Below are 55639 nucleotides of genomic sequence, written 5' to 3'. Positions count from 1 at the left end.
ATCTCGAAGAGCACCCGACCCGGCTTGACGTTGGCGACCCACCACTCCGGCGAACCCTTGCCGGAACCCATCCGGGTCTCGGCCGGCTTCTTGGTCAGCGGGCGGTCCGGGAAGATGTTGATCCAGACCTTGCCACCACGGCGGATGTGCCGGGTGATGGCGATACGAGCCGACTCGATCTGCCGGTTGGTCACGTAAGCGGGCTCCAGGGCCTGGATCCCGAACTCACCGAAGGTGACCCTCGTGCCGCCCTTCGCAGCACCGGACCGACCGGGGTGGTGCTGCTTGCGGTGCTTAACCCTGCGCGGGATGAGCACGACTCAGCCCTCCGTCTTCTCTTCGGTCGCGGCCGGCTTGTCACTGGCCTGGGCGTCGGCCGCCGCGCGGCCCGCCTCGGTGCTCGTCGCCGTGGTGCCGCTGGCGCCCGAACGGCGCGCCCGGTTCGGGCGGTCGCCGCGGTCACGCCGCGGGGCACGCTCGGCCGAGGACGGCGCGGCGTCGCGCTCACGCTTGGCGCTGATGCCACCGACCACGTCGCCCTTGTAGATCCACACCTTCACGCCGATCCGGCCGAACGTGGTGCGGGCCTCGAAGAAGCCGTAGTCGATGTCCGCGCGCAGCGTGTGCAGCGGCACCCGGCCGTCGCGGTAGTGCTCGGAGCGGGACATCTCGGCGCCGCCCAGGCGGCCGCCGCACTGCACGCGGATGCCCTTGACCTGCGGCGAGCGCATGGCCGACTGGATGGCCTTGCGCATCGCCCGGCGGAACGCCACGCGGTTGGACAGCTGCTCGGCCACGCCCTGCGCGACCAGCTGCGCGTCCGACTCGGGGCTCTTCACCTCGAGGATGTTCAGCTGCACCTGCTTCTTGGTGAGCTTCTCCAGCTCACCGCGGATGCGGTCGGCCTCCGCGCCACGCCGGCCGATGACGATGCCCGGCCGGGCGGTGTGGATGTCGACGCGGACCCGGTCGCGGGTGCGCTCGATCTCGACCTTGGAGATGCCGGCCCGCTCCATGCCGCGCGAGAGCAGCTTGCGGATCTTGACGTCCTCGGCCACGTACTCGGCGTACTGCTTGTCGGCGTACCAGCGGGACTTCCAGTCGGTGGTGATACCGAGTCGGAAGCCGTGTGGGTTGATCTTCTGGCCCACTACCGAGCCCCCTTCCTCGAGTCAGCGCCGGCCTTCGCGCTGGTCTTCTTCGGACGCGACTCCACCTCGACGGTGATGTGGCTGGTCCGCTTGCGGATCCGGTACGCACGGCCCTGGGCCCGGGGGCGGAACCGCTTGAGGGTCGGACCCTCGTCCACGTAGACCTTCGACACCCACAGGGTGTCGGGGTCCAGGGACAGGTTGTTCTCGGCGTTGGCCACGGCGCTCGCGAGCACCTTGCGGACCGGCTCACTTGCCGCCTGAGGCGCGAACTGGAGCACGGCCAAGGCTTCGCTGGCGCTACGGCCCCTGATGAGCTCGACGACGCGGCGCACCTTCATCGGCGTGTCGCGGACGTAGCGAGCCCGAGCCACGGCGCGCGGGAACTCCGGCGCTTCGGCTTCGTTACGGGCGTTCATCGCTGCTTCCCCTTGCTCTTCCTCTAGTTCGTCGCCTAGCGGCGGCGCGACTTCCGGTCGTCCTTGATGTGGCCCTTGAACGTGCGGGTCGGCGCGAACTCGCCGAGCTTGTGCCCGACCATCGCCTCCGTCACGAACACCGGCACGTGCTTGCGGCCGTCGTGCACCGCGATCGTGTGGCCCAGCATGTCGGGGATGATCGTCGACCGGCGGGACCAGGTCTTGATCACGGTCTTCTTGCCCGACTCGTTGAGGACGTCCACCTTCTTGAGCAGGTGGTCGTCGACGAAGGGGCCCTTCTTAAGGCTGCGTGGCATCCTTCACTCCCTCCCTGCTCAGCGCTTCTTACCGGTGCGACGACGCCGGACGATGAGCTTGTCGCTTGGCTTCTTGCGGCGGCGGGTGCGGCCTTCGGGCTTGCCGGCCGGGTTCACCGGGTGGCGACCACCGGAGGTCTTGCCCTCACCACCACCGTGCGGGTGGTCGACCGGGTTCATGGCGACACCGCGGACCGTGGGCTTGCGCCCCTTCCACCGCATCCGGCCCGCCTTGCCCCAGTTGATGTTCTGGTGCTCGGCGTTGCCGACCTCGCCGACCGTGGCGCGGCAGCGCACGTCCACGTTGCGGATCTCGCCCGAGGGCATCCGCAGCTGGGCGTACGGGCCGTCCTTGGCCACGAGCTGCACGCTGGCGCCCGCCGAGCGGGCGATCTTCGCGCCACCGCCGGGGCGGAGCTCGATCGCGTGCACCACGGTGCCGACCGGGATGTTGCGCAGCGGCAGGTTGTTGCCCGGCTTGATGTCGGCCTTGGGGCCGTTCTCGATCCGGTCGCCCTGCTGCAGCTTGGCCGGGGCGATGATGTAGCGCTTCTCGCCGTCGACGTAGTGCAGCAGCGCGATGCGCGCGGTGCGGTTGGGGTCGTACTCGATGTGAGCGACCTTGGCCGGGATGCCGTCCTTGTCGGTGCGGCGGAAGTCGATCAGGCGGTAGGCCCGCTTGTGACCGCCGCCCTTGTGCCGCGTCGTGATCTTGCCCGACGCGTTGCGGCCACCGCGGCCGTGCAGCGGGCGGATCAGCGACTTCTCCGGCGTCGACCGAGTGATCTCGGCGAAGTCGGAGACGCTCGCACCGCGACGACCGGGGGTCGTCGGCTTGTACTTGCGAATGCCCATCTCTACGCAGTCCTCGTCGTCATCAGGCGGCCGGGCCGCCGAAGATCTCGATCGGCTTGCTCTCGGCGGACAGCGTCACGATGGCGCGCTTGGTGTCCTTGCGCTTGCCGAAGCCCGTCCGGGTGCGCTTGCGCTTGCCCTGGCGGTTGATCGTGTTGACGCTGACGACCTTGACGCCGAAGACCTTCTCCACGGCAATCTTGATCTGGGTCTTGTTCGAGCCGGGAGCCACCACGAAGGTGTACTTGTTCTCCTCCAGGAGCCCGTAGGACTTCTCGGAGATGACCGGCGCGAGCAGGATGTCCCTGTGGTCGGGGATCACTTCTCGTCCTCCACTTCGGACGAACCGGCGATCGCCTCGGCCGAGCCGGCACCCTGCTGGGCCTTGCTCGCCAGGAACACGTCCAGAGCGTCCTTGGTGAACACCACGTCGTCGTTGACCAGCACGTCGTAGGTGTTCAGCTGGTCCGGGGCGATGATGTGCACGTGCGGCAGGTTGCGCAGGCTGACCCACGAAACCTCCTCGGTGCGCAGCAGCACGACCAGGATCCGACGCGCCTCGCTGACCGACTCCAGCACCTTGCGGGCGGTCTTGGTCGACGGGGCGTCGCCCGACACGAAGCCGCTCACCACGTGCACCTGGCCGGCGCGCGCCCGGTCGGAGAGGGCACCGCGCAGGGCGGCCGCCTTCATCTTCTTGGGGGTGCGCTGGCTGTAGTCGCGCGGCTGGGGGCCGTGCACGATGCCACCACCGGCGAACTGCGGCGCGCGGGTCGAGCCCTGGCGGGCGCGGCCGGTGCCCTTCTGCCGGTACGGCTTCTTGCCACCGCCGGAGACCTCGCCGCGGGTCTTCGTCGAGTGCGTGCCCTGGCGGGCCGCGGCCAGCTGGGCCACGACGACCTGGTGCAGCAGCGCGACGTTCGCCTGCGCGTCGAAGATCGCGGCGGGCAGCTCGACGTTGCCGTCGGTCTTGCCCTCCGGGGTGCGGATCTCAACGGAAGTCACGATCAGGCACCACCCTTCGCAGCGGTCTTGACGAACACGGTGCCGCCCTTGGGACCGGGCACCGCGCCCTTGATGAGCAGCAGGCCGGACTCGACGTCGACCTTGTGCACCTTCAGGTTCTGGGTGGTCACGCGCACGTGGCCCATCCGACCCGCCATGCGCAGGCCCTTGAACACGCGACCCGGCGTGGCGCAACCGCCGATCGAGCCGGGCGAGCGGTGCTTGCGCTGCGTGCCGTGGCTCGCACCGAGGCCGTGGAAGCCGTGGCGCTTCATGACACCCGCGGTGCCCTTGCCCTTGCTGGTGCCGACCACGTCGACCACAGCGCCGGCCTCGAACACCTCAGCGGTGACCTCCTGGCCGACCTGGTACTCGGAGGCGTCGGTGGTGCGCAGTTCCGCGAGGTGGCGACGGGGGGTGACCCCGGCCTTGGCGTAGTGGCCCGCAACGGGCTTCTTCACCTTGCGCGGATCGATCGCACCGAACGCGAGCTGCACGGCCGAGTAGCCGTCGTTCTCCTGGGTCCGGACCTGGGTGACCACGTTCGGCTCTGCCTTGACGACGGTGACCGGGACGATCCGGTTGTTCTCGTCGAAGACCTGAGTCATGCCGAGCTTGGTGCCCAGGAGGCCCTTAACCTGCCTGTCAGACATTGGTCTCGTTACTCTCCGCGTCCAACGCTTACTGGATGTTGACGTCGACGCTCGCCGGCAGGTCGATGCGCATGAGCGCGTCCACCGTCTTCGGCGTCGGGTCGAGGATGTCGATCAGACGCTTGTGCGTGCGCATCTCGAAGTGCTCGCGCGAGTCCTTGTACTTGTGCGGCGAGCGGATGACGCAGTACACGTTCTTCTCAGTGGGCAGCGGCACAGGCCCGACGACCCGAGCGCCGGTGCGCGTCACGGTCTCGACGATCTTGCGCGCAGACGCGTCGATCGCCTCGTGGTCGTAGGCCTTGAGCCGGATGCGGATCTTCTGTCCCGCCATGATGGCTTGCCGTTCCTCTGCTTCTCGATACCGCTGCGGTGCGGGCAACCGAATGAGGTCAGCAGACCTCCGGCGCGTACCGCCCCCTATTCAGGACTGACACCTCAGCGGTGTCACGGTGCCCGGTCCACGCGGTCGGGCGTGTCGCGCCCTTGGCCACAGACCGGTCCCACTGATGAAACCTGTGGGATTGCCTTGCTGATGAATCCCCTCGTGACGGGGCGGCCGGATCCCAACGGGATCGGCCGCCCCGACGAGCAACCCGTCAATGGTCGCACACGCGGGTGCGCAGACCAAATCGGGGGGTGCGGTTCTAGAGCGAGGTCACTTGAGGATCTTGGTGACCGAGCCCGCGCCGACCGTCCGGCCACCCTCGCGGATGGCGAACCGCAGGCCCTCGTCCATGGCGATCGGCTGGATCAGCTTCACGGCCATCGACGTGGTGTCGCCCGGCATGACCATCTCGGTGCCCTCGGGGAGGGTCACCACACCGGTCACGTCGGTGGTGCGGAAGTAGAACTGCGGGCGGTAGTTGTTGAAGAACGGCGTGTGGCGGCCACCCTCGTCCTTCGACAGGATGTAGACCTGCGCCTCGAACTCGGTGTGCGGGGTCGTGGTGCCCGGCTTCACGATCACCATGCCGCGCTCCACCTCCTCGCGCTTGATGCCGCGCAGCAGCAGGGCGGCGTTGTCGCCCGCGCGACCCTCGTCGAGGAACTTCTTGAACATCTCGATCGAGGTGACCGTGGTCTTCTTCGAGGTCTCCTTGATGCCGACGATCTCGACCTCTTCGTTGACCTTGATGATGCCGCGCTCGATGCGACCGGTCACCACGGTGCCGCGGCCGGTGATGGTGAACACGTCCTCGACCGGCATCAGGAACGGCCGGTCGACCTCGCGCTCGGGCTCCGGGATGCTCTCGTCCACGGCGTCCATCAGGCCGATGAGCTTCTCGCCCCACTCGGCGTCGCCCTCCAGCGCCTTCAGCGCGGAGACGCGCACGACCGGCAGGTCGTCGCCCGGGAACTCGTACTCGGAGAGCAGCTCGCGGACCTCGAGCTCGACGAGCTCCAAGATCTCCTCGTCGTCCACCATGTCGGCCTTGTTCAGGGCCACCACGATGTACGGCACGCCGACCTGGCGGGCGAGCAGCACGTGCTCCTTGGTCTGCGGCATCGGGCCGTCGGTCGCCGCGACCACCAGGATGGCGCCGTCCATCTGCGCCGCACCGGTGATCATGTTCTTGATGTAGTCGGCGTGACCCGGGCAGTCGACGTGCGCGTAGTGGCGCTTGTCGGTCTGGTACTCGATGTGCGCGATCGAGATGGTGATGCCGCGCTGCTTCTCCTCCGGCGCCTTGTCGATCTGGTCGAACGGCGTGAAGGGGTTGAGGTCCGGGTACTTGTCGTGCAGGACCTTGGAGATCGCCGCGGTCAGCGTGGTCTTGCCATGGTCGATGTGACCGATGGTGCCGATGTTGACGTGCGGCTTCGTCCGCTCGAACTTCGCCTTCGCCACTGGATTGTCCTCCTGGACTTCTATTGCTTGCCCGACGGGCGGGTCTACCGCCCGCCGGGCCTCACGTCAGGGTCGGGTTTGCGGACCCCAGGGACTTCACCCCGGAGAGCCCGCGTGGTGCTGCGGTGCTCCGGTTGGGGTTACTCGCCCGTCGCCTTCGCGATGATCTCCTTCGCGACGTTCGCGGGAACCTCGGCGTAGGAGTCAAAGGTCATCGAGTAGTTCGCGCGACCCTGGGTCTTGGACCGCAGGTCGCCGACATACCCGAACATCTCCGACAGCGGGACCAGTGCCTTGACGACACGGGTGCCGCTGCGCTCCTCCATGGCCTGGATCTGGCCACGGCGGGAGTTCAGGTCGCCGATCACGTCGCCCATGTAGTCCTCGGGCGTGGTGACCTCGACGGCCATCAGCGGTTCGAGGATCGCCGGGCTCGCCTGCCGGGCGGCTTCCTTGAGCGCCATGGAACCGGCGATCTTGAAGGCCATTTCCGACGAGTCGACCTCGTGGTAGGCGCCGTCGACCAGCGTCACCTTCACGCCGACCAGCGGGTAGCCCGCCAGCACGCCGTACTGCATGGCGTCCTGGGCGCCGGCGTCGACCGACGGGATGTACTCCCGCGGGATGCGACCACCGGTGACCCCGTTGACGAACTCGTAGAGAGCGCCGTCGTCCTTCTTCTCCAGCGGCTCCAGGTCGATGAGGACCTTGGCGAACTGGCCGGAACCACCGGTCTGCTTCTTGTGCGTGTAGGAGTACTTCTCCACCTTGCGGCGGATCGTCTCCCGGTACGCCACCTGCGGCTTGCCGATGTTCGCCTCGACCTTGAACTCGCGGCGCATGCGGTCCACCAGGATGTCCAGGTGGAGCTCGCCCATGCCGGCGATGATCGTCTGGCCGGTCTCCTGGTCCAGGTTGACCCGGAACGTCGGGTCCTCCTCGGCCAGCTTCTGGATCGCGGTGCCCAGCTTCTCCTGGTCCGCCTTGGTCTTCGGCTCGATCGCCACCTGGATGACCGGCTCCGGGAACGTCATCGACTCCAGCACGATGGGGTGCTGAGGGTCGCAGAGCGTCTCACCGGTGGTCGTGTCCTTCAGACCGATCACGGCGTAGATGTGGCCCGCGATGGCCTCGTCGACCGGGTTCTCCTTGTTGGCGTGCATCTGGAAGATCTTCCCGATGCGCTCCTTGCGGTCCTTGGTCGAGTTGATGACCTGGGTACCGGCGGCGACCCTGCCCGAGTAGACCCGGATGTAGGTCAGCTTGCCGAAGAACGGGTGCGCCGCGATCTTGAACGCCAGCGCGGAGAACGGTTCGTCGGTGGACGGCTTGCGGAAGGCCGGCGTCTCGCCGTCCTGGAGCGTGCCCTCGACCGGGGGGAGGTCCAGCGGAGCCGGCAGGTAGTCGATCACCGCGTCGAGCATGGGCTGGACGCCCTTGTTCTTGAACGCCGAGCCGCACAGCACCGGGTAGGCGCTGCGGTTCTTGACGATCGCGCGGATGCCCGTCTTGATCTGCTCGGTGGTCAGCTCCTCGCCGCCCAGGTAGAGCTCCATCAGGGCGTCGTCGGTCTCCGCGACGGCCTCGACCAGCGCCTCGCGGTACTCCTGCGCCTTGTCGGCGAGGTCGGCCGGGATCTCCTCGACCGTGTAGTCCTCACCCTTCTGGACCTCGCCGCGCCAGGTCAGCGCCCGCATCTCGACCAGGTCGACGACGCCGATGAACTCGCTCTCCGACCCGATCGGGATCTGGATCGGCAGCGGCTTGGCGCCCAGGCGCTCCTGGATGGTGCGCACGGTGAAGTAGAAGTCGGCGCCCAGCTTGTCCATCTTGTTGACGAAGCAGATGCGCGGGACGTCGTACTTGGTGGCCTGCCGCCAGACCTGCTCGGACTGCGGCTCGACGCCTTCCTTGCCGTCGAACACCGCGACCGCGCCGTCGAGCACGCGGAGGTTGCGCTCCACCTCGACGGTGAAGTCGACGTGGCCCGGCGTGTCGATGATGTTGATCTGGTGGTTCTTCCAGAAGCAGGTCGTCGCGGCCGACGTGATCGTGATGCCGCGCTCCTGCTCCTGCTCCATCCAGTCCATCACGGCCGCGCCGTCGTGGACCTCGCCGATCTTGTAGCTGATCCCGGTGTAGAACAGGATCCGCTCGGTCGTCGTGGTCTTGCCCGCGTCGATGTGGGCCATGATCCCGATGTTGCGGACCTTGTCCAGGTCGGTGAGCACATCCTGTGCCACGGGTGTTTCCCCTGTCTTGAGCTCGCAGGCTCACTAGGGCCGGGAGAGCCCGGCCGGTCCCCGGGGAACCGGCCGGGCGTCACATCACCAGCGGTAGTGGGCGAAGGCCTTGTTCGACTCGGCCATCTTGTGGGTGTCCTCGCGGCGCTTGACGCTCGCGCCCAGGCCGTTGCTCGCGTCGAGCAGCTCGTTCATCAGGCGCTCGATCATGGTCTTCTCGCGGCGCTGCCGGGAGAAGGTGATCAGCCAGCGCAGCGCCAGCGTGGTCGCGCGGCCGGGCTTGACCTCGATCGGCACCTGGTAGGTGGCACCACCGACGCGACGGCTCTTGACCTCCAGGGCGGGCTTGACGTTGTCCAGCGCGCGCTTGAGCGTGACGACCGGGTCGGTGCCGGTCTTGTCGCGGGCACCCTCCAGGGCGCCGTACACGATCCGCTCGGCCACGGAGCGCTTGCCGTCGACCAGCACCTTGTTGATGAGCTGGGTCACCAGCGGAGAGCTGTAGACCGGGTCGGAGATCAGCGGCCGCTTCGGGGCCGGTCCCTTGCGGGGCATCAGCTCTTCTCCTTCTTCGCGCCGTAGCGGCTGCGAGCCTGCTTGCGGTTCTTCACGCCCTGCGTGTCGAGGGAACCGCGGATGATCTTGTAGCGGACACCGGGGAGGTCCTTCACACGACCGCCGCGCACGAGCACCATCGAGTGCTCCTGGAGGTTGTGACCCTCGCCGGGGATGTAGGCCGTGACCTCGATGCCGCTCGTCAGCTTCACGCGGGCGACCTTGCGCAGAGCCGAGTTCGGCTTCTTGGGCGTGGTCGTGTAGACGCGGGTGCACACACCGCGCCGCTGCGGGCTGCCCTTGAGCGCCGCGGTCTTCTGCTTCGCGACCTTGTCCTGCCGGCCCTTCCGGACCAGCTGCTGGATCGTTGGCATTAGCCGGTTGCTTCTTCCGTTCGAGTGCCCGCCGCCCGAGGACGTCGTCCACTGTTTACCTGGTCCCTCTCTGCACCCGAGGTCGGGCGTGTCGCACCCCTTCGACGTGACGGCGACGAGGTCTGACACGGTTACCCCAGGTCCGCAGGCGACATCCCAGGATGCCCCTACGTGTGGAGGTCACCGCGGCCGGCTTTCCAGCACCACTGGCGCGTAGGCACGCGGAGCGGCCCGACATGGGTCGGGCACGAGTACCAAAGATACCCCGCCTGCTTCCCGCCGGTCAAAACGGGTCCGTCACAGCTTACGACCAGGTAGACGAGGCCGCACCCGCCTTTCCGCCCCACCCCTCCGCTTTCCACGCCTGGCCGTGCGACCGGCGGACGTGATAGCGGGTCGTGCACGTGGACGGTCCGAACCGGCGGTTCAATCGGTGAACCACACTGTGGGGGTGGATTTCGATCTCGTCGCGGGCATGGCCGCGTTGGTGGCCGCCGACGCGAAGCCCGAGGTGCTGGCAGTGCGCGGTGACGTCCTGGTCGTGCGGGTGGCGGACGTGGTGCTCAAGGCGCACGAGCGCGGCACGGACCTGGCAGTCCTGACGGCGCGGCTGCGATTGGCCGGCGACCCACGATTGAGTGAACTTCTGCTGCCGCCCCGCTCCGCGCCCGCCGTCGTCCGCGGTCGGGTGGTCACCGCGTGGCCGGTCGGGACGCCGGTGGAGCAGGGCGAGCCGGAGACGTTGCCGATGGAGCAGGCCGGGCGGATGCTCGCCGCGCTGCACGAGTTCCGGCGGGCGGACTTCGCACCGCCGGTGCCGATCGCCGGGGCGCAGGCCCGGATGGAACGGGCGGTCCGGGAGCTGCCCGACGGGCCGGGGTCGGGGGTGGTGCGGCGGGCGTTCGACACCCTGGAGCCGCTGCCCGGGGGCGACACCCTGATCCACGGGGACTGGCACCTCGGCCAGTTGGTCCGGCGGGACGGGTACCGGCTGATCGACGTGGACGACCTCGGCGTCGGCGACCCGGCGTGGGACCTGGCGCGGCCGGCGGCGCTGTTCGCGGCGGGTGTGCTCGACCCGCGTTCGTGGAGCCGGTTGCTGGACTCGTACCTGGACGCGGGTGGTACGGCCGTGCGGCGGGAAGATCCGTGGGAACGGCTGGAGGCTCCGGCGCGCGCACTGGTCGTGCAGATGGCGGCGCGTGCTCTCACCGCTGCGCAGCGCGACGGAAAGCCGTTGACCGAAGCCCAGGAAGCGCTGATGGACGCGTGCGGGCGGATCACGTCCGAGCACGAACCCATTCCGCGCGGCTAATATCGCGCTCATCGCACCGAGAGCAGGAGGCTCACACGATGCAGTGTCCCAAGTGTCATGCGAACATGCGCACCTTCGACCGCATGGGCGTACACATCGAGCAGTGCGACGGCTGCCGCGGGGTCTTCCTCGACTACGGCGAGCTTGAGGCCATCACCCGCCTGGAGACCCAGATGGCCCCTCCTCCGCCCCCGCCGCCGGTCGCGCCGGCGCCCGCCCAGGTCCACTACGTGCAGCCGGTCCAGCAGCCCGGTTGGGGCGCGCAGCCGCAGTACGGCCACCACGGCTACGGCCACCGCAAGCGCCACGGTCTTTCGGGCCTGTTCTTCTCGTCCTGACCCGGTCCCGGCCGGTCCCGGCGCGATCCGGGCCCGGTTCCGCCGCCTCCGTTGCGACTCCCGAAAATCTGGGCGATACTCGGTAGTGACTCAGGGAGGTCGCCATGTCCGTCGCAACGGAGGCCGCGCAGATCCGGGATCTCTTCGACCAGATCGAGGAGATCGAGGAGGTCGCCTCCAGCCTGTCCGAGGACGACGAGCGGCGGCACAAGCTCGACGGCGTGGTGGCCCGCGCGCTGCGCACGGCCCCGCCGGTGCGGCCGGTGGTGGCCGGCGAGCTGCTCGACCTGACCGAGAAGACGGTCAAGGCCTGGGCCCGCGAGGGTGTGCTGTCGATCCACAGCCAGGAGCCCCGGATGCTGCTGGACGCGGTGCGGTTGCACGAGGTGCTGCACGTGGTGTCCGAACTGCGCCGGGCCGGGCGCACCAGGGGCCTGTTGGACGAGGTGCACCGCAGGCTGAGCGACCAGGCGCTGCTCGACCGCGACGACCTGGCCACCAGCTTGGCGCAGATGCACCGCGGTGAAGGACGGGTAGTCCGCTCAGCTTGATCAACGTCGTGGAGACGCCCGTGGCGGGCGCGCAGGCCGCGCGGCTGCGAGGCCCTGCCCGTCAGGCGTACGAACGCTTCCTGGACGACCTGTCGCACGGCGGCTGCGCGTCCCTCGGCTACCGGGTCACCGGCCCGGAACCGCTCCCCCGCCTGTGCGTGAAGCACCTGCGCGGCACCGACCGCGTCATCGTGGCGTTCCCGAGCCCGGACACCGCCTTCGTGCTTCTGGTCGGCACCCACGAAGACGACCCCGGCCGCAACCTGTACGACGCCCTCTACGAACTGGCCGGCGTCCGACCGCGCCTCAACGAGCGCCGCACCAAGCCTCCGTGCTGTAGCGACGGCACTCCCCCCACCGCCGACGAGGACCTCGTCGACGATTTGGTGGCGCGCGCACGAGCCTTGGCGAAATCCCGTCGCCGCCCTTGAGTGGTCTATCGGGAAGCTATCCGTGAACAGCACTGCTTTGAGCCGCGCGCAGCGCGTACTCCTGCCGTGCTGTGTGTCATCCCCGTATGGCCTGCGCGCAGCGAACCACGCTTGTCTTGGGAGTGCAAGCACGCTTTTCGCTTGCACTCCCAAGACAAGCGTGGTTGTCTTCTGACCAGGGCATACGGGGATGACACACAGCCTTCAAGCTTTTGGCTTTGGCTTTTATGGGATCCTTGGCGGTCTGCCCGTCCGGCGAGGACTCTTTTCATACTTGGTGCCGCACGGATCCTGGTAATAAAAGCGACGCTCGCCGCTGGGCAGACCTCCGGGGAGGAAAAACGAAGGGCGTCGTGTTCTCCCCGCATGGCCTGTCAAAGACCACCACCCTTGTCCTGGGAGGTCAAGCGGAAAGCGTGCTTGACCTCCCAGGACAAGCGCGGTAGCCCTCCGGGCAGGCCATACGGGGAGAACACGAAGACACAGGTGTGCGCGGCGCACGGCTCCTGGGGCGGACAGCTCTCGGGGCGGACGGCTCTGAGGGGCGTGCGGCGAGTGCGGGCGGGTGAGGTGGCGTGCGGGGTGAGGGCGACGCCGTGGCGGGGTGCGGGCGGCGTGGGTGTGAGCGGGTGAAGGAACGGCCCCCGGAGCGGGAGGCTTCGGGGGCCGTTCGGTCTTGCGGGGACTACGGGGTCGGTCAGCGGTAGTCGCGGCCGAAGTCGTAGTCGTCCAGGGGCACTGCGGCGCCGGTACCGGTCCCGAACACGTCGGGGGTGTAGTAGCCGTCGTCGTAGGACGGGATGGCGTAGGCCGCGGCCCGTGCTTCCTCCGTCGGCTGGACCTGGATGTTCCGGTACCGGTTGATGCCGGTGCCGGCCGGGATCAGCTTGCCGATGATCACGTTTTCCTTGAGGCCGATGAGCTTGTCCGAACGGCCGTTGATGGCCGCGTCGGTCAGCACCCTCGTGGTCTCCTGGAACGACGCCGCGGACAGCCACGAGTCGGTGGCGAGCGACGCCTTCGTGATGCCCATCAGGACCGGACGACCGGCAGCGGGCTCGCCGCCCTCGGCGACCACGGCGCGGTTGCCGGACTCGAACTCCGCGCGCTCGACCAGCGAGCCCGGCAGGAACTCGGTGGCGCCCGAGTCGATGATCGTCACCCGGCGCAGCATCTGCCGGACGATGACCTCGATGTGCTTGTCGTGGATCGCCACGCCCTGGGCCCGGTAGACCTTCTGGACTTCCTGGACCAGGTGCAGCTGGGCCTCGCGCGGACCCATGACGCGCAGCACCTCGTGCGGGTCGGGCGTGCCCTCCAGCAGCTGCTGGCCGACGTGCACGTGGTCGCCGTCCTGGAGCGGGCCGGTGGCCGTGTTCGCGAGCCGCTGCCGCTTCGACAGCTTCTCGAAGATGATCTCCTCGGACCCGTCGTCCGGGATGAGGGTGATCTTCCAGAACCGGTCGCCGTCCTCGATGCGCACCCGGCCGTCGACGTCCGCGATGGGCGCCTTGCCCTTCGGCACCCGGGCCTCGAACAGCTCCTGCACCCGGGGCAGACCCGTGGTGATGTCGTCACCGGCGACACCACCCTGGTGGAACGTGCGCATGGTCAGCTGCGTGCCGGGCTCACCGATGGACTGCGCGGCCACGATGCCGACGGCCTCGCCGACGTCGACCAGCTTGCCGGTCGCCATCGAACGGCCGTAGCAGGACGCGCACACCCCGACCGCCGACTCGCAGGTCAGCACGGAGCGGACCTTGACCCTGGTGACGCCCGCCTCGACGAGGGTCGCCAGCGCCGGGTCGCCCAGGTCGTCACCGCGGTTGAGCACCACGTTGCCGTTGGCGTCGGTGATGTCCTCGGCGATGGTCCGCGCGTACACGGAGGTCTGCGCGAACTCCGCGAGACCGACCTTGTCGCCCATCTTCTCGCCGACCGTCATGTTCACGCCGCGCGTGGTACCGCAGTCCACCTCGCGGATGATGACGTCCTGCGAGACGTCCACCAGACGACGGGTCAGGTAACCCGAGTCGGCGGTGCGCAGCGCGGTGTCGGCCAGGCCCTTGCGGGCACCGTGCGTGGCGATGAAGTACTCCAGCACCGACAAGCCCTCGCGGAACGAGTTCTTGATCGGGCGTGGGATGTACTCGCCCTTCGGGTTGGTCACCAGACCGCGCATACCGGCCAGCGAGCGGACCTGGGTCATGTTGCCCGCCGCCCCGGACTTCACGATCATCCGGATCGAGTTGTCCTCGGGGAAGTTGGCCTCCATCACCTCGGCGACCTCCTCGGTCGCCTTGGTCCACACCTTGACCAGCTCGTTGTTGCGCTCGATGTAGGAGAGCTGACCGCGCTGGTAGCGCTTCTCCACCGCGTCGGCGAGCTTCTCGTACTCGTCCAGGATGCCCTGCTTGGCCTCCGGCACGAGCACGTCGGAGATCGCGACCGTGACACCGGACCGGGTGGCCCAGTAGAAACCGGCGTCCTTCAGCTTGTCCAGCGTCCGGGCGACGGTGACCATCGGGTACCGCTCGGCCAGGTCGTTGATGATCGTGGCCTGCCGCTTCTTGGGCATGACCTCGTTGATGAACGCGTAGTCCTGCGGCAGGACCTCGTTGAACAGCACGCGGCCGAGGGTGGTCGTGGCCAGCCACGGCTGACCGGGCTCCCAGCCCTCCGGCACCTCGTCCTTCGGCGGGTTCTTGTCCGTGATCCGGATCTTCACCATCGCCTGGAGACCAAGCACCTTGCGGTCGAACGCCATCAGCGCCTCGGCCGGCGAGGAGTACGCCAGGCCTTCGCCGAGGTCGCCCTCCTTGTGCCGGGTCAGGTGGTACAGGCCGGTCACCATGTCCAGTCGGGGCATGGCCAGCGGCTTGCCCGACGCGGGCGAGAGGATGTTGTTCGACGACAGCATCAGCACGCGCGCCTCGGCCTGCGCCTCGGCGGACAGCGGCAGGTGGACCGCCATCTGGTCACCGTCGAAGTCGGCGTTGAACGCCTCGCAGACCAGCGGGTGCAGCTGGATGGCCTTGCCCTCCACCAGCTGCGGCTCGAAGGCCTGGATGCCCAGGCGGTGCAGCGTCGGTGCGCGGTTGAGCAGCACCGGGTGCTCGGTGATGACCTCTTCCAGCACGTCCCACACGGCGGGGCGGGCGCGCTCGACCATCCGCTTGGCGGACTTGATGTTCTGCGCGTGGTTGAGGTCGACCAGCCGCTTCATCACGAACGGCTTGAACAGCTCCAGCGCCATCTGCTTGGGCAGACCGCACTGGTGCAGCTTGAGCTGCGGGCCGACCACGATGACCGAACGGCCGGAGTAGTCGACGCGCTTGCCGAGCAGGTTCTGCCGGAACCGGCCCTGCTTGCCCTTGAGCAGGTCGGACAGCGACTTCAGCGGCCGGTTGCCCGGACCGGTGACCGGACGCCCGCGGCGGCCGTTGTCGAACAGCGCGTCGACGGCCTCCTGGAGCATCCGCTTCTCGTTGTTGACGATGATCTCGGGCGCGCCGAGGTCGATCAGCCGCTTGAGGCGGTTGTTCCGGTTGATCACCCGGCGGTACAGGTCGTTCAGGTCGGACGTGGCGAAGCGGCCACCGTCGAGCTGCACCATCGGGCGCAGGTCCGGCGGGATGACCGGGACGCAGTCCAGCACCATGCCCTGCGGGTTGTTGCGGGTCGCCTGGAAGGCGGCCACCACCTTCAACCGCTTCAGGGCGCGCAGCTTCTTCTGGCCCTTGCCGCTGCGGATCGTCTCGCGCAGCACGTCGGCCTCGGCGTCCACGTCGTAGTCACCCAGCAGCCGCTGGATGGCCTCGGCGCCCATGGCACCGGTGAAGTAGTCGCCGTAGCGGTCGTACAGCTCGCGGTAGAGCAGCTCGTCCGCGATCAGCTGGGCGCGCTCCAGCTTGGTGAAGGTGGACCAGATCTCGTCGAGCCGGTCCAGCTCGCGCTGGGCCCGGTCGCGGAGCTGGCGCATCTCGCGCTCGCCGCCCTCCTTGACCTTGCGGCGGACGTCGGACTTGGCGCCCTCCGCCTCCAGCTCGGCCAGGTCGGCTTCCAGCTTCTGCGCCCGCGCCTCCACGTCGGCGTCGCGCTTGTTCTCCACGCGCTTGCGCTCGACCTGCATCTCGTTCTCGAGCGTCGGCAGGTCGTTGTGGCGCAGTTCGGTGTTCACGCCCACGATCACGTAGGCCGCGAAGTAGATGATCTTCTCGAGGTCCTTCGGGGCCAGGTCGAGCAGGTAGCCCAACCGGCTGGGGACGCCCTTGAAGTACCAGATGTGCGTGACCGGGGCGGCCAGTTCGATGTGGCCCATCCGCTCGCGGCGCACCTTGGCGCGGGTCACCTCGACGCCGCAGCGCTCGCAGATGATGCCCTTGAAGCGGACCCGCTTGTACTTGCCGCAGTAGCACTCCCAGTCCCGGGTGGGACCGAAGATCTTCTCGCAGAACAAGCCGTCCTTCTCCGGCTTGAGCGTGCGGTAGTTGATGGTCTCGGGCTTCTTGACCTCGCCGAAGGACCACTGGCGGATGTCGTCCGCGGTCGCGAGACCGATGCGGAGCTCATCGAAGAAGTTGACGTCGAGCACGTCTACTCTCTTCCCCTTTTTGTTTCGGTTGCCCTCGAAGGGGCGTAGCTGAAGGAGCTGGTGGCCGGGTCACCGCGCGGGACGCGGGAGGCGTCCCGCGCGGTGACCGCCGGGGGTCAGTTGACGACGTCGTCCACGGACGGCGACTCGGACCTCGACAGGTTGATGCCGAGGTTCGCGGCCGCGCGCTCCAGGTCTTCGTCGTCGCCGTCGCGCATCTCGATCGCGGCGCCGTCCGAAGACAACACCTCGACGTTGAGGCACAGCGACTGGAGCTCCTTGAGCAGCACCTTGAAGGACTCCGGGATACCCGGCTCCGGGATGTTCTCGCCCTTGACGATGGCCTCGTAGACCTTCACGCGACCCAGCACGTCGTCGGACTTGATGGTCAGCAGCTCCTGCAACGTGTAAGCCGCGCCGTAGGCCTGCATCGCCCAGCACTCCATCTCACCGAAGCGCTGGCCGCCGAACTGGGCCTTGCCGCCCAGCGGCTGCTGGGTGATCATCGAGTACGGGCCGGTGGAACGGGCGTGGATCTTGTCGTCCACCAGGTGCAGCAGCTTCAGGATGTACATGTAGCCGACCGACACCGGGAACGGGTACGGCTCGCCGCTGCGCCCGTCGAGGAGCACCGCCTTGCCGTTCTCCTTGACCATCCGCTCGCCGTCGCGGTTCGGGATCGTCGAGCCCAGCAGGCCGGTGATCTCGTCCTCGCGCGCGCCGTCGAAGACCGGGGTGGCGGTCTTCGTGCCGGGCTCCACGTCGTAGAGGTCGGCGGGCAGGTTCTTCGCCCAGTCCGGGTCGCCGTTGATGCTCCAGCCCTGCTTGGCGATCCACCCGAGGTGGGTCTCCAGCACCTGGCCGATGTTCATCCGGCGCGGCACGCCGTGCGTGTTCAGCACGATGTCCACCGGGGTGCCGTCCTCCAGGAACGGCATGTCCTCGACGGGGAGGATCTTGCCGATGACGCCCTTGTTGCCGTGCCGGCCGGCGAGCTTGTCGCCGTCCTGGATCTTGCGCTTCTGGGCGACGTAGACCCGGACCAGCTCGTTCACGCCGGGGGGCAGCTCGTCGTCGTCCTCGCGGCTGAACACGCGGATGCCGATGACCTTGCCGTACTCGCCGTGCGGCACCTTCAGCGACGTGTCGCGCACCTCGCGGGCCTTCTCGCCGAAGATCGCGCGCAGCAGGCGCTCCTCCGGGGTCAGCTCGGTCTCGCCCTTGGGCGTGACCTTGCCGACCAGGATGTCGCCCGGCTGGACCTCGGCGCCGATGCGGATGATGCCCCGCTCGTCCAGGTCCGCCAGGACCTCCTCGGAGACGTTCGGGATGTCCCGGGTGATCTCCTCGGCGCCCAGCTTGGTGTCCCGCGCGTCGATCTCGTGCTCCTCGATGTGGATCGAGGTCAGGACGTCGTCCTGGACGAGGCGCTGCGACAGGATGATCGCGTCCTCGTAGTTGTGGCCCTCCCACGGCATGATCGCGACGAGCAGGTTCTTGCCCAGCGCCATCTCGCCGTTCTCGGTGCACGGCCCGTCCGCCAGCACCTGGCCGGTCTGCACCCGGTCGCCCTCGTTCACGATGGGCTTCTGGTTGATGCAGGTGCCCTGGTTGCTGCGGCGGAACTTGTGCAGGCCGTAGGTCTGCCGCGAGCCGTCGTCGGCCATGACCGTGACGTAGTCGGCGGAGATCTCCTCCACCACACCGGTCTTCTTGGCCACCACGACGTCACCGGCGTCGACCGCGGCGCGCAGCTCCATGCCCGTGCCGACCAGCGGCGACTCGCTGCGCAGCAGCGGCACCGCCTGGCGCTGCATGTTCGCGCCCATCAGCGCGCGGTTCGCGTCGTCGTGCTCCAGGAACGGGATCATCGCGGTCGCGGCGGAGACCATCTGCCGCGGCGAGACGTCCATGTAGTCCACGTCGAGCGGGTCGATCTGCTCGACCTCGCCGCCCTTCTTGCGGACCAGGACCTTGGTCTCCAGGAAGTTGCCCTCGTCGTCGATCTTGGCGTTGGCCTGCGCCTTGACGTAGCGGTCTTCCTCGTCCGCGGTCAGGTAGTCGATCTGGTCGGTGACCCGGCCGTCGATGACCTTGCGGTACGGCGTCTCGATGAAGCCGAACGGGTTGACCCGGCCGTAGCTCGACAGCGAGCCGATCAAGCCGATGTTCGGGCCTTCCGGCGTCTCGATCGGGCACATCCGGCCGTAGTGCGACGGGTGGACGTCGCGGACCTCCATGCCGGCCCGCTCACGGGACAGACCGCCGGGGCCCAGCGCCGAGAGCCGGCGCTTGTGGGTCAGGCCCGCGAGGGGGTTTGTCTGGTCCATGAACTGGGAAAGCTGGGACGTGCCGAAGAACTCCTTGATCGCCGCCACCACCGGGCGGATGTTGATCAGGGTCTGCGGCGTGATCGCCTCGACGTCCTGGGTCGTCATGCGCTCGCGCACGACGCGCTCCATGCGGGACAGGCCGACCCGGATCTGGTTCTGGATCAGCTCGCCCACCGTGCGCAGCCGGCGGTTGCCGAAGTGGTCGATGTCGTCGACCTCGACCGGCACCTCGGTCTCACCGGGCTTCATCGAGGTCTCGCCGGCGTGCAGACGGACCAGGTACTCGATCGTCGTGACGATGTCGTCCTCGGTCAGCACACCCGTGGTGATCGGCGTGGCCAGGCCCAGCTTCTTGTTGACCTTGTAGCGGCCGACCTTGGCCAGGTCGTAGCGCTTGTCCTTGAAGAACAGGTTCTCCAGCAGCGCCTGCGCGGACTCCTTCGTCGGCGGCTCGCCCGGACGCAGCTTGCGGTAGATGTCGAGCAACGCCTCGTCGGTGCCCGCGGTGTGGTCCTTCTCCAGCGTCGTCAGCAGCGTCTCGGAGAACGAGAACCGCTCGCGGATCTGCTCGGTGGTCCAACCCAACGCCTTCAGCAGCACCGTCACCGGCTGGCGGCGCTTGCGGTCGATGCGGACGCCGACGGTGTCGCGCTTGTCGACGTCGAACTCCAGCCAGGCACCCCGGGACGGGATGATCTTGACGCTGAAGACGTCCTTGTCGGTCGTCTTGTCGATCGCCGTGTCGTAGTAGACACCCGGCGAGCGGACGAGCTGGGAGACCACGACCCGCTCGGTGCCGTTGATGATGAACGTGCCCTTGTCGGTCATCATCGGGAAGTCACCCATGAACACCGTCTGGCTCTTGATCTCGCCAGTGGTGTGGTTGGTGAACTCCGCGGTGACGAACAGCGGGGCGGCGTACGTCATGTCCTTGTCCTTGCACTCCTCGGTCGAGGCCTTGACCTCGTCGAAGCGCGGGTCGGAGAAGGAGAGGGACATCGAGCCGGAGAAGTCCTCGATCGGCGAGATCTCGTTCAAGACCTCTTCGAGGCCGCCCGTCGGCGCCTCGTCACCCTCGTCGACGCGGCGCTGGAACCACGCCTCGTCGCCGGTGAGCCACTCAAAGGACTGGATCTGCAGGTCGAGCAGGTTGGGCGTCTGAAGCGGCTCGTGGATCTTCGCGAAAGAGACTCGCTTCGGCGCTCCGGGAATCCCCGACGTGGAGTTGGTCGCAGCAGTGGCCTTGGTCGCGCGAGAGATCGCCAAGATGCGTCCTTCCAGGGACAGGTAGCTGGCTAGTCAGCGGAACTAGCACGGCTGTCAAGGGTGCGGCGATGCCCGGCAATCCAGCTCTCGGCGAAGGGCAAACGGAAAGAGGGCAGCGCAAAGGGGCAGTCTAGCCACGCGCATGCCAACTGTCGAGAGGCACCTCGAAGGACCTTTCTCGTCGTCACCGACAGAGTGACCCTGCCGACGCCCACAGTCAAGATGCCACGCGGCGATCACCCTCGTGGCGCAAGCCCGGCTTACTCGGGGTTACCGCTTTGACCTGCGGAATTACACGGTTGTGGGCCGGGGTGAACTGTTGGCGGGCGTTCGTGGGCCCGCCGGCGGACCCTGCGGTTCCGCTCGGTGACCGGTCAGAAAGTGTGTCGGAGATCACGGTATAGTGCGGTTGCGCGGAGGGGTTTGCAGTCCACAACGGACCCTTGAGCTGGGATGGGGCACGCCCTGACCGCAGGTGCTCTGTCATGTCGGGCGCGTGCCGGTGCGGCGGTGCAGAGCGTGGCGGTGCGGTGCGTGCCGGTGCAGAGCGCGCTGGTGCGGGGCGCGGCGGTGCAGTGCGCTCCAGCGCAGACCTCTGGCCTCGTGTTCTCCCGTATGGCCTGGGCGCAGCCCAACCGCGCTTGTCAAGGGTTATCGACTACCCCCGGTCGGACGTCGGGGACGCGGAGCTTGCGGAGCGTTCACGAGGGGAGGTCATGCGAGGTCGATAGCCCTTGACGAGGGTGGTTGCCTCTGGCAGGCCATGCGGGAGGACACGACGCCCTTCCCCACCCGGAGGCCTGCCCAGCGGCGAGCGTCCGCTTTTCATCTTTTCGACTCTTGGTGATCTTGGCTTGAAGTACCAAGAGCGTCCTCGCCGGACGGGCAGACCGCCAAGGATCTCCACAAGAGCCCTGCAAAGCTCTTCGAGCTTTGGAGGGCGGTGGTCTGCGTGTCCTCCCCGTATGGCCAGGTCAAAGACAACCACATGCGTCAAGGGCAGATCGATCATGTGTGTGCGGTGGTCGCGCGACCGATCTGCCCTTGACACATGCGGTTCCCTGCGGGCAGGCCATACGGGGATGACACGCAGAGGCAGAGGTGTGCGCGGGGCGCGGCAGCCCCACAGAAGCGCGCGGGGCGCAGCCGAACCTCAGGGTGCGGGGTGCGCAGGCCGTGGGCGGGGTAGCGGGGGTGTTCAGTTGCACTTGGCCAGTTCGGCGGATTGGTCGCTGGACTTGCCGAACATCTCCATGTTGTCGACCTTCCAGCGGCCGTCGGACTTCTGGGCGCCGGCCCTCATCATGGCGATGCCGCCGCCGCTCTGGTTGTCCGTGGTGCGGATGGTGACCTGGTCCAGGAACAGCAGGACGGTGGCCCGGTCGGGGTCGAGGCTGGTCACGCCGCTGGAGACGGCCTTCACCGTGACCACCAGCTTCTGCTCCGGGGCCAACGTCCTCACCGGGCCGAAGATGGCGTTGTACTGGCACTTCGCCTTGCCGACGAGGAGTTCGTCGGCGGCCTTCTCGGTGGCCGCCACGTCGGCGAAGTTGTAGGAGAAGGCCTTCTCCACGGCCTCCCGCACCTGGCCGGAGACCTCGGTGGTGCCGGCGCTGTCGACCAGGGCGTCGTTGTGCTCGACCTCGCCCACCCGGCCTTGCAGCCACACGCCCAGGCCCACCAGGACCGCCGCGACCACCACCAGGGCGATGGGCAGCAGGACGTTGGTCGAGGTCGGAGGGGTTGTGGGGGCGGGTTCCGGGGTGGTGCGGACGCTCTTGCCGACCGGTTCGCCGGTGCGCTTGCGGCGGCCGGTGGGGCGGGGCTTCGGGGTCGGGGTGGTGGCCGGGGTGTCGGCTACGTCCTCGACGAAGGGGGGTGGGGCGGAGGTGGGGGCGGCGTCCGGGATGTCGGGTGGGGCGGAGGTGGGGGTGATGTCGGGGATGTCGGGTGGGGCGTGGGTCGGGGTGGTGTCCTGGGGCTGAGAGTCCTGGGGCGGGGTGTCCTGGACCTGGGTGTCCTGGGCGGGGGTGTCCTGTTGCGGGGTGTCGGTGGGGGTGGGGTGGTTCGGCGTGGGGGTGTCGGTGCGTTTGCGCAGGCCGGCTACCCGGGGGCGGACGGTCGGGGTGGAGGGGACGGGGCGGCGGCGAGTCGGTGGCATGGGTTCGGTCCGATCCTTGGTCACGCGCCGCCGGCCGCTACCGGGCCCAGTGCGCTGAGCTTCCAGCCGGCGTCGGTGCGGGTCAGGTCCGTCTGGTAGCGGTTGACCTTCTTCACCGGCTGGGTGCCGTCCGGGGTCACCGTCGTCTCGACCACGGCGATCAGGTGGGCTTTGCCCGCCCTGGTGTCGAGGTCGGTGACCGCCGCGTCGAGGACCCGGCTGACGGTGACCGTCCTGGCGTCGGAGATCTGCTTGCGGCGGCTGTCGCGGCCCGTCTCGATCTCGGTGCGGAGCTCCCCCGTCGACGAGTCGAGCCAGCGGTTCAGGTCTTCGTCGACCTTCTTGTAGTCCAGCGTCGTGAAGTTCGCGATGCCGACCTGTCCCACCCGCAGCACCTCCTCGCGTTCCCGGGAGAACGCCGCCGAGTCGTCGGTCGTCGAGTTCCACCACGACACGCCGGCCCACACCGCGTAGCCGGCGGCCAGCACGGCCAGCACGGCCGCGATCGGCAGGAAACGACGTCGCACGATGTCCTCCAACTCAACGTCCTCCGACTCAGCCCGGCAGTCCGAGCAGCTGGCCCAGGCTGGTCAGCACGGGTGCTTCGGCGCGCTGACCGACGGGCTCCCGGCCCGGCTGGGACGTCTCGCCGCCGATGGGCGTCGTGGGTGTGCCGCCGTAGGGCGCGTTCTGCGCTCCGCGCACGGCGGTGGCGCTGCCGCGTGCCAGCGCGCAGTACGCCCCGGTGTTCAAGGGAGCGGGCGTGGTGTCGGTGCCCTGGCGGATCCTGGTGCCCTCGTAGCCGACGGTGCACGGGGGCGGGTCGAAGACGTTGACGGCCAGTCCGAAGTGGGCGCCGGTGCCGTCGCCCTTCGCCACGCTGAACCCGCCGCCCACCGCGATGGGGTAGGTCACCGCGATCTGCTCCACCCCGTCCAGCCTGGTGACCAGGATGTTGCCGGTGGTGAGCAGGTTCGCCACCACCACGCCCAGGTTCGGCCCGGTTTCCCGGAGCAGCTCGGAGACCTGTTCGGCTGCCTGCGGGGAGATCCCGATCAGCTGCCGGAGGTCGGCGTCGGAGTTCTTCAGCTGCTCGGCCAACGCCCTCAGGTCGGTGCTGAACGACCGGATCGCGCTGCCCTGGGACGCCTGCGTGTTGAGCACCACCAAGCCGTCGTTGAGCAGCGCCTTGGTCTGCGGCAGGTGCTCGGTCGCCGCCTGGGTGAACGCGCGGGTGTTGTCCAGCAGCACCTGGAGGTCCGGGCCGGTGCCGTTGAACGCCTGGTCCAGCTCGTCCACGACGGTGCGCAGCGAGTCGGTGGGCACGGACTTGGCGAACGCGTCCAGGTTGGACAGCAGGCCGTCGACCGGGGGCGGGGTCTTGGTCGCGGTCTTCGGGATGACCGTGCCCGCCGCCAGGTACGGGCCGTCCTCGGTGCGCGGGCGCAGGTCCACGAACTGCTCGCCCACCGCCGAGCGGTTCGCGACCACGGCCTCCAGGTCGGCCGGGATGCGGGGCGCGCTCGGGTCGATGTCCAGCTCGACGTCCAGGCCGTCGGAGGTCAGCCGCATCTGGCCGACCCGACCGACCGCGACGCCCCGGTAGGTGACCTCGGCGTTGGTGAACACGCCGCCGGAGTCGACGAGCTGCATGGTCACCACGTACCCGGACGAGCCGAACAACCGGCCCAGGCCCGCGTACCGCGCGCCCACGTAGCTCACCCCGACCAGCGCGACCAGCACGAACACGCCGATCTGGAGCTTGATCCGGCGCGGGATCACCGCCGACCACCTCCCAGCAGTCCGCCGAGCAGGTCACCGAGGCCGGTGCTGCTCCCCACCCCGGGCAGCGGCAGGTTGGGCAGCGGCAGCGGCAGGGACGGCGCGTTGCCGTCGATGCCGGGCAGCGACGGCAGCGGGCTCTGCCGCGACCGGCCCAGGTTGTCCACCACGTTGCCCAGGTTCAGGTCGATGTCCGCGTACAGGTTGGTGTAGTCGCCCTTGATGCCGTCGACCGCCGAGTCCGGGAACGGGTAGGTCAGCAGCAGCTCGAGCGCGTTCGGCAGGTTCGTGCCCGCCTCCACCAGCTTCCGCAACGTCGGCGTCAGCGCCTTCAGGTCGGCCACGATGTCGTCCTTCGACCGGTTCACCGTGTCCACCGCGACGTCGGACAGGGCGTCCAGCGACTGGAGCAGGGTCACCAGCTGGGTCCGCTGCTCGCTGAGCACCTTCAGGCCCGGCTCCAGGTCGTCCAGCACGCCGGTGATCCGGTCGCGCTGGGCGTCGAGCGTCCCGCCGAGGCGGTTGATGCCGTCCAACGCCCTGGTGATCTCGGTCTTGTGCCCGTCCAGCTCGCCGACCAGCGTGTTCAGGTTGGTCAGCAGCGAGCGGATCTCCGGTTCGTTGCCCTCCAGCGCGGCGTTCAGCTCGCGGCTGATGTTCTGCAACTGGGCGATGCCGCCGCCGTTGAGCAGCATGGACAGCGCGCCGAAGACCTCTTCCACCTCGGGGTTGCGGTTGGTGCGGTCCACCGGGATGGTCGCGCCGTCGACCAGCGTGCCCTCCTCGCGGCCCTCGGCGGGCTTGGCCAGCTCCACGTACTTCTCGCCGAGCAGCGCGGACTGGCGCAGCTTGGCGATCGCGTTCGCGGGCAGCTTCACCCCGCCGTTGACCAGCACGGTCACCTCGGCGGTCCAGCCGTCGGCGGCCAGGTCGATCCGGTCCACCCGGCCCACCGGCACGTCGTCGACCTTCACGCCCGCCTGCGGGACCAGGTCGAGCACATCCTTGAACCGCACCTTCACCGCGTACGGCCGGTCGCCCAGGTCCGCGCCGCCGGGCAGGGCCATGTTGTAGACGCCGTCGAAGCCGCCCGAGCCGCAACCCGCGAGGAGCAGCCCGGCGGACGCCAGCAGGGCGAGTCGCCTGATCATCACCGGGGCACCCCCGCGAGTGGCAGGGGCAGCGGGAGCCTGCCCTGGGACAGGTCGCCGATGACCTCGGCGGGCGTCTTCAACGGCACCGCGCCGGACAGCACCGGCTCCAGCTGCTCGCACGTCTGCGACAGCGGCAGCGGCACCCTGCCCGGCTCCACGGACTGGATCAGCTTGCACACCAGCACGATCGGCGGCTGGTTCAGCTCGTTGATGTCGGCGCGCACGTCCAGCGTGCCGGACGCCGCGTTGTACGCGTTCTGGAGGTTGCCCAGCGCCAGCGGTGCCACGTCCAGCGTCTCGGCCAGCGCCGCCCGCTGGTCCACCAGCACCTGCGTGATGCCGGTCAGCCTGTCCACGTTGGACTTGATCACCGCGCGGTTGTCGTTGATGAAGCCCTGCACCTGGCCCAGCGCGGAGGCCAGCTCGGTCAGCGCGCCCGCCAGGTTCTCCCGCTCGTCGGCGAGGAACCCGGCGACGTCGGCGAGCTGCCGGTTGAAGTCGCGGACCTGGCTGTCGTTCGCGGCCAGCATGCCGGTGAACTTCTGCAGGTTGTCCACGGTGCCGAACAGGTCGTCCTGGGAGCCGGACAGCGTGCGGGTGGCGTCGCCGAGCTGCTTGATCGTGTCGCCGAGCGCCTTGCCGTTGCCGTCCAGGCCCTTCGCGGCCGAGTCCAGCAGCTCGGACAGCGCGCCGTCCTTGTTCGCCCCGTTCGGGCCGAGAGCGGTGGTCAGCCGGTCCAGGCTGGCGTACAGCTCGTCCAGCTCCACGGGGGTCGCGGTGCGCTCGCGCGGGATCGTCGCGTTGTCGCCCATGGCCTGACCGCCGGTGTAGACCGGGGCCAGCTGCACGTACCGGTCGGACACCACGCTGGGCGCGACCACGACCGCCTGGGCGTTCGCGGGCACCTGCACCGTCCGGTCGATCGCCATGGTGACCTTGACCAGCGGCCCCTGCGGCTGCACGTCCTCGATGGACCCGATCCGCACGCCGAGCACCCGCACGTCCGAGCCGGGGTAGACACCCACCGCCGCACCGAACATGGCGGTCACCCGGCGGCTGTTCGTGTCGGAGAACGCCCACCACATCGCCGCCACCGCGACGAGTGCGAGCACGCACCCGATCGCCAACGCCCGTCCGAGGTCGCGGCCCACCCGAGTCGCCGCCATGTCAGTTCCCACCCCCGGAAGGAGAACGCCGCACGCCGGGGGGCAGGCAGCCCTCTTCGTTGAAACCGACCACGCCGAGGTTCACCGACGGCGGCAGCAGGCCGCAGATGTAGACGTCGAACCACCGGCCGTTGCCCAGCGTGTTCGCGAAGACCCGGTAGAACGGGGCCATCAGCGCCAGGCCGCGGCTGAGCGCGTCCTGGTTGCGCTGCAACATGGTGGACACCCGGTCCAGCTGCTCCAGCGCCGGCTTGAGCTGCGCGTTGTTGTCCGACACCAGGCCGGACAGCTCCTTGGACAGCTCACGGGTGCCGGTGAGCAGCGCCCCGATCGCGTCCTTGCGCTTGCGCAGCTCGCCGAGCAGCAGGTTGCCGTCCGCCAGCAGCTTCTCGAACTGCTCGTTGCGGTCGGACAGGGTCTTGGTGATCTGCCTGGTGTTGTCGAGCAGCCGCGCGAGCTGCTCGTCCCGCGACGAGATCGTCTTCGACAGCGCGGACAGGCCGTCCAACGCGCCCCGGACGCTGTCCGCCGAGCCCTGGAAGGTCTCCGACAGCACCCGGAAGCTGTCCGCGAGCTGCTTGGTGTCGATCTGGCCGACCGTGGTCGCCAGCCCGTTGAACGCCTCCTGCACGTCGTACGGGGACAGCGTGCGGTCGCGCGGGATCGGCTCGCGGGGGTCCAGCGGCTGCGACCCCTGCGGGTCCAGCGCCAGGAACTTCTGGCCCAGCAACGTCTTGATCCGGATCGTCGCGGTGGACCGGTCGCCCAGCCAGGCGTCCTTCACCCGGAACGACACCAGCACCCTGTCGCCGGCCAGTTCGACGTCGGTCACCTTGCCGACCTTCACGCCCGCGACCCGCACCTCGTTGGACGGCACCAGACCCGCCGCCTCGGTGAACTCCGCCGAGTACGTGGTGCCGCCGCCGATGATCGGCAGGTCGTCGTAGTAGAACGCGCTGAGCAGCAGCAGTGCGATCACGGTCAGGCCGACCGCGCCGGTGGTGACCGGATTGCGTTCCGCGCGAGCTGTCCCGGACCTCACGGGCGACACCTCGGTTGCGTCACCGGCAGCGCCGTGATCGGGATCGGGTCGTTGATGATCGGCGGGACGGAGACCTGCCCGCTGCCCTCGCAGAGGAAGAAGTTGAACCAGGAGCCGTAAGACGCGGTGCGCGCCATGGCCTCGATCTTGTTCGGCAGGCGTTGGATGACGCCCTCCACGACCGCCTCGTTGTCGGCCAGCGTCTGCGACACCAGGCCGAGGTTCGCGATGTCGTCCTTGAGCGGCTGCCGCGACTCGTTCAGCAGGCCCGCCGTGGTGTCGGTCAGGTCGCCCAGCGCGCTGATCGCCTCGCCGATCGGCTGCCGGTCGCCGGCCAGGCCCGTGGTCAGCTCCTGGAGCGTGGTGACCAGCGTCGACACCTGGTCGGTGCGACCGTTGACGGTGTCCAGCACGGAGTTCAGGTTGTCGATGACCTCGCCGATGACCTGGTCCCGCGCGGCCAGCGTGGAGGTCAGCGACGCGGTGTGCCGCAGCAGGCTGTCGATGGTGCCGCCTTCACCCTGCAGCACCTTGATGATCTCGCCGGACAGCTGGTTCACGTCCTCCGGGTCCAGCGCCTGGAACAGCGGCTTGAACCCGTTGAACAGCACGGTCAGGTCCAGCGCGGGCTTGGTGCGCTCCAACGGGATCACGTCGCCGGGCCGGAGCGCGGACGCGTCGCCCACGCCGTGCTCCAGGGCGATGTACCGCTGGCCCACCAGGTTGCGGTACTTGATGGTGGCGGTCACCGAGGCGGGCAGGCTGCGGTCGCCCTCGATGGAGAACTCCACCTCGGCGATCCGCCGGTCCACCACCTCGATGCCGTCCACCTGCCCGACCCGGACACCGGCGATGCGGATGTCGTCGCCCTCGTTGAGCGCGGTCACGTCGGTGAACCGGGCCGTGTACGTGGACGCGCCGGAGAAGCTCGCGTTCGAGATGGTCACCGCGAGCAGCGTCGTCGCGAGGACCGTGACGACCGCGAAGATCGTCAGCTTGACCAGCGGCGCGACCAGGGACCTCACACCGCCACCTCCGCTCCCCGGTACAGCGGGCCCAGCAGCAGGGCCGTGAAGCTCGGCATCTCCGACTTCCGCACCCCGAACTGCGGCGCCAGCAGCGCGGCCAGGAAGTCCTGCTCCTCCGGCGAGTTCGCCAGGCTCGGCGCCTGGAAGCCGCCGGACGACGACGGCGAGGTGGTGCCGTCCATCCCGATGACGCCGGTCGAGGGCGGCAGCACGCCGTCGTTCGCGACCCGCGCGGGCGGCGGTGGCGTCGAACCGTCCTTCACCACGCCCTCCGGCGGGTACTGCGGGAACGGGTCCGGCCGCGGCACGATGTCGTAGCAGCGCGGGCCGCGCTTGTCGGCGTACTCCGGCTCGTCCTCGCCCGGCTCGTACTTGCCGCGGTTCGCGGTGATCTCCAGCGTGATGTGCAGGCCCGGCTCGTCGGTGCCCTTGCCGAACACCTGGTCCATGATCGGCTTGAACTCGGTGAGGCCCTTGAGCAGGCACGGGTACTCGGGCGCGTACTTGGCGAGCAGCTCCAGCGTCGGCCGGGACACGTCGGCCAGCTGGATCAGGTTGTTCCTGTTCACCGCGAGGAAGCTGTTCAGGTCGACCGCCGTGGTGGTCAGCGAGCCGTACATGGTCAGCAGCTTGTCCCGCTGGTCGACCAGCGTGCGGCTGGTGGCGGTGGCGTCGCTGAGGGCCTGCACCAGGTCGGGCGCGGCGTCGGCGTACACGTCGGACACGTCCGCGAGCCGGCTGATGCCCTCCTTGAGCGCGGGCAGCTGCGGGTTGAGCTCGCCCAGGTAGGAGTCGAGCCGCACCAGCGTCTCCCCCAGCGGCCTGCCCCGGTTGTCCAGCGCCTGCGACATCGCGGTCAGCGTGGTGGCCAGCTTCTCCGGCTGCACCGCCTGCAGCACCGGCATCAGGTCGTCCAGCACGCGTTCCAGCTCGACGGCGCTGCTGGAGCGGTCCTGCTCGATGACGTCGCCCTCGTCCAGGTGGTCCGCCGGGTCCGGTTCGGCCGGCAGCACCAGGTTCACGTAGCGCTCGCCGAACAGCGTCTTGGGCAGCAGCCGCGCCGAGACGTTGCCGGGGATGTGCTCGACCTGGTCGGGGTGCAGCGCCAGCTCCAGCTCGGCGCCGTCGCCGGCCGTGCGGATCTGCTTGACCTCGCCGACGACCATGCCCCGGACCTTCACGTCCGAGGCCGGCAGCAGCTGGTTGCCCACCCGGTCGGTCTTCAGCGTCACCTTCACGACCTCGGTGAAGGCGTCGTTGTAGAGCGCCACGGTGAGGGTGAGGAAGAGCGCGATCACCGCGAGGAACACCACGCCCAGGAGCCGTCGCCTGATCATCCGGCCACCTCCGCGGGGAACAGCACGTCGGCGGTCATCCGGCGATCCTCACCGTCGTCGTGGTACCCCAGATCGCCATGCTCAGGAAGAAGTCCAGCAGGCTGGTGGTGACGATCGCGGTGCGCACCGCCCGCCCGACCGCCACGCCCACGCCCGCCGGGCCGCCGCTGGCGCGGTAGCCGTAGTAGCAGTGGGTCATGATGATCACGACGGAGAAGACGAGCACCTTGCCGAACGACCAGAGCACGTCGACCGGGGGCAGGAACAGGTTGAAGTAGTGGTCGTAGGTGCCCGCCGACTGCCCGTAGAACTCGACCGTGATCACTCGGGCGGCGAGGTACGAGGTGAGCAGGCCGATCACGTACAGCGGGATGATCGCGACGAAGCCCGCGATGATCCGCGTGGTCACCAGGAACGGCATGCTGGGGATGCCCATGACCTCCAGCGCGTCGATCTCCTCGGAGATCCGCATCGCGCCGAGCTGCGCGGTGAACCCGGAGCCGACCGTGGCGCTCAGCGCGAGACCGGCGACCAGCGGCGCGATCTCGCGGGTGTTGAAGTAGGCCGACACGAAGCCCGCGAACGCCGACGTGCCGATCTGGTTCAGCGCCGTGAAGCCCTGCAGGCCCACCACCGTGCCGGTGAACACCGACAGGCCGACCATCACGCCGATCGTGCCGCCGATGACCGCCAGCGCGCCGGAGCCGAAGCTCACCTCCGCCAGCAGCCGCAGCGTCTCCCGCAGGTAGCGGCGCAGCGTGCGGGGCGTCCACGCCAGGGCGCGCAGGTAGAACCACAGCTGGTCGCCGAACGTGTCCAGCAGCGTCAGCGGCGCGTTGGCGGCCTTGCGGAACCGGTCGTTCACCGTGGTCACCTCAGCTCCCCTTCGCCGGGACGACCTGGAGGTAGATCGTGGTGAGCACGAAGTTCACGAAGAACAGCAGCAGGAACGTGATGACCACGGCCTGGTTCACCGCGTCGCCCACGCCCTTCGGGCCACCCGCCGGGTTCAGCCCGCGGTAGGCGGCCACGATGCCCGCGATGAAGCCGAAGATCAGCGCCTTGATCTCGGAGATCCACAGGTCCGGCAGCTGCGCGAGCGCGGAGAAGCTGGCCAGGTACGCGCCGGGCGTGCCGTCCTGGAGGATCACGTTGAAGAAGTAGCCGCCCATCACGCCGACGACGCTGACCATGCCGTTGAGCAGCACGGACACCAGCATCGCGGCGAGCACCCGGGGCACCACCAGGCGCTGGACCGGCGAGACGCCGAGCACCTCCATGGCGTCGATCTCCTCGCGGATCTTGCGGGAGCCGAGGTCGGCGCAGATCGCCGAACCGCCCGCGCCCGCGATCAGCAGGGCCGTCACGATCGGACTGGCCTGCTGGATGATCGCCAGCACGCTGGCCGCGCCGGTGAACGACTGCGCCCCGATCTGCCGGGTCAGCGACCCGATCTGCAGCGCGATGACCGCGCCGAACGGGATCGACACCAGGGCCGTCGGCAGCACCGTCACGCTGACCACGAACCAGCACTGCTGGATGAACTCGCGCAGCTGGAACGGCCGCCGGAACGCGTTGCGGGTGACGTCGACGCCGAGGGCGAACATCCGGCCCGTCTCCCGCAGGGCGCCCGCGCCGGGGAAGGTGGTCGGGGAACTCACAGCACGCCCCCCTGCCTGGGCCACGGACTGGGCGTGTGCCGCGTGGTGTCCGGCACCGTCGCGGTGTCCGGGCCGACCCCGGCCGACACCTGGTAGTGCCGCTGCTCGTCGGGCGTGAGGCTGGCGATGATGCCCTGCTGCGCGTCCGGCGGCAGCGTGTGGATGATGCTCATGACCCGGTCCTTGCGCCGTCGCACGGCACCGCGCGGGGGCAGCCCGGGCGTCGGCTCCAACTGCGGCACGACACCGCGCACGTCCGCGTCCGGGGAACCGTCCGAGTGGCCCGCCTCCTTGTGCGCGAGCTCGGCGGCCATGGTGGCCTGGTCCTTCTCCTCGGACATGCCGATCGGACCCAGCCTGCGGCCGTTGAGGAACTGCTCGACCACCGGCTCGTCGCTGGTCAGCAGCACCTCGCGGGGCCCGAACATGACCAGCTCGCGGCGGAACAGCATCCCCAGGTTGTCCGGGACCGTGCGGGCCACCGTGATGTTGTGCGTGACGATCAGGATGGTGGCGTCGATCTGCGAGTTCAGGTCGATCAGCAGCTGGCTCAGGTACGCCGTGCGCACCGGGTCCAGACCGGAGTCCGGCTCGTCGCACAGGATGATCTCGGGGTCCAGCACCAGGGCGCGGGCGAGGCCGGCGCGCTTGCGCATCCCGCCGGAGATCTCGCCCGGCAGCTTCTTCTCCGCGCCGACGAGACCGACCATCTCCATCTTCTCCAGCACGATCCGCCGGACCTCGGCCTCGGTCTTGCGGGTGTGCTCGCGCAGCGGGAAGGCCACGTTGTCGAAGAGGTTCATCGAGCCGAACAGCGCGCCGTCCTGGAACAGGACGCCGAACAGCTTCCGGATCTCGTACAGCTTGTGCTCGGAGCAGCGCACCAGGTCGGTGCCGTTGATGGTGATCCGGCCGCGCTCCGGCTTCAGCAACCCGACCAGCGACTTGAGGAAGACCGACTTCCCGGTGCCGGAGGGACCGAGCATCACGCTGACCTCGCCGGGCGGCAGGGTGAGCGTGACGTCCCGCCAGATGGTCTGCTTGCCGAAGGACTTGGTCAGTCCGTCGACGACCACCTCGACGCCCATCGCACCTCCAGCTCACCGGGCCACCACGCCTGGGCTCGCCCCGCGCGGCAGGACGACATACCGGTGCAACGAGCCCGTCGCGCCGTAGTTACTGCCCAGTTGGGTTAGCGGTGTAACGGAAGGGTAACCGTGCGACGACGCCGGTATCCGGTGCTCCGCGCCGGCGAAGGTGCCGGTCAGCGGGGGTGCGGACAGGACAAGAGGGCGGATCCCCGAGGTGGGGATCCGCCCTCTTGCCGAGCCGTTCGAGTGTCGGAGCGCCCGGAGGCGCTCAGCTCACTTGAGCGAGATCTTGGCGCCGGCCGCTTCCAGCTTCTCCTTGGCGGCGTCGGCGACGTCCTTCGCCACGTTCTCCAGCAGCGGCTTCGGAGCGGACTCGACCAGCTCCTTGGCCTCCTTCAGGCCCAGGCCCGAGACGACCTCGCGGACGACCTTGATGACCTGGATCTTCTTGTCGCCGGCGCCTTCGAGGACGACGGTGAACTCGTCCTTCTCCTCCTCGGCGGGGGCGGCGGCGGCGGCCGGGCCGGCAGCGGCGACGGCGACCGGTGCGGCGGCGGTGACCTCGAACTTCTCCTCGAACTTCTTCAGGAAGTCCGAGAGCTCCAGGAGGGTCAGGTCCTCGAAGGCCGTGAGCAGCTCGTCGGTGCTGAGCTTCGCCATGATCGGCGGTCCTTTCGTTGTCAACGCCCGAACTGCGGCCGGGACGCGGAGTTTGTCGGGTGGATCAGCTTTCGGCGGGGGCCTCTGCCTCTGCCGGAGCGTCGGACTCGGCGGCGGCGGGCGCCTCCGCGGTCCTCTTCTCCACCAGGGCAGCGGTCAGGCGGGCCACCTGGGACGCCGGGGCGTTGAACAGCGCCGCGGCCTTGGCCAGGTTGCCCTTCATCGCGCCCGCCAGCTTGGCGAGCAGCACCTCGCGGCTGTCGAGGTCCGCGATCGCGGCGACCTCGTCTACCGAGAGGGGGCGGCCTTCCATGAAGCCGCCCTTGATGACCAGGGCCTTGTTGTCCTTCGCGAAGTCACGCAGCGCCTTGGCCGCGTCGACCGGCTCGCCTTCGACAAAGGCGATGGCGGTCGGACCGACGAGCAGGTCTTCCAGACCTTCGACGCCCGCGTCCTGAGCGGCCCGCTTGACCAGCGTGTTCTTCGCAACGGTGTACGTGGTGCCCGCGCCGAGAGCGCGACGCAGCGTGGTGAGCTGCGCCATGGAGAGGCCGCGGTACTCGGTGACGACAGCAGCCGAGCTACCGCGGAACTTGTCCGTGAGCTCGGCGACGGCCGAGACCTTGCTGGGCTTCGCCATGATCGCCTCCTCTCTGGGCTGTGGGGTGACCACCAGCCGGCCGAAGAGAGGGCATGAAAAACGCCCCGGTGCACAGCAGCACGGGGCGGACGGGCACTCGCGTGCCCCACTGACCTCGTCCTCCTGCGCGGGCCGTTCGCCGTGCGAACCCTTCGTTCCCCCACCCCGGAGGGTGCGGGAAGACCAGCGGTCTTCGGTGGAACCAGCGCTCAGCGTACGGGATGTGTCCCGACGGCTCCAAATCGGCATGATGTGACCCGTGACCGAAGAGCCACCGAGGAACCCGCCGCCGCCGGACATCGACCCGGAACAGCTCAGGCAGTTCCAGGAGTTCCAACGGTTCCAGGAGTACCAGCGCTTCCAGCAGGCCCAGGGCACCCCCGCCCTCCCACCGGGCACGTCCCCACCCCCGCCGACCACACCTCACCCGACCACACCTCACCCGACCACGCCGCCGCCCGCCGCACCGGCCAAGCCCCCGCGCAAGCCGGTGTGGAAGGTCCTGCTGGGCAGCAAGCTCTTCCGCCGCCTCGTCTACCTGGTGGTGGTGCTCCTGCTGCTGGGCTACTTCTACGACAAGTACTTCGGCGGGCCCACGCCGGGCGACGTGGCGGTGGACAGCGGCGGCGACAAGGGGAACGTGATCGCGCCGCAGACCCCGTACGGCCTCCAGGGCACGGTCGCCCTGTTCTACAAGCACGTCATCAACGACGACGCGGGCCGTGCGTGCCTGTTGTTCAGCGAGGACCAGGCCAAGAAGAACTTCACCGAAGCCTTCCGCGCCAAGGACTGCGAGTCCGCGGTCCACCAGCTCTCCGGCCAGGTCACCAACAGCGCCCAGTACCGCCAGCTCGGTTTCCCCGCCGACATGCGCGCCGTGCCCAACGGCGGCAGCGTCGAGGTGAGCTCGTGCGAACTCCAGGTCACCGGCGGTCCGCGGTTGGGCCGGTTCGTGCTCTCCATGCAGGACAACAAGACCTGGGTGATCACCGGCTACCAGGCGGAACCCGCCGACTGCCTGACCGGCTGAGCCCGGTACGGGAGCAGCCCCCGTACGCGAGAAGCCCCCGGCACCGAGGTGCCGGGGGCTTCTTCGAGCTGGGCGAAGCTGGGATCAGGCGGTGGCTTCGTCGGTCAGCAGGTTGCGGGTGCGGTTCGGGTCGACCGGGATGCCGGGGCCCATCGTGGTGGAGACGGTGACCTTCTTCAGGTACCGGCCCTTGGCCGCCGACGGCTTGGCCCGCAGGATCTCGTCCAGCGCCGCGGCGTAGTTCTCGACCAGCTTGTCCGGCTCGAACGACACCTTGCCGATGACGATGTGCAGGTTGGCCTGCTTGTCGACGCGGAAGTTGATCTTACCGCCCTTGATGTCCGCCACGGCCTTGGTGACGTCGGGCGTCACGGTGCCGGTCTTCGGGTTCGGCATCAGGCCGCGCGGGCCGAGGATGCGGGCGATGCGACCGACCTTGGCCATCTGGTCGGGGGTGGCGATCGCGGCGTCGAAGTCGAGCCAGCCGCCTTGGATGCGTTCGATCAGGTCCTCGGAGCCGACCGCGTCCGCACCGGCGGCCTCGGCCTCGGCGGCCTTGTCGCCGGTCGCGAAGACGATCACGCGGGCGGTCTTGCCCGTACCGTGCGGCAGGTTCACGGTGCCGCGGACCATCTGGTCGGCCTTGCGGGGGTCGACGCCGAGCCGGATGGCGACCTCGACGGTCGCGTCCAGCTTCACCTTGGACGTCTCCTTGGCGAGCTTGGCGGCCTCCAGCGGCGAGTACAGCCGCTCCCGGTCCACCAGCTCAGCAGCGTTCTTGTACGCCTTGCTGCGCTTCATGCTTCTGTCCTTAAGAGTGGATCAGCCGTGGTGAATGAGCCAGCGCGTGGCTCTCCCACTGTGTTGGATCGCCTCGGCTCCGCCGAGGCGGTTCGGTCGCCTGGAGTCGGCGTCTTCCCTCGTGATTCCGAGCGGCCCGCGGCCGGTCGGAATGACTCGGTCCAGACACCGACGCGACCTCACATCTGAGGGAAGATCAGCCTTCGACCGTGATGCCCATGGAGCGGGCGGTGCCGGCGATGATCTTCGCCGCCTGGTCGACGTCGTTGGCGTTCAGGTCGACCATCTTGGTCTGCGCGATCTCGCGCACCTGGTCCATGGTCACCTTGGCGACCTTGACGCGGTGCGGCTCGCCGCTGCCCTTCTCGACACCGGCGGCCTTGAGGATCAGCTTCGCGGCCGGCGGGGTCTTGAGCTTGAAGTCGAACGAGCGGTCTTCGTACACGGAGATCTCGACGGGCACCACGGTGCCGCGCTGCGACTCGGTCGCGGCGTTGTACGCCTTGCAGAACTCCATGATGTTGACGCCGTGCTGACCCAGCGCGGGACCGACCGGCGGCGCGGGGTTCGCGGCCCCGGCCTTGATCTGCAGCTTGATGACCGCTGCGAGCTTCTTCTTCTTGGGTGGCATCTCAGTGCTTCCTGTGTTGCGGTGTCCGCGCGCGGCCCTGCCAGCCGCAGCGTGGCTGCCGGTTCCTACGCGTGTAGCAACCGATCAGATCTTGGAGACCTGGCTGAACGACAGCTCGACCGGAGTCTCGCGGCCGAAGATCGACACCAGGACCTTCAGCTTCTGGCCGTCCGCGTTGACCTCGCTGATCGTCGCGGGCAGCGTGGCGAACGGGCCGTCCATGACGGTGACCGACTCGCCGACCTCGAAGTCGACCTCGACGGTCGTCTTGGTCGGGGCCGAGGTGGCCTTCTTGCCCGCGGCCGGCTTCTCCCGCTCGACCTGGGGCAGCAGGAACTTCAGCACCTCGTCGAGGGTCAGCGGCGACGGCTTGGAGGTCGCGCCGACGAAGCCGGTCACGCCGGGCGTGTTGCGCACCGCGCTCCACGAGGCGTCGTTGAGCTCCATCCGGACCAGGATGTAGCCGGGCAGCACCTTGCGCTGCACCTGCTTGCGCTGGCCGTTCTTGATCTCGGTGACTTCCTCGGTGGGCACCTCGACCTGGAAGATGTAGTCCTCCATGTCGAGCGTCTGGATGCGCGTCTCGAGGTTGGTCTTGACCTTGTTCTCGTAGCCCGCGTACGAGTGCACGACGTACCAGTCGCCGGGCGCGTGGCGCAGGGCCTCGCGCATCTCGGCGGCCGGGTCGGCGGGCTCGGCGTCGATCGGGGTCTCGTCGACGTCGGCGGCGGCCTCGGCGGCCACGTCGGCGGACTCGATGTCACCGCCCGACTCGATGTCGCCACCGGACTCGACAGCGGGGGCGGACTCCGCGGTGTCCTCCGTCGCCTCGTCCTGCTCGACGTCCTCGACGCCACCGTCGAAGTCCTGCTCGTCGGTCAGGTCGGTCAGCTCCTGGGCGTCAACGCCGTTCTCGGAGGTCACTGTGGGTCTCGCTTCCTTTCATGCATCACGTGCTCCAGCCGGCACCCTCGGGCGGCGGCGGGTGTTCGACTCAGGCGAACACCTTGAACACGCCCCAGGCGAAGGCCGAATCCAGGCCGAACACCAACGCCACCATGAAGGCCACGAAGACCAACACGACCGAGGTGTAGGTGATCATCTGCTTGCGGGTCGGCCAGATGACCTTCCGCAGCTCGCTGACCACCTCACGGATGTAGCGGACGATCCTCGCGAAGATGCTCGGCCGCTTCTCCTGGTCGCCCCTTGCGCGCGTGGGGCGGCCCTTCTTGTCCTCCGCGGCGTCGGAGTCGGACTCGGCCGACTTCTTCACCTCGGAGGGACGTGCGGCGGAGTCCTTGCGACCCGCCGGACGCACGGAACCGCGGCGCTCGCGGCGTGCAGCGGCGGTGACCGGCCGGACCGCGCTCTCGCGCTCTTCCGGCTGGTCCTGCTCGCGGCCCTCGCTCATGCCGTCCTCCGCTCACCATCGCGCTTCGACGCAGGGGCGACAGGACTTGAACCTGCAACCTGCGGTTTTGGAGACCGCTGCTCTGCCAGTTGAGCTACACCCCTTTGGGCCCCCGATGGGGAACCCCTGGCTGAGGACGTCTTGCACCCTCCTCACGTGGCTCGTGAGGCAGCGGCTGGACGTTCCCGGATTCGAAGCATACGGCACCGGGTGCCCGTCCTTCCAACCGGCCCGGTCAGAGGGGGTGCCGGAGGCCGACTCGGTTGTGCCGTCTGCCACGATTGGGGCCATGGCCTCAGCTGAGACGACCTCCGCCCCCGCCCCCGCCGACCTGCCCCGGATCTCGAAGCGGATCGGCGGTATCGCCGAGTCCGCCACGCTCGCGGTGGACGCGAAGGCGAAGGCGCTGAAGGCCGCCGGCCGGCCGGTGATCGGCTTCGGTGCGGGCGAGCCCGACTTCCCGACCCCCGATGCCATCGTCGCCGCTGCCCAGGCCGCGTGCGCCGACCCGAAGAACCACCGCTACACGCCCGCCGCCGGGCTGCCCGAACTGCGGGAAGCCGTAGCCGCGAAGACGCTGCGCGACTCCGGGTACGTGGTGACCGCCGCCCAGGTGCTGATCACCAACGGCGGCAAGCAGGCGGTGTACCAGGCGTTCGCGACCGTGCTGGACCCCGGCGACGAGGTGCTGCTGCCCGCGCCGTACTGGACCACCTACCCGGAGGCGATCACCCTCGCGGGCGGCGTCCCGGTGCAGGTCACCGCGGACGAGTCGACCGACTACCTGGTGACCGTGAACCAGTTGGAGGCGGCGCGGACCCCGAAGACGAAGGTCCTGCTGCTGTGCTCGCCGTCCAACCCGACCGGCTCGGTGTACACCCGCGAGCAGATCACCGCGATCGGCGAGTGGGCGCTGGAGCACGGTCTGTGGGTCATCACGGACGAGATCTACGAGCACCTGGTCTACGACGGCGCCGAGTCGGTGTCGCTGCCGGTCGCGGTGCCCGCGATGGCGGACCGCACGATCGTGCTGAACGGCGTGGCCAAGACGTACGCGATGACCGGCTGGCGGGTGGGCTGGCTGATCGGCCCGACGGACGTGGTGAAGGCCGCCGCGAACCTCCAGTCGCACCTGACCTCGAACGTGGCGAACGTGTCGCAGCGCGCCGCGCTGGAGGCGGTCTCCGGCCCGCTGGACGCCGCGCACGAGATGCGGACCGCGTTCGACCGGCGCCGGCGCACCATCGTGGACCTGCTGTCCGCGATCCCCGGCGTGGAGTGCCCGACGCCGAAGGGCGCGTTCTACGTGTACCCGTCGGTGAAGGCGCTGATCGGCAAGACCCTGCGCGGCACCACGATCACCGACACGGTGCAGCTGGCGGCGCTGATCCTGGAGCACGCCGAGGTGGCGGTGGTGCCAGGCGAGGCGTTCGGCACGCCGGGCTACCTGCGGCTGTCCTACGCGCTGGGCGACGACGACCTGAAGACCGGCATCACGCGCATGGCCGACCTGCTCGGCGAGATCGAGCCCTGACAGCACCGGCCCCCCGCCCGAACACCGACGAAAGGCGCCCTCACGGAGGGCGCCTTTCGTCATGTTTGGACACAGTCCGGTGACGACCGGTAACCGAAAGGTGGGGACGCTCGATGGTCCGTTCATCCGGCTCGCCGAGCCGGCATCCCCCGAGGAGGGCACATGGCCTTACCCCAGCCGCCGACGACGCACCACCAACACGCCGCGCCCCGACCTCCGCAGAACGGGCTCGGCACAGCGGGCTTCGTGCTCGGCCTGCTCGGCGTGCTGTTCAGCTTCCTCCCCGTGATCGGCCTGGTGGCCTGGCCGCTGGTGATCCTGGGCCTCGTCCTGGGCGCGCTGGGCACGGCGCGGGCGAGCCGGGGGCGGGCGACCAACCGGGGAATCGCCATCGCCGGTGTCGTGCTCTCCGCCGTGGGCCTGGTCATCTGCGTCCTGTGGGTGGCCGTGTTCGGCAAGGCCGCCAGTGACGCCGCGACCACGCTGGACGACCTGGAGCGCGAGGCGAACAAGGAGTCCAAGGTCGTCTACCAGATCAGCGGGGACGCGCCGAAGACGAACGTGACCTACACGACCTACAGCGACGGCGGGAGCGCGACCAACAAGGAGGACACCACCACCTTGCCGTGGACCAAGGAGCTGACCGTGAAGGGCTTCCTCAGCGGCGGCTCCCTGACCGCCATGGCCGGCGCCGAAGGCGGCACCGTCACCTGCAAGATCACCGTGGACGGCGTGGAGCGCAAGACCGCCACCGCCACCGGGCCGTTCGCGATGGCGGCCTGCTCCAACTTCTGAGGCGCCCCCTCCTCCGCAGGGCCACCCAGGCGATGTGCGACGCCGCCTGGGTGGCTTTTTTCGTCGCATCGCGTTAACCCGCTCGAGTGAGGTGAGTAACCGGCGGTAGAACTACACCGATGGTCTATTCAGACCAGCCGATCTTCACCCGAGGAGCGCATCACATGACGGAGGCGGCTCTACCCGATCCCCACGGACGTCCCGCGCGGCGGTGGCCGGTGGTCGCCGGTGCGGCGGTGCTCGTGCTCGGTGCGGTGGCACTGGCCGTGTGGGCGGCCAGACCGGCGGACCCGCCGTCCGTCGTGGTCTACGAGGTCTCGGGCGAGGCGCGCGACGCCACCGTCACCTACTCCACGTTCGACGAGGAGGGCAGCGCCACCCGGCAGGTCGAGCTGACCTCGTTCCCCTGGTACCAGGAGGTGCGGGTGGACGGCGAGGTGAGCGGCGGCGTGCTGACCGTGACGATCGGCCCGACGGGCGGCTCGGTGGCGTGCAAGATCAGCGTCGACGGGGTCGAGCGCAAGTCCGCGACCGCCACCGGCCCGCTCACCAGCGCGCTGTGCAACGGGTTCTGAGGGTGCTAGGGCAGCCGGACGCGGGCGGACGCGCCGCCGAGCACCGACTTGCCCTCGAACGAGGCCGTCACGTTGACCTTGAACGTGCCGTCCTCCAGCACCTTGGTGACCTTGCCGGTGACCTCCACCAGCGCGCCCTCGTCGTCGTCGGGCACCGGGACGGGCCGCCCGAACCGCACGCCGTACTCGACGACCGCGCCGGGGTCGCCCGCCCACTCGGTGACGATCCGGCCGGCCAGGCCCATGGTGAGCATCCCGTGCGCGATGACGCCCGGCAGCCCCACCCCGGTGGCGAACCGGTCGCTCCAGTGGATCGGGTTGAAGTCGCCGGACGCGCCGGCGTACCGGACCAGGTCGGCGCGGGTGATGCGGAGCGCGAGCGGGGGCAGTTCGTCACCCACGGCCACGTCGGCGGCGCGGATCACGCGTCCTCCCCTCGCACCACGAGCGTGCAGCGCCCGGTGGTGACCAGTTCGCCCTCGTCGGTGCTGATCTCGGCGCGGACCGAGAGCATGTCGTTGCCCATCCGGGACTGGATGGCGTCCACGTGCAGCGCCACCACGAGCCGGTCGCCGGCCGTGATGGGGCGGTGGTGGGTGAACGTCTGGTCGCCGTGCACCACCCGGCTGTAGTCCAGGCCCAGCTCGGGGTCGTCCACCAGCACGTCGTTGGCCTTCAGCGACACGATGACCGCGAACGTGGGGGGCGCGATGACGTCCCGGTAGCCGGCGGCGCGGGCGGCCTCGGGGTCGCGGTGCACCGGACTCGTCTCGCCGACCGCGTCGGCGAACTCGCGGATCTTCTCGCGGCCCACTTCGTAGGGCGCCGACGGCGGGTACGCACGTCCGATGTACGACTGGTCGAGAGGCACCGGAGCAGGTTACGCGACGAGGCCCGCCCCCTGGTCGGGGACGGGCCTCGTCGAACGGCTTCGCGGGAACCTCAGCGGGTTTCCTTGTGCGCCCGGTGCGTCTTGCAGTTCGGGCAGAACTTCTTGATCTCCAGGCGGTCCGGGTCGTTGCGCCGGTTCTTCCTGGTGATGTAGTTCCGGTGCTTGCACTCCTCGCACGCGAGGGTGATCTTCGGGCGTACGTCGGTTGCAGCCACGGCCTTGCCTTTCTAGAGCACGTGTGACCCGTAACCCCAGTGCGGGCTTACCGCCTGGCGGGTACCCAGTCCCGGCAGCCAAACCGACCACCGGCATCCCGGCAGCGAGGCCACCGGACAGTCCCAACGGCAACGCCACCGATCCCGACGGCAAGCCGCCGGGGGTTCCGAGGGGGCAAGCCCCCTCGGGCGGGGCCCGGGGGCCGCGCCCCCGGTGTGATGCGGAGCGAGCCAGGTCCGCGCGTTCCGCGGACAGGGGTCGCCCACTCGCGTAGCGGTGGCCGGACTTGAACCGGCGACACAGCGATTATGAGCCGCTTGCTCTACCAACTGAGCTACACCGCTTTACACAACACGGCCGCGATGCTCGTGCACCGCGGCCAAGTCGTGGAGCCCCTTTACGGAATCGAACCGTAGACCTTCTCCTTACCATGGAGACGCTCTGCCGACTGAGCTAAAGGGGCTTGCTCTCTCGTTCTTGCGGAGCGAGGAGAACTCTACACAACCCTTGCCCCGGTTGTGAAATCGGGGGGCCGGTCAGTGCACCAGGGTGAGCACCGTCTCATCGCGAGCACCCCTGACCTGCACCGTTCGCGCCCGCAGCCACGCCTCGAAGCGCTCCTCGGACAGCGGCCGGGAGATCAGGTAGCCCTGCGCCACGTCGCAGCCCATGGACACCAGCTGGTCGCGTGCGGCGTCGTCCTCGACGCCCTCGGCGACCACGGTGAGGCTCAGCGAGTGGCCCAGCTCGACGATCGACCGCACCACGGCCATGTCGCCGAGGTCGGTGCCCATGCCGAGCACGAAGCTCTTGTCGATCTTGACCTCGTCCACCGGCAGCTGCCGCAGGTACGCCAGCGACGAGTAGCCGGTGCCGAAGTCGTCCACCGCGAGCACGACGCCCATGGTGTGCAGCCGCCGCAGCACGGGCAGCGCCCGCTCCGGGTCGGCCATCACGCCGGACTCGGTCAGCTCGAACGTGAGCAGCTCCGGCGGCACCTGGTGCTTGGTCAGTGCCGCCGCGACGCGGTTCGGGAACTCCTCGTCGGCCAGCGTCCGCACGGACAGGTTGACCGCGATGGACATCCGCAGCCCGCGGTCGATCCAGCGGCTGACCCGTTCCAGGGCCTTGTCCATCACGAAGTCGGTCAGCACGTCGACCAGGCCGGTGGCCTCGACGGCGGGCACGAACTCGTCCGGGTCGACGCGGCCGAACTCGGGGTGCTTCCACCGCACCAGCGCCTCCGCGCCGATCACCTGCCTGCTGGGCAGCGCGACCTTCGGCTGGTAGTGCACCGACACCTGGCCGCTCTCCAGCGCCGAGCGGAACTGGGTGACCAGCTGGAACCGGCGCAGGAAGATCTGGCCCATGCTGGGCGCGTACGCCCGCAGCGGCTCGCCCTCGCTGGTGGCCCGCACCGCCACGTCGGCCCGCTGGAGCAGGGCGTCCGGATCGGGGTCCTCGATCTCGCAGTTCGCGGTGGACGCCCAGCCGACCACGGCGCCCGCTTCGACGGTGAGCCGGTCCACCGGGTAGGGCACGGACAGCGCGGTGCGCAGCCGCTCGGCGATCTCCTGCATGCGCTCGGCCTGCCGGTCCAGCAGCAGCGCGGCGAACGCACCGCCTTCCAGCCGGGCCAGCGGGACCTCGGGGCCGAGTTCGTCGCGCAGCCGGCGACCGGCCGCGACCACCATCCGGTTGCCCCACGCCTGACCGAGCGCGTCGGACACGGTGGACAGCACGTCGAGGTCGATCCGCACGACGACCGACGTGTCGGCCTCCCGCATCGGCTCGTTGGCCGCTTCCCGGAACCCCGGCCGGTTGAGCAGGCCGGTCAACGGGTCGTGGTAGGCGTCGTGGCGCAGCCGGGCGAGCAGCCGCCGGTTGTCCACCGCGGTCGACAGGTGGCTGGCCAGGGTGCGCAGCAGTTGGAGGTCGGCCTTGCCGAAGCCGCGCCACCGGCTGAGCCGGTCGTGCACCTCGACCGCGCCGAGCAGCTGGGTCGCGCCGCGCAACGGCACCACCAGCGCTTCCTGCACGTCGCGGCGGGACAGCGCCTCGGAGACGTCCTCGCCCGCGTCGACGATGCGGAAGTACCGCACCTGCGAGCCGGGCAGTTGCAGCATCGCGTCCTCGCGCAGCTGGCGCGGGTCGTCGCGGCGCATGCCGGGCGGCAGCGGCTCGCCCGCGACCAGCGTGCGCATCGGCGCCTGCGGGTCGGTGCGCAGCCGCAGCACCACGCGGTTGGCGTTGAGCTGCTCGCGGATCCGTTCGGCGATCAGCTGCCACTCGTCGTCCTCGGCCTGGCCGTCGTCGTCCTCCGGGGACGCGCCGCGCGGGCCGGTGACGTGCCGCCCGGAACGGGCGACCCGCAGCGAGACCTCGCTCAACGCCTCCAGGTCGCGCTGTTCGCGCAGCAGCCCGGAGTAGGCGAGGTAGATGGCGGTGATGCCGGCGAACACCAGGGCGATCAGCACCCCGCCCCACGGCGCCTTGGTGGCGATCTCGTAGCCGGCCAGGCCGGCGGAGGTGTTCAGCAGTGCCACGACCAGCGTCTGGAACACCAGCCGCAGGCTCGGGGCGACCCGCATTCCCTTGCCCATCAGCCGCAGCGCGGCCAGGCCGAGCACGCTGGCCAGCAGCGGCACCGCGATGGTGCCGAGGAACGCGCCCGCCCAGAACGGTCCGCCGTCGCCGACGAACTCCGTCACGGAGTGGGCGACCGCGAAGGCCACCGAGATCTCCATGAACATCAGCCCGGCGTTGTAGACGGCCCGGTCGAGCACCCGCCTGCCCAGCAGCGTGCCGACGCCCGCGACCACGTGCGCGGCGAGCACCACTTCGAACGGGGCGACCAGCAGCCCGAGCACGAGCGGGATCTCGGTGAACGAGATCGTCCACGCCACGCCGCTGCGCACGTCCACGTTGATGGCCAGCTGCTCGGCGAGCAGGAACCCGACCACCAGCAGCGGACCGGTCCACAGCAGGTTGTCGTTGTCCCGGTCGGGCAGCCAGGACCCGACGGCGAAGGCGGACAGCGCGCCCGCCGCGAGGAGCAGGACCGCGAACACGCTGAACGCGCGGTTCGTGGACCGGGTCGGCGCGCTCGGCGCCGTGACCGACGCGTGGTCGGACATCCAGCCTCCTCGTCGGCCGTCGTCGCGGTCGGCCGGGTCGCGGCCTACGTGCTCCTGGCGTGACTGAGGGGCCCCGAACACCGACCGAGACCCCTCCAGGGGTGTCAATGTACCCCGGTTGGACGACGAAATGGCAGGTCGATGCGCCGATTACCACGAGAAGTAACAGAACGGCTCACACGATCAGTCCCCCTTCCCGCAGCGTCTCGGCCGGTCCGGCGAGCCGCACCCGATCACCGGTCAAGATCACCCGTATCCGGCCGCCGACTCGGCGGATCCCGCTTCCCGAGCAGTTCAGCCGGGCCGGCCCCGACGCCCACCGTGCGGCGGGCGCGCAACCGTCGCCGAGTCCTCCGGAAGGCGGGAGCAGCGCCCACCACGCCACGGCCGGCCGGTCGCCGGGGTCCACGACGATCACCCGCAGCCCGGCAGCCCACTTCGAGCGGCGTTGTGATCTCAATTGGTGGGCCGGATCTTTCCGGAGCGGACGGCAGCACGACGCCTTGCCGGTGGTTGATCGTCGACAGCGCCGACCAGATCGGTCCGGCCCGGAGGAGGTCACGTTCGGACATGGACCCGTTGCTGCCCGCGCTCCACCCCGTGAGCGACCCGTACTCGTTCGCCGAACTGTCCCCCGACGAGATGGACGCGACCTGGGGTGCGTTGCGGACCCACGCCCTGGCCTGGCACCCGGCAGCCGACCTGGACGACCAGCTGCGCCGCTGGGAGCCGACCGGCACCGGAGACCCGGACACGGCGGCCCTGGTGACCGTGCCCAGCCGGGCCGTGGAGGCGGCGGAGGTCCTGGTCCGCCACGGCTTCGCGCCGCTGCTGGTGATCGCCGCCCGCCCCGCTCTCCGGCCCGGCGGACGGCCGTCGTCCGACGTGCGCATCCGGCCGGTGACCGCGGACGACGTGGACGTGGCGGTGTCCATCAACGTGGAGACCGTCCGGTACGACAGCCGGTTCGGGATGGTCAACGAACGCCCGTCGACCGCCGCGCGGCTGCACGAGCACATCTCCGCCCGGCTTGCCCGGGACGAACCCGGCCTGCTCCTCGCGGAACGCGACGGCGAACCCGTGGGGCTCCTCTACTACGACCTGCCGCCGCACTCGGACTGGATCGCCGGCCGCACCGGTGCGTCGCCCGCCGCGTACGTCGGGCAGCTCGGCGTGCGGGAGGCGGCGCGCGGCGGCGGGATCGGCAGCGCCCTGGTGGCGCACGCGCACCGGCGGCTGGACGAGGCGGGCGTCGCGGTGACCCTGCTGCACCACGCCCTGCCGAACCCGCGCTCGACCCCGTTCTGGTACTCCCACGGCTACCGGCCGCTGTGGACCACGTGGCAGCGCCGACCCGCCTCGGCCTAGACGGACACCAGCTCCTTCTGCACGTCCAGGTCGCGGCGGAGGCCGTCGCGGATCACGTCCAGGCACTCGCGGGCCTTCGCTGCGGCCAGGTGCTGCGCCGCGCCGCTGCCCACCGCTTCCCGCAGCACCAGCCACACCGACGCATCGTCCTCGCGCACCGCGCTGAGCAGCTCGCGCGGTTCGGGGTACGGGTGCAGCGCGATGCGTTCGGTGTGGGTGCGCAGGCCGTGCAGGGTGTCGCGGTCGACCAGACCCGTGCGCACCACCCGTTCGAACTTGGCGGGCAGGTCGACGGAGGTCAGCTCGGAGGCGGACAGCGGCCCGAAGTTGAGCACCGTGTTGAGCCCGTACTCGAGGTCGTCGGCGGCGTTGAGCAACTCCCGCAGGCGGTTGCGGTCGTGCGCGGCCTCGGGCTTCCGGCTCGTCCGGACCAGACCCGGGACCGGGACGAACGCGCCGAGCACGACGCCGACGGCGAGGGCGGCCAGGACGATCCAGATTTCGTTCATGGGTTCGAGTCTCGCCCGGGCCGGGCGCGCCCACCGCAGCCGCACGGCAGCAGGGCGGTTCCCAGCGCCGAGAGGTCGACCGGACTTCGGTTGGGCTGAACAGCCCAACCGGTCGGCGTGGCGCCGTGATCCGGCCAGCCGATCGGGGGAAAGTGGGTGATCGGCCGCGACCGCCGGTTTACCACCCGTTCGGCGGGTACTCAACGGACAGGTCGAGACCTCCTACAGGGCAAGGGGACAGTACCGGGAAGGACGAGGCGAGGGGGTCGCCATGACCAGCATTGCGCAGGAACTCTCCGGCCGGGCCAAGGCCATGCTGCGGGCGGTGGCCGCGGGCCGGGGCCAGTTGTCCGGGGGCCGGGAACCGGACCTCTACGTGGACGGCCTGCCGTGCTGCGACCAGATGGTGACCCACGACCTGGTGCACGCCGGCCTGCTCCGCGCCCGCCGGGTGGTGGGCTTGAACGAGCGGGTCGACGCGGAGCTCACCGACGAGGGCAGAGCGGCCATCGCGTAACCCTCGAACATACGTTCGACATGGGTTATGCTGTCACGTGGGGCCGGCACGCAAGCGAGAGGAAGCGCTTGCGCGCCGGCCTCGCCTTCGCGCCCACCGCCGGTCGCGCTGTCGGACACACCCGACACAACCACCACTCACATGGCCATCATCACAATCACCCCAGCGCGCCACTCAACCGCAGCCGCAAGGGCCAGCGCTTTCCGGCAGTCGTCCCGCAAAAGCCGACCACGACGGATGGGGGTCCGGGGGCAACGCCCGCCGGGCGGGGCCCGGGGGTCGCACCCCCGGGGGACACAACGCGAAACCCCCGCTCGCGCATTCTGCGAGCAGGGGTTCACGTTTCGCGTGGCGGGTAGAGGATTCGAACCTCTGTAGCTTTCGCGACGGATTTACAGTCCGCTCCCATTGGCCGCTCGGGCAACCCGCCCCGCTCCCGGCACTGCCGGGTGCGGAGGAGAGAATACATAGGTCCGGACGGCCCCCCGCAACCGGGATACCCCGGTAGGCTGCCGGGCGGTTCCAGACACACCTACGCGGAGGTACCGGGCACGTGGCAGACCCGTCGTTCGACGTGGTGAGCAAGGTCGACCGGCAGGAAGTCGACAACGCGCTCAACCAGGCCGCCAAGGAGTTGAGCACGCGCTTCGACTTCCGGGGCACCGGCACCCAGGTGGCCTGGGCGGGCGAGGAGGCGATCACCTTCCAGTCCGAGACGGAGGAGCGGGTGCGCGCCGCGGTCGACGTGTTCCAGGAGAAGCTGGTGAAGCGCGGCATCTCCATGAAGGCGTTCGAGGTCGGTGAGCCCGCCATCTCCGGCAAGGTGTTCAAGGTCACCGGCACGGTCGTGCAGGGCATCTCCAGCGAGAAGGCCAAGGAGATCGCCAAGAAGGTCCGCGACGAAGGTCCCAAGGGCGTGCAGGCGCAGATCCAGGGCGACCAGCTGCGCATCACGGGCAAGAAGAAAGACCACCTGCAGGACGTGATCGCACTGCTCAAGAGCAGCGACTTCGGCATCGCCCTCCAGTTCACCAACTACCGGTGAAGGGCATCATCCTGGCGGGCGGGAGCGGCACGCGGCTGCACCCGATCACCCAGGCCGTGTCGAAGCAGTTACTCCCGGTGTTCGACAAGCCGATGATCTACTACCCGCTGTCGGTGCTGATGCTGGCCGGCATCCGGGAGGTGCTGCTGATCTCGACGCCGGTCGACCTGCCGCTGTTCCGCCGGCTGCTCGGCGACGGCACGCAGTTCGGCCTCCGCGTCGAGTACGCCGAGCAGGCGCAGCCGAACGGGCTGGCGGAGGCGTTCGTCATCGGCGCGGACTTCGTCGGCGACGACGACGTGTCGCTCGTGCTGGGCGACAACATCTTCTACGGCCAGGGCTTCTCCAGGCTCCTCCAGCACCAGGTGGCCACGCTGGACGGCTGCGTGCTGTTCGGCTACCCGGTGCGCGACCCCGAGCGCTACGGCGTGGGCGAGGTCGACGCGGACGGGAAGCTGGTCTCCATCGAGGAGAAGCCCGCGCGGCCGAAGTCCAACAAGGCCATCACCGGCCTGTACTTCTACGACAACCAGGTCGTGGAGATCGCGCGCGGCCTGAAGCCGTCGACCCGGGGCGAGTTGGAGATCACCGACGTCAACCTGGCGTACCTGCGCCAGGGCCGGGCGCACCTGGTGGACCTGGGGCGCGGGTTCGCGTGGCTGGACACCGGCACGCACGACTCGCTGCTGGAGGCGGGGCAGTTCGTGCAGGTGCTGGAGCACCGGCAGGGCGTGCGCATCGCGTGCCCGGAGGAGATCGCGCTGCGGATGGGGTTCATCACCGCGGACGAGTGCTACGCGCTGGGCGAGAAGCTGGCGAAGTCCGGCTACGGCCAGTACCTGATGAACGTGGCCCGCGAGGTCCGCTAGGCCCGCGCTCCGGCTGTCGGTCCCGGCGCGGGGCCTTCTTCAGGACCGGCGGGCGAGTTCTTCGAGCCGCCGCACGCGGTCCGCGATCGGCGGGTGGGTGGAGAACAGCCTGGCCAGGTTCTCCCCCGCCCGGAACGGCGAGGCGATCATCAGGTGCGACTGCGCCACCACCGCCGGTTCGGGGGCGAGCGGCGCGGCCCGGGTGCCGTCCTCCAGCTTGCGCAGCGCGGACGCCAGGGCCAGCGGGTCGCCGGTGAGTTCGGAGCCGGACGCGTCGGCCTGGTACTCGCGGGACCGGCTCACCGCGAGCTGCACGATGGCGGCCGCGACGGGGCCGAGGACGGCGATGAGCAGCAGCGCGAACGGGTTGGGGCGGTCGTCGTCCTCACCGAGGATGCTCGCGAAGACCGCCAGGTTCGCCAGCGCGCTCACCGCGCTCGCCAACGCCCCCGCGACGCACGAGATCAGGATGTCGCGGTTGTACACGTGGGACAGCTCGTGCCCCAGCACGGCGCGCAGCTCGCGTGCGTCCAGCAGCTCCAGGATGCCGGTGGTGCAGCACACGGCCGCGTTGCGCGGGTTGCGGCCGGTGGCGAACGCGTTGGGCGCCGCCGTGGGGCTGACGTAGAGCCTCGGCATGGGCTGCCGGGCGGCCATCGCCAGTTCCCGCACGATCCGGTGCATGGTGGGCTGCTCGACCTCCGACACGGGCCGTGCCCGCATCGCGCGCAGCGCCAGCCTGTCGGACTTGAAGTAGGCGTACGCGTTCACGCCCAGCGCCAGCAGCAGTCCGAAGACCAAGGCGGTCCGCCCGAAGAACGAGCTGATCCCGATGATCAGCGCGCCCATCGCGCCGAGCAGCAACGCGGTCTTCAACCCGTTGTAGTGCCTGTGCACGTTGCTTCGCCTCCGGGTTCTACGTCCTCCCTCTCAACGCGCCGGGACGTCGTGCGGTTCCGGAACCCCCACGTGCCGGGCTGGTGGCGGTGCTCTCCGGGGCCGGTTCGGCGGCCGGGTCGAGCCGCGGCGGCGGTGGCACGTGTGCGACCCAGGTGGCCAGGACGTCCCGTTCGTGCACCAGTTCGGCGACCGCTCCGGCACCGTCCACCGTGCCCGTGCCGGGGTAGGAGAAGTCCGGTGCCCAGTGCAGGGCGTCGAACGGGCACGCCTCCACGCAGATCCCGCAGTACAGGCACTGCCCGTAGTCGATGGCGAACCGGTCGAGCACGTTGCGCGCGCGGGGACGCGCGGAACCGGGCTGCTGCTCGACCTCGGTGTGCGAGTCGATGTGGATGCACCAGTCGGGGCACTCGCGGGCGCAGATCATGCAGACCGTGCAGTTGGCCTCCAGCAGCGCGATCACGCCTCGGGTGCGTGGCGGCAGGTCGGGCGCGGCGCTTCCGGGCACGTCCGGCGGCACCTCGGGCGCGGCTCCCGCCGGGGCGTCCGGTGGCAGGTCCGACGCGGTTCCCGCCGGCACGTCCGGTGACAGGTCAGGCACGGTTCCCACCTTCACGTCGAGGTCCCCAGGACGGGTCGGGCACGCCGGGTGGCGCGGTGCGGCGGCGGCTGGGGGCGGAGGTGCCGTCCTCGCCGGGTTCGAGGCGTCCCGGCCATGGTCTTACGACGCGCGAGGCGAGCACGAAGTCCTTGCGCAGGGGGAAGCCGGCGAACGTCTCGGGCAGCAACAGGTGTGCGGCCGGCTCGGCCAAGGCGATGCCGAACATCTCGGCGGCTTCCCGTTCGTGCCAGGCCGCGCCCGCCCACAGACCGGCCACGCTGGGCAGCGGCTCGTCACCCACCTCGGTGCGCAGCAGCAGGCCGAGCCTGGTGTCGGGCTGGATGACGTGCAGGAATACCGCGTGCCGCAGACCGGACGCGCCGGGCCGGCCGGCGTCTTCGACACCGAGCCAGTCGAACGCCACGCAGTCCAGCACGTCGTGGGCGTGCCGGGCGGTGTCCAGCCAGCGTTCCACCGGGACGTGCGCGACGGTCTGCCCGAACGCGGTCCTGGTCTGCGCATCGGGCACCTGCGCGGCGAGTTCGGCGGAGGCGGCGGTCACGACACGAGCCGGTGCAGCGCGGCGAGGCCTTCGAGCAGCGCCTCGGGGCGGGGCGGGCAGCCCGGGACGGCGACGTGCACCGGCAGGGCCTGGTCGATGCCCTTGGTGACGCTGTAGGAGTCCCAGTACGGGCCGCCGGTGTTGCTGCACGCGCCGACGGACAGCACGTAACGCGGTTCCGGCATCTCCTGGTACGTGGCGATCACGGCGGGCAGCATGACATCGGTGACCGTGCCGGAGACGATCAGCACGTGCGCCTCGCCGGCGGCGTGCGCCACGTCGACCCCCAGCGCGGCCAGGTCGTGCGGCCGGCCGCCTTCCAGTGCCGCCATGACCTCGACGCCGCAGCAGGCGAGTCCGAGGTCCAGCACGGTGACCCGGTACGTCGTGCCCCAGTCCAGGGTGGAAACCGTCACATCGGATCAGGTTAATACGTGGGGGCCCGCCCGGCTCGCGCCCGGCGGGCCCCCAACCCCCCAATACTCCCCCTGATTGCTCCCACGTGAACACGCACCCGGGTTGCGGCAGAAGTCTCTTACGGATCGCGTATACCTGTCCAGGGAAATCGGTCAAGATCTTCGGATAATTTCACGACGAACTGTGGTCAAGTTCAGTACAACTAATCGGTAGATCACTTCGCCCCGACCCGAGAGGCCCCGATGTCCACCTCGGCCCGGCTGCTGCTCCCCGCGGGCAACCAGCTCAGCAGGCTCCTGCAGACCTCGCCACTGCTGCTGGACACCACGTTGGACCAGCTCAGGACGTTGATCACAGTGCACGAGACCCGGTCGGCGCTGCGCGCGGCGCGCGTGCTCGGCCGTGAGCAGTCCAGCGTCCAGAAGCAGATCGACACGTTGAACCGGAACTTCAAGTCGCTCTGCGGCGAACCGCTGGTGGTCAAGCAGGGCCGCGGCAGGGACGTGCTGATCACGCCGACCGGCGAGGCGTTGGTGGAATTGGCGAAGCACACCCTGGGCGACTGGCTGGATTCGATTCACGAGTGCCGGCGCAGGCTCGGCACCACGCTCACCGTGGGCACCACGCGGTTCATGCTGGACTCGCTGGCGAAGGCGTGGCACCACGTGGCGGACGACTTCCGCCGGAGGGACGTGGAGCTGAAGGTCGTGCACATCCGGACCAAGGACATCTGGCACAAGCTGGAGAGCAAGGAGGTCGACATCGTCTGCGGGTCGGTGGTGACGCCGGCGGGCAGCGGTTCGCAGTTCGCGGACTTCGACGTCATCGAGTGGCGGCGCGGCGGGTTGGCGCTGCTGACGAACCTGCCGGAGCACCGGCTGGGGGCGAGCGTCGGCACCGGGGAGTTGCCGAAGCTGCCGCTGGTCGTGCCGGGCGACGGCCTCATCGCGGAGTTCCTGCGCGGCTGGTTCGGACCGGAATACCGGAACGAATTGGACATCGCGGCAGAAATCGACGAAATCCAGTACGGGATGTCGTTGTTGCGCTCCGGCCTGGTCGAGGGCTGCATGATCGTCACTTCGGGGCTGGGTGTGGTCGCCGCGAACAACGAGCTGCGGGAGGGCTCGGGGCTGCGCGTGGTGGAGCTGGAGAACGACCGGAAGCCGGTCCTGGAGCGCCTGGTCGGGGTCTTCGCCCGCAAGGAGGAGCGGGCGAAGTTCCCGTCCGACCACCCGCTCAACCTGCTGTGGGCGGCGTTCCAACGCGAGGTGGCCGACTAGCGGTCACGGCCGCGGTCATCCCGGCCGCCGGACGCTCCGCTGCCGCTGCGCCTGCCGGACCAGCCACTCCAAGCCACTGAGCTGCTTGGGAACCTCCATCCTGTCCCGTTCCACCCGCTCCTCCTCCTGCTGCTGGGGCTGAGGCGACGGCCGCCGGTCGTCGAGGTCGTTCATGGCGCGCTCCCTACCTTGGTCGACAGCGAGTGCCGTCGATCGGAGCACTCCCCACGCCCGCCTCGCTAGCCCGGTCAGCCCTATGGGTGACGCGCGGAGGAGCGGGGGCGTCGGGTCCGGATCGGCGTCCCGGACTCCGCAGCACAGCCGAAACCGCTGGCTGAGGGCTTGGCCGGGTGCCTCGATGGTCGCGACCGAGGGCGTGGCGGTCTCACCGGATCGCACACCGTGCCGAAGACGTCCGGTGGCTGCGCGCGGATCTTGGACGGAGCCGGCTCGCCCGCCGCCTCAGCGCCGGCCAGCCGGGTCCGCTCGACCTGGTCGGCCGCGATCGCGGCCCGAACAGCGTGCTTGAGACTGTTCGCCGGCTTCTGCAATTGCGCGGGCAACAAAGAGGCGCCCGGCAATGGTTCATTCCCGGACGCCTTCGTCGACGCGCCATCGATCACCGGACGGCTTCAGTCCCGCAGTTCCATGGTGCAGCACTTGGGGCCGCCGCCGGACTTGCGGAGTTCCGAGATGTCCACGAACACGGGCTCGAAGCCGCGCCTGGCGACCTGTTCGGCCAGGTTGGTCGCCTCCACCGGCAGGACCACGTTGCGGCCGTCGGAGACCGCGTTGAGGCCCAGGCACGCCGCGTCCTCGGCGGTCGCGATGACGGCGTCGGGGAACAGCCGGCGCAGGACGCGCCGGGTGCCGGGCGAGAACGCCTCGGGGTAGTAGGCGATCAGGTCGTCGGCGAGCACGAACAGCGCCACGTCCAGGTGGTAGTAGCGCGGGTCGACCAGTCGCAGGGAGACGACCGGCACTCCGAGGACCTCCTGCGCCTCGGCGTGGGCCATCGGGTCGGTGCGGAAGCCGGTGCCGGCCAGCAGGTACTCGCCGGTCCAGGTGAAGTCGCCCTCGGCTTCGTTGGTGCGCTCCGGCATCACCACCGACGTGTAGCCGTTGGCCAGGAACCAGCGGCGGAAGTGGTCGGCTTCGGGGCCCCGCTGTTCCGCCCGGAAACGCGCGCCGAGGACCTGGCCGTCGATGACGGTGCCCGAGTTGGCCGCGAACACCATGTCGGGGAGGCCGGGCTGCGGCTCGATCAGGTCGACCTGGTGGCCCAGGCGCTCGTAGGTGTCCTTGAGGGCCGTCCACTGCTCGACGGCCAGCCTGGTGTCGATGGGTTGCGTCGGGTCCATCCACGGGTTGATCGCGTACTCCACCGTGAAGTACTCCGGCGGGCACATGAGGTACCGACGGGCGGTCGGCACGCGCACGGGGGCCGTGGGCGTGGTGACGCCCAGCACGATCGGCTCGTCGCCGGGGCCCAGGAGGGAAACCGAAGTCATGGATCGAAGGGTAAAAGGGCTTCTGACCAGCGAACAATGCCGCAGTATTGCGTCTGGTGGTGCAGAATGTTGCGTGTGGACTCGATCGACCAGCGAATCATTTCGTGCCTGATGGCCAACGCCCGCTCCAGCTACGCCGACATCGGCAAGGAGGTCGGGCTGTCCGCGCCTGCCGTGAAGCGCCGCGTGGACAAGCTGCTCGACACCGGCGTGCTGCGCGGGTTCACCGCCGTGGTGGACCCTGAGCAGCTCGGATGGGGTACCGAGGCGTTCGTCGAGGTGCACTGCCGGGGCAACGTGGCGCCCCACGACATCCAGCAGCGGCTGGAGCCGATGGCCGAGGTGCTGGCCGCCTACACGGTGTCCGGAGCCGCCGACGCGATCGTGCACCTGCGCGCCGCCAACATCCACCACCTGGAGACGGCCCTGGAGCGGCTGCGCGCGGTCGAGATCATCGACCGGACGGTGTCGACCGTGGTGCTCTCCCGGCTGCTCGACCGCCCGCCCGCACCGTGACCAGGCGGCCCTAGAGTCGCGCTCATGTCAGAGGTGCTGCTGGAGCGCTCCGGCCGGGTCGGCGTGATCACCGTGCACGACCCGGAGCGGCGCAACGCGTTGACGCTCGACCTGTCCGATCAGCTGGTCGCGGCCGTCCGGGCCTGCGAGCAGGATGCCGGTGTCCATGCCGTGGTGGTGACCGGCACGCCCCCGGCGTTCTGCGCGGGCGCGGACCTGACGGCGTTGGGTGAGGCCCGGGAGCGGGGGCTGCGGCGGATCTACGCGGGTTTCCTGGCGGTGGCGGACTGCGCGCTGCCCACCATCGCGGCCGTGGGCGGGGCGGCGGTCGGTGCCGGGTTGAACCTGGCCCTGGCCTGTGACGTTCGACTCGTCGGGCCGAAAGCGCGGTTCGACGCCCGGTTCCTCCAGCTGGGCATCCACCCCGGCGGCGGGATGACGTGGATGCTGCAACGGCTCGTCGGGCCGCAGACGGCCACCGCGATGACGCTGTTCGGCCGCATCCTGGACGCCGACACGGCCGTGCGGCACGGCCTGGCCTGGGAACG

Annotated in this window: 59 protein-coding genes and 4 tRNA genes (2 of these 63 running past the window's edge); 15 read left to right on the top strand and 48 right to left on the bottom strand. The window is 69.5% G+C overall.

All coding sequences use genetic code 11. The annotated features are described in order from the left end of the window. The 13 genes from rplP to rpsL all read right to left on the bottom strand — a co-directional run. A protein-coding gene (rplP, locus tag FHS29_RS07060; protein WP_015105257.1) for a 50S ribosomal protein L16 crosses the window boundary here: on the bottom strand, positions 1 to 317 show its 5' portion. 103 nt of this gene lie to the left of the window's left edge; only the first 317 of its 420 coding nucleotides appear in the window; the start codon lies at positions 315 to 317; the stop codon falls past the left edge of the window. Positions 318 to 320: 3 nt separating this feature from the next. Continuing rightward, positions 321 to 1151 carry a 30S ribosomal protein S3 gene (rpsC, locus tag FHS29_RS07055; protein ID WP_184689381.1) on the bottom strand — a complete coding sequence of 277 codons (831 nt, stop codon included), beginning with the start codon at positions 1149 to 1151 and terminating at the stop codon, positions 321 to 323. Continuing rightward, the gene (rplV, locus tag FHS29_RS07050) at positions 1151 to 1570 is read right to left on the bottom strand and encodes a 50S ribosomal protein L22 (protein ID WP_015105259.1); all 420 of its coding nucleotides are present in this window, start codon (positions 1568 to 1570) and stop codon (positions 1151 to 1153) included. The genes rpsC and rplV overlap by 1 nt, the downstream gene beginning before the upstream one ends. 35 nt (positions 1571 to 1605) lie before the next feature. Beyond that, entirely contained in the window at positions 1606 to 1887 is a 282-nt protein-coding gene (gene rpsS / locus FHS29_RS07045) for a 30S ribosomal protein S19 (protein ID WP_015105260.1), read from the bottom strand. Positions 1888 to 1905: 18 nt separating this feature from the next. Further along, on the bottom strand, positions 1906 to 2742 hold the full coding sequence (gene rplB / locus FHS29_RS07040) for a 50S ribosomal protein L2 (protein ID WP_184689379.1): 837 nt from the start codon (positions 2740 to 2742) through the stop codon (positions 1906 to 1908). 22 nt (positions 2743 to 2764) lie between these two features. Continuing rightward, positions 2765 to 3064: a 50S ribosomal protein L23 gene (rplW, locus tag FHS29_RS07035; RefSeq protein WP_015105262.1), complete on the bottom strand. Its 300-nt coding sequence runs from the start codon at positions 3062 to 3064 to the stop codon at positions 2765 to 2767. Then, positions 3061 to 3747 carry a 50S ribosomal protein L4 gene (gene rplD, locus FHS29_RS07030; protein ID WP_184689377.1) on the bottom strand — a complete coding sequence of 229 codons (687 nt, stop codon included), beginning with the start codon at positions 3745 to 3747 and terminating at the stop codon, positions 3061 to 3063. The genes rplW and rplD overlap by 4 nt, the downstream gene beginning before the upstream one ends. A gap of 2 nt (positions 3748 to 3749) precedes the next feature. Next, entirely contained in the window at positions 3750 to 4400 is a 651-nt protein-coding gene (gene rplC / locus FHS29_RS07025) for a 50S ribosomal protein L3 (protein ID WP_121009868.1), read from the bottom strand. A 28-nt stretch (positions 4401 to 4428) separates the two neighbouring features. Further along, entirely contained in the window at positions 4429 to 4734 is a 306-nt protein-coding gene (gene rpsJ / locus FHS29_RS07020) for a 30S ribosomal protein S10 (protein ID WP_003938093.1), read from the bottom strand. 324 nt (positions 4735 to 5058) lie between these two features. Continuing rightward, on the bottom strand, positions 5059 to 6252 hold the full coding sequence (gene tuf / locus FHS29_RS07015; protein WP_184689375.1) for an elongation factor Tu: 1194 nt from the start codon (positions 6250 to 6252) through the stop codon (positions 5059 to 5061). A gap of 140 nt (positions 6253 to 6392) precedes the next feature. Next, positions 6393 to 8495 (bottom strand): elongation factor G, encoded by a 2103-nt coding sequence (gene fusA, locus FHS29_RS07010; RefSeq protein WP_184689373.1) that lies wholly within the window; start codon positions 8493 to 8495, stop codon positions 6393 to 6395. Between the two features lie 84 nt (positions 8496 to 8579). Next, the gene (rpsG, locus tag FHS29_RS07005) at positions 8580 to 9050 is read right to left on the bottom strand and encodes a 30S ribosomal protein S7 (protein WP_184689371.1); all 471 of its coding nucleotides are present in this window, start codon (positions 9048 to 9050) and stop codon (positions 8580 to 8582) included. Beyond that, a complete protein-coding gene (rpsL, locus tag FHS29_RS07000) occupies positions 9050 to 9424 on the bottom strand; it encodes a 30S ribosomal protein S12 (RefSeq protein ID WP_030473471.1) in 375 nt (124 codons plus the stop codon). The genes rpsG and rpsL overlap by 1 nt, the downstream gene beginning before the upstream one ends. A 451-nt stretch (positions 9425 to 9875) precedes the next feature. Here rpsL and FHS29_RS06995 point away from each other — a divergent pair, with 451 nt between their 5' ends. The 4 genes from FHS29_RS06995 to FHS29_RS06980 all read left to right on the top strand — a co-directional run bounded on the left by FHS29_RS06995 (position 9876) and on the right by FHS29_RS06980 (position 12059). Next, positions 9876 to 10739 carry a phosphotransferase family protein gene (locus FHS29_RS06995; RefSeq protein WP_184689369.1) on the top strand — a complete coding sequence of 288 codons (864 nt, stop codon included), beginning with the start codon at positions 9876 to 9878 and terminating at the stop codon, positions 10737 to 10739. 38 nt (positions 10740 to 10777) lie between these two features. After that, entirely contained in the window at positions 10778 to 11077 is a 300-nt protein-coding gene (locus tag FHS29_RS06990) for a TFIIB-type zinc ribbon-containing protein (protein ID WP_184689367.1), read from the top strand. Between the two features lie 104 nt (positions 11078 to 11181). Continuing rightward, entirely contained in the window at positions 11182 to 11628 is a 447-nt protein-coding gene (locus FHS29_RS06985) for a hypothetical protein (RefSeq protein ID WP_184689365.1), read from the top strand. Beyond that, a complete protein-coding gene (locus FHS29_RS06980) occupies positions 11625 to 12059 on the top strand; it encodes a hypothetical protein (RefSeq protein WP_184689363.1) in 435 nt (144 codons plus the stop codon). Before FHS29_RS06985 ends, FHS29_RS06980 begins: the two co-directional genes overlap by 4 nt. A 697-nt stretch (positions 12060 to 12756) precedes the next feature. Here FHS29_RS06980 and FHS29_RS06975 read toward each other — a convergent pair. The 15 genes from FHS29_RS06975 to rplJ form a co-directional block, all read right to left on the bottom strand. Then, the gene (locus FHS29_RS06975) at positions 12757 to 16653 is read right to left on the bottom strand and encodes a DNA-directed RNA polymerase subunit beta' (protein ID WP_184689361.1); all 3897 of its coding nucleotides are present in this window, start codon (positions 16651 to 16653) and stop codon (positions 12757 to 12759) included. A 116-nt stretch (positions 16654 to 16769) separates the two neighbouring features. Beyond that, a complete protein-coding gene (gene rpoB, locus FHS29_RS06970) occupies positions 16770 to 20252 on the bottom strand; it encodes a DNA-directed RNA polymerase subunit beta (protein WP_184689359.1) in 3483 nt (1160 codons plus the stop codon). 1198 nt (positions 20253 to 21450) lie between these two features. Further along, positions 21451 to 22413, bottom strand: coding sequence for a hypothetical protein (locus FHS29_RS06965; RefSeq protein ID WP_184689357.1), 963 nt, complete (start codon positions 22411 to 22413; stop codon positions 21451 to 21453). Positions 22414 to 22433: 20 nt separating this feature from the next. Continuing rightward, positions 22434 to 22940 carry an Rv1363c family protein gene (locus FHS29_RS06960; protein WP_184689355.1) on the bottom strand — a complete coding sequence of 169 codons (507 nt, stop codon included), beginning with the start codon at positions 22938 to 22940 and terminating at the stop codon, positions 22434 to 22436. Positions 22941 to 22968: 28 nt separating this feature from the next. After that, on the bottom strand, positions 22969 to 24195 hold the full coding sequence (locus FHS29_RS06955) for an MCE family protein (RefSeq protein ID WP_184689353.1): 1227 nt from the start codon (positions 24193 to 24195) through the stop codon (positions 22969 to 22971). Then, positions 24192 to 25346: an MCE family protein gene (locus tag FHS29_RS06950; RefSeq protein WP_184689351.1), complete on the bottom strand. Its 1155-nt coding sequence runs from the start codon at positions 25344 to 25346 to the stop codon at positions 24192 to 24194. Before FHS29_RS06950 ends, FHS29_RS06955 begins: the two co-directional genes overlap by 4 nt. After that, on the bottom strand, positions 25346 to 26515 hold the full coding sequence (locus FHS29_RS06945) for an MCE family protein (RefSeq protein WP_184689349.1): 1170 nt from the start codon (positions 26513 to 26515) through the stop codon (positions 25346 to 25348). The genes FHS29_RS06950 and FHS29_RS06945 overlap by 1 nt, the downstream gene beginning before the upstream one ends. 1 nt (position 26516) lies before the next feature. After that, positions 26517 to 27557, bottom strand: a complete 1041-nt coding sequence (locus FHS29_RS06940; RefSeq protein ID WP_184689347.1) for an MCE family protein — start codon at positions 27555 to 27557, stop codon at positions 26517 to 26519. Beyond that, on the bottom strand, positions 27554 to 28582 hold the full coding sequence (locus tag FHS29_RS06935) for an MCE family protein (protein ID WP_184689345.1): 1029 nt from the start codon (positions 28580 to 28582) through the stop codon (positions 27554 to 27556). The genes FHS29_RS06940 and FHS29_RS06935 overlap by 4 nt, the downstream gene beginning before the upstream one ends. Then, positions 28579 to 29922, bottom strand: a complete 1344-nt coding sequence (locus FHS29_RS06930; protein WP_184689343.1) for an MCE family protein — start codon at positions 29920 to 29922, stop codon at positions 28579 to 28581. The genes FHS29_RS06935 and FHS29_RS06930 overlap by 4 nt, the downstream gene beginning before the upstream one ends. A gap of 34 nt (positions 29923 to 29956) precedes the next feature. Next, a complete protein-coding gene (locus FHS29_RS06925) occupies positions 29957 to 30796 on the bottom strand; it encodes an MlaE family ABC transporter permease (protein ID WP_184689341.1) in 840 nt (279 codons plus the stop codon). Between the two features lies 1 nt (position 30797). Next, the gene (locus FHS29_RS06920) at positions 30798 to 31529 is read right to left on the bottom strand and encodes an MlaE family ABC transporter permease (protein WP_246440076.1); all 732 of its coding nucleotides are present in this window, start codon (positions 31527 to 31529) and stop codon (positions 30798 to 30800) included. A gap of 50 nt (positions 31530 to 31579) precedes the next feature. Beyond that, positions 31580 to 32671: an ABC transporter ATP-binding protein gene (locus tag FHS29_RS06915; protein WP_184689337.1), complete on the bottom strand. Its 1092-nt coding sequence runs from the start codon at positions 32669 to 32671 to the stop codon at positions 31580 to 31582. Positions 32672 to 32947: 276 nt separating this feature from the next. Continuing rightward, complete coding sequence (gene rplL / locus FHS29_RS06910; protein ID WP_184689335.1) at positions 32948 to 33334, bottom strand: 50S ribosomal protein L7/L12; 387 nt, start codon at positions 33332 to 33334, stop codon at positions 32948 to 32950. 64 nt (positions 33335 to 33398) lie between these two features. Further along, complete coding sequence (gene rplJ / locus FHS29_RS06905) at positions 33399 to 33974, bottom strand: 50S ribosomal protein L10 (RefSeq protein ID WP_184689333.1); 576 nt, start codon at positions 33972 to 33974, stop codon at positions 33399 to 33401. A gap of 259 nt (positions 33975 to 34233) precedes the next feature. On the opposite strand from rplJ, the gene FHS29_RS06900 reads away from it, so the two are divergent. Further along, positions 34234 to 35004, top strand: coding sequence for a hypothetical protein (locus FHS29_RS06900; protein WP_184689332.1), 771 nt, complete (start codon positions 34234 to 34236; stop codon positions 35002 to 35004). A gap of 84 nt (positions 35005 to 35088) precedes the next feature. Here FHS29_RS06900 and rplA read toward each other — a convergent pair whose 3' ends face one another. From rplA to FHS29_RS06875, 5 genes are all read right to left on the bottom strand, one after another. Next, positions 35089 to 35805 carry a 50S ribosomal protein L1 gene (gene rplA, locus FHS29_RS06895; protein WP_184689330.1) on the bottom strand — a complete coding sequence of 239 codons (717 nt, stop codon included), beginning with the start codon at positions 35803 to 35805 and terminating at the stop codon, positions 35089 to 35091. 196 nt (positions 35806 to 36001) lie between these two features. Further along, a complete protein-coding gene (gene rplK / locus FHS29_RS06890; protein WP_184689328.1) occupies positions 36002 to 36436 on the bottom strand; it encodes a 50S ribosomal protein L11 in 435 nt (144 codons plus the stop codon). Between the two features lie 84 nt (positions 36437 to 36520). Beyond that, on the bottom strand, positions 36521 to 37360 hold the full coding sequence (nusG, locus tag FHS29_RS06885; protein WP_184689327.1) for a transcription termination/antitermination protein NusG: 840 nt from the start codon (positions 37358 to 37360) through the stop codon (positions 36521 to 36523). A gap of 70 nt (positions 37361 to 37430) precedes the next feature. Beyond that, a complete protein-coding gene (gene secE, locus FHS29_RS06880; protein WP_184689325.1) occupies positions 37431 to 37847 on the bottom strand; it encodes a preprotein translocase subunit SecE in 417 nt (138 codons plus the stop codon). Between the two features lie 31 nt (positions 37848 to 37878). Then, positions 37879 to 37951: transfer RNA gene (locus FHS29_RS06875), tRNA-Trp, on the bottom strand. A gap of 185 nt (positions 37952 to 38136) precedes the next feature. Between FHS29_RS06875 and FHS29_RS06870 the strand changes: the two genes are divergently transcribed. The 3 genes from FHS29_RS06870 (at position 38137) to FHS29_RS06860 (ending at position 40751) form a co-directional block, all read left to right on the top strand. Beyond that, positions 38137 to 39381, top strand: coding sequence for a pyridoxal phosphate-dependent aminotransferase (locus tag FHS29_RS06870; RefSeq protein ID WP_184689323.1), 1245 nt, complete (start codon positions 38137 to 38139; stop codon positions 39379 to 39381). A 162-nt stretch (positions 39382 to 39543) separates the two neighbouring features. Continuing rightward, positions 39544 to 40176: an MmpS family transport accessory protein gene (locus FHS29_RS06865; protein ID WP_184689321.1), complete on the top strand. Its 633-nt coding sequence runs from the start codon at positions 39544 to 39546 to the stop codon at positions 40174 to 40176. 164 nt (positions 40177 to 40340) lie between these two features. After that, the gene (locus tag FHS29_RS06860) at positions 40341 to 40751 is read left to right on the top strand and encodes an MmpS family transport accessory protein (RefSeq protein ID WP_184689319.1); all 411 of its coding nucleotides are present in this window, start codon (positions 40341 to 40343) and stop codon (positions 40749 to 40751) included. A 5-nt stretch (positions 40752 to 40756) separates the two neighbouring features. Here FHS29_RS06860 and FHS29_RS06855 read toward each other — a convergent pair whose 3' ends face one another. From FHS29_RS06855 to FHS29_RS06825, 7 genes are all read right to left on the bottom strand, one after another. Beyond that, positions 40757 to 41176 (bottom strand): MaoC family dehydratase, encoded by a 420-nt coding sequence (locus tag FHS29_RS06855; RefSeq protein ID WP_184689317.1) that lies wholly within the window; start codon positions 41174 to 41176, stop codon positions 40757 to 40759. Then, a complete protein-coding gene (locus FHS29_RS06850; protein ID WP_184689315.1) occupies positions 41173 to 41622 on the bottom strand; it encodes a MaoC family dehydratase N-terminal domain-containing protein in 450 nt (149 codons plus the stop codon). Before FHS29_RS06850 ends, FHS29_RS06855 begins: the two co-directional genes overlap by 4 nt. A gap of 71 nt (positions 41623 to 41693) precedes the next feature. After that, positions 41694 to 41858: a 50S ribosomal protein L33 gene (gene rpmG, locus FHS29_RS06845; RefSeq protein ID WP_015105301.1), complete on the bottom strand. Its 165-nt coding sequence runs from the start codon at positions 41856 to 41858 to the stop codon at positions 41694 to 41696. 272 nt (positions 41859 to 42130) lie between these two features. Beyond that, positions 42131 to 42203: transfer RNA gene (locus FHS29_RS06840), tRNA-Met, on the bottom strand. A 43-nt stretch (positions 42204 to 42246) separates the two neighbouring features. Beyond that, positions 42247 to 42322: transfer RNA gene (locus FHS29_RS06835), tRNA-Thr, on the bottom strand. Between the two features lie 73 nt (positions 42323 to 42395). Next, positions 42396 to 44996, bottom strand: coding sequence for a putative bifunctional diguanylate cyclase/phosphodiesterase (locus tag FHS29_RS06830; protein ID WP_184689314.1), 2601 nt, complete (start codon positions 44994 to 44996; stop codon positions 42396 to 42398). A gap of 175 nt (positions 44997 to 45171) precedes the next feature. Further along, on the bottom strand, positions 45172 to 45456 hold the full coding sequence (locus tag FHS29_RS06825) for a hypothetical protein (protein WP_184689312.1): 285 nt from the start codon (positions 45454 to 45456) through the stop codon (positions 45172 to 45174). A 110-nt stretch (positions 45457 to 45566) separates the two neighbouring features. On the opposite strand from FHS29_RS06825, the gene FHS29_RS06820 reads away from it, so the two are divergent. Beyond that, on the top strand, positions 45567 to 46364 hold the full coding sequence (locus FHS29_RS06820; RefSeq protein WP_246440001.1) for a GNAT family N-acetyltransferase: 798 nt from the start codon (positions 45567 to 45569) through the stop codon (positions 46362 to 46364). Here the strand turns inward: FHS29_RS06820 and FHS29_RS06815 are convergent. Continuing rightward, positions 46361 to 46873: a hypothetical protein gene (locus FHS29_RS06815; protein WP_184689310.1), complete on the bottom strand. Its 513-nt coding sequence runs from the start codon at positions 46871 to 46873 to the stop codon at positions 46361 to 46363. The two genes, FHS29_RS06820 and FHS29_RS06815, sit on opposite strands and share 4 nt — an antisense overlap. A gap of 271 nt (positions 46874 to 47144) precedes the next feature. Between FHS29_RS06815 and FHS29_RS06810 the strand changes: the two genes are divergently transcribed. Further along, entirely contained in the window at positions 47145 to 47390 is a 246-nt protein-coding gene (locus FHS29_RS06810) for a hypothetical protein (protein ID WP_184689309.1), read from the top strand. A gap of 349 nt (positions 47391 to 47739) precedes the next feature. Here FHS29_RS06810 and FHS29_RS06805 read toward each other — a convergent pair. Beyond that, positions 47740 to 47820: transfer RNA gene (locus FHS29_RS06805), tRNA-Tyr, on the bottom strand. Positions 47821 to 47943: 123 nt separating this feature from the next. On the opposite strand from FHS29_RS06805, the gene FHS29_RS06800 reads away from it, so the two are divergent. Both FHS29_RS06800 and rfbA read left to right on the top strand, forming a co-directional pair. After that, entirely contained in the window at positions 47944 to 48435 is a 492-nt protein-coding gene (locus FHS29_RS06800; protein ID WP_184689308.1) for a YajQ family cyclic di-GMP-binding protein, read from the top strand. Beyond that, positions 48432 to 49304 (top strand): glucose-1-phosphate thymidylyltransferase RfbA, encoded by an 873-nt coding sequence (gene rfbA / locus FHS29_RS06795; RefSeq protein WP_184689306.1) that lies wholly within the window; start codon positions 48432 to 48434, stop codon positions 49302 to 49304. Before FHS29_RS06800 ends, rfbA begins: the two co-directional genes overlap by 4 nt. Before the next feature lie 39 nt (positions 49305 to 49343). Here rfbA and htpX read toward each other — a convergent pair whose 3' ends face one another. The 4 genes from htpX to FHS29_RS06775 are packed head-to-tail and all read right to left on the bottom strand — an operon-like array spanning position 49344 to position 51783. Beyond that, on the bottom strand, positions 49344 to 50201 hold the full coding sequence (htpX, locus tag FHS29_RS06790; protein ID WP_184689304.1) for a zinc metalloprotease HtpX: 858 nt from the start codon (positions 50199 to 50201) through the stop codon (positions 49344 to 49346). A 19-nt stretch (positions 50202 to 50220) separates the two neighbouring features. After that, positions 50221 to 50805 (bottom strand): 4Fe-4S binding protein, encoded by a 585-nt coding sequence (locus FHS29_RS06785; protein WP_312864794.1) that lies wholly within the window; start codon positions 50803 to 50805, stop codon positions 50221 to 50223. Next, positions 50798 to 51367: an NADH-quinone oxidoreductase subunit C gene (locus tag FHS29_RS06780; RefSeq protein ID WP_184689302.1), complete on the bottom strand. Its 570-nt coding sequence runs from the start codon at positions 51365 to 51367 to the stop codon at positions 50798 to 50800. Before FHS29_RS06780 ends, FHS29_RS06785 begins: the two co-directional genes overlap by 8 nt. Next, the gene (locus FHS29_RS06775; protein ID WP_184689300.1) at positions 51364 to 51783 is read right to left on the bottom strand and encodes an NADH-quinone oxidoreductase subunit B; all 420 of its coding nucleotides are present in this window, start codon (positions 51781 to 51783) and stop codon (positions 51364 to 51366) included. The genes FHS29_RS06780 and FHS29_RS06775 overlap by 4 nt, the downstream gene beginning before the upstream one ends. A 243-nt stretch (positions 51784 to 52026) precedes the next feature. Here FHS29_RS06775 and FHS29_RS06770 point away from each other — a divergent pair, with 243 nt between their 5' ends. Then, positions 52027 to 53064: a LysR family transcriptional regulator gene (locus FHS29_RS06770; RefSeq protein WP_184689298.1), complete on the top strand. Its 1038-nt coding sequence runs from the start codon at positions 52027 to 52029 to the stop codon at positions 53062 to 53064. A gap of 15 nt (positions 53065 to 53079) precedes the next feature. Here FHS29_RS06770 and FHS29_RS06765 read toward each other — a convergent pair whose 3' ends face one another. Both FHS29_RS06765 and ddaH read right to left on the bottom strand, forming a co-directional pair. Beyond that, the gene (locus FHS29_RS06765) at positions 53080 to 53238 is read right to left on the bottom strand and encodes a hypothetical protein (protein ID WP_184689296.1); all 159 of its coding nucleotides are present in this window, start codon (positions 53236 to 53238) and stop codon (positions 53080 to 53082) included. A 458-nt stretch (positions 53239 to 53696) separates the two neighbouring features. Beyond that, positions 53697 to 54575 (bottom strand): dimethylargininase, encoded by an 879-nt coding sequence (gene ddaH / locus FHS29_RS06760; protein ID WP_376774391.1) that lies wholly within the window; start codon positions 54573 to 54575, stop codon positions 53697 to 53699. Between the two features lie 75 nt (positions 54576 to 54650). On the opposite strand from ddaH, the gene FHS29_RS06755 reads away from it, so the two are divergent. Continuing rightward, positions 54651 to 55091, top strand: a complete 441-nt coding sequence (locus FHS29_RS06755; RefSeq protein ID WP_015105339.1) for an Lrp/AsnC family transcriptional regulator — start codon at positions 54651 to 54653, stop codon at positions 55089 to 55091. A 24-nt stretch (positions 55092 to 55115) separates the two neighbouring features. Continuing rightward, a protein-coding gene (locus FHS29_RS06750; protein ID WP_184689294.1) for an enoyl-CoA hydratase crosses the window boundary here: on the top strand, positions 55116 to 55639 show its 5' portion. It continues 238 nt past the right edge of the window; only the first 524 of its 762 coding nucleotides appear in the window; it begins with the start codon at positions 55116 to 55118; its stop codon lies beyond the right edge, outside the window.

The organism is Saccharothrix tamanrassetensis (genome assembly GCF_014203665.1).
Classification (GTDB): Bacteria; Actinomycetota; Actinomycetes; order Mycobacteriales; family Pseudonocardiaceae; genus Actinosynnema; species Actinosynnema tamanrassetense.
This window is presented reverse-complemented; position numbering and strand designations above follow the sequence as displayed.

What these genes read in the sequence shown, in the direction of transcription:
- rplC (WP_121009868.1), bottom strand. Translation starts at nt 4,400, where the DNA reads ATGTCTGACAGGCAGGTTAAGGGCCTCCTGGGCACCAAGCTCGGCATG.
- rplV (WP_015105259.1), bottom strand. Translation starts at nt 1,570, where the DNA reads ATGAACGCCCGTAACGAAGCCGAAGCGCCGGAGTTCCCGCGCGCCGTG.
- FHS29_RS06765 (WP_184689296.1), bottom strand. Translation starts at nt 53,238, where the DNA reads ATGAACGACCTCGACGACCGGCGGCCGTCGCCTCAGCCCCAGCAGCAG.
- FHS29_RS06830 (WP_184689314.1), bottom strand. Translation starts at nt 44,996, where the DNA reads ATGTCCGACCACGCGTCGGTCACGGCGCCGAGCGCGCCGACCCGGTCC.
- FHS29_RS06985 (WP_184689365.1), top strand. Translation starts at nt 11,182, where the DNA reads ATGTCCGTCGCAACGGAGGCCGCGCAGATCCGGGATCTCTTCGACCAG.
- ddaH (WP_376774391.1), bottom strand. Translation starts at nt 54,575, where the DNA reads ATGACTTCGGTTTCCCTCCTGGGCCCCGGCGACGAGCCGATCGTGCTG.
- FHS29_RS06950 (WP_184689351.1), bottom strand. Translation starts at nt 25,346, where the DNA reads ATGATCAGGCGACTCGCCCTGCTGGCGTCCGCCGGGCTGCTCCTCGCG.
- rplL (WP_184689335.1), bottom strand. Translation starts at nt 33,334, where the DNA reads ATGGCGAAGCTCAGCACCGACGAGCTGCTCACGGCCTTCGAGGACCTG.
- rplA (WP_184689330.1), bottom strand. Translation starts at nt 35,805, where the DNA reads ATGAAGCGCAGCAAGGCGTACAAGAACGCTGCTGAGCTGGTGGACCGG.
- FHS29_RS06915 (WP_184689337.1), bottom strand. Translation starts at nt 32,671, where the DNA reads ATGGGCGTCGAGGTGGTCGTCGACGGACTGACCAAGTCCTTCGGCAAG.
- rplJ (WP_184689333.1), bottom strand. Translation starts at nt 33,974, where the DNA reads ATGGCGAAGCCCAGCAAGGTCTCGGCCGTCGCCGAGCTCACGGACAAG.
- rpsJ (WP_003938093.1), bottom strand. Translation starts at nt 4,734, where the DNA reads ATGGCGGGACAGAAGATCCGCATCCGGCTCAAGGCCTACGACCACGAG.
- rpsL (WP_030473471.1), bottom strand. Translation starts at nt 9,424, where the DNA reads ATGCCAACGATCCAGCAGCTGGTCCGGAAGGGCCGGCAGGACAAGGTC.
- rplB (WP_184689379.1), bottom strand. Translation starts at nt 2,742, where the DNA reads ATGGGCATTCGCAAGTACAAGCCGACGACCCCCGGTCGTCGCGGTGCG.
- FHS29_RS06930 (WP_184689343.1), bottom strand. Translation starts at nt 29,922, where the DNA reads ATGATCAGGCGACGGCTCCTGGGCGTGGTGTTCCTCGCGGTGATCGCG.
- FHS29_RS06865 (WP_184689321.1), top strand. Translation starts at nt 39,544, where the DNA reads ATGGCCTTACCCCAGCCGCCGACGACGCACCACCAACACGCCGCGCCC.
- FHS29_RS06945 (WP_184689349.1), bottom strand. Translation starts at nt 26,515, where the DNA reads ATGGCGGCGACTCGGGTGGGCCGCGACCTCGGACGGGCGTTGGCGATC.
- FHS29_RS06860 (WP_184689319.1), top strand. Translation starts at nt 40,341, where the DNA reads ATGACGGAGGCGGCTCTACCCGATCCCCACGGACGTCCCGCGCGGCGG.
- FHS29_RS06990 (WP_184689367.1), top strand. Translation starts at nt 10,778, where the DNA reads ATGCAGTGTCCCAAGTGTCATGCGAACATGCGCACCTTCGACCGCATG.
- secE (WP_184689325.1), bottom strand. Translation starts at nt 37,847, where the DNA reads ATGAGCGAGGGCCGCGAGCAGGACCAGCCGGAAGAGCGCGAGAGCGCG.
- rplK (WP_184689328.1), bottom strand. Translation starts at nt 36,436, where the DNA reads ATGCCACCCAAGAAGAAGAAGCTCGCAGCGGTCATCAAGCTGCAGATC.
- FHS29_RS06820 (WP_246440001.1), top strand. Translation starts at nt 45,567, where the DNA reads ATGGACCCGTTGCTGCCCGCGCTCCACCCCGTGAGCGACCCGTACTCG.
- FHS29_RS06965 (WP_184689357.1), bottom strand. Translation starts at nt 22,413, where the DNA reads ATGCCACCGACTCGCCGCCGCCCCGTCCCCTCCACCCCGACCGTCCGC.
- FHS29_RS06810 (WP_184689309.1), top strand. Translation starts at nt 47,145, where the DNA reads ATGACCAGCATTGCGCAGGAACTCTCCGGCCGGGCCAAGGCCATGCTG.
- rpsG (WP_184689371.1), bottom strand. Translation starts at nt 9,050, where the DNA reads ATGCCCCGCAAGGGACCGGCCCCGAAGCGGCCGCTGATCTCCGACCCG.
- FHS29_RS06920 (WP_246440076.1), bottom strand. Translation starts at nt 31,529, where the DNA reads ATGTTCGCCCTCGGCGTCGACGTCACCCGCAACGCGTTCCGGCGGCCG.
- FHS29_RS06815 (WP_184689310.1), bottom strand. Translation starts at nt 46,873, where the DNA reads ATGAACGAAATCTGGATCGTCCTGGCCGCCCTCGCCGTCGGCGTCGTG.
- FHS29_RS06770 (WP_184689298.1), top strand. Translation starts at nt 52,027, where the DNA reads ATGTCCACCTCGGCCCGGCTGCTGCTCCCCGCGGGCAACCAGCTCAGC.
- FHS29_RS06870 (WP_184689323.1), top strand. Translation starts at nt 38,137, where the DNA reads ATGGCCTCAGCTGAGACGACCTCCGCCCCCGCCCCCGCCGACCTGCCC.
- rpsS (WP_015105260.1), bottom strand. Translation starts at nt 1,887, where the DNA reads ATGCCACGCAGCCTTAAGAAGGGCCCCTTCGTCGACGACCACCTGCTC.